Consider the following 57671-nt stretch of genomic DNA (forward strand, 5'->3'; position numbering starts at 1 on the left):
CTCGGAAAAACGGATCTTCAACCCCCAGTTTCTGCGCACTTTCGCGCATGATGTTCAGCTGCTGCCAGCCAGGGTGCTGACAAAAATCGGTGCGCCGATTAGGTGTTGACGCACCCGTCATCAGGCTGCCACTGCTCGCCTTGCGGTCATTGCGTTTTAGTTTGCGCTGAACAGATTGTTCGATCAGACGCTGCTTCATCGATTGCGCGACTTTCAACTACCTTTTACCTCCTTTTCACTCACGCCGTGCTGAGCAGCAATCTGGGCATGTGTTACATCATCACTGTCGTCATGCTCACCGCTGATACGCTCCTGCAGCTTAACGGATAGCTTCGCAATGGTCGGAGACTCACTGATCGCCATCGCCGGCAGTTGCACACCGAAGCGATCCTCTATCGCAGTGATCAGCTCGACGCCCATCAGCGAGTCAAAGCCCAGGTCATAGACCGACTGTTCGGGATTGATCTGATCCGCGGATAGCATCAGGATCTGCCCAAGGCTCTGCTTCAGCTCCTCAGCAATCCTGACCAGCTGTTCCTCTGGCTCCAAACTCAGTAGTTCTGCCAGCAGGTCCCCACCCTTGTCACCGCTATCACTGCCGTCATGACTGCGAGCAATCAACTGGTAACGTGCAGCATTCGCCTTGGGAAGGAAGCGCGCGAGTGCCGACCAATCAAACTCCATTACACCCAGCAGCGACTGGTTCTGCAATAGCATCTGCTCCAATACTGCCAAAGCACGGGCCGTGGTAAGCGCGTCGCCACCCATGCGAGACTGCAGTGCCTGCTTAATCTGGGTATTGCGGGCCAGGTAGCCGGCATCATCAATCGCGCCCCAGCGCACACAGGTTGCTGCCAGTCCCTGAGCTTTGCGCAGGTGCGTCAGCGCCTCCAGAGCCAGGTTCGCGGCTACGTAGTTCGCCTGACCCGGGTTACCGAACAGAGTCGTAGCCGAAGAGAACATCAGGAATAGCTCAATCGGCTTATCCACTGTCAGTTCATGCAGGTACTGGGCACCAAAAGCCTTGGCTCCCAAAACCTGCGAGATCTGCTCGTCGCTCATGTTTTCTACCAGGCCGTCGGCAAAGACGGTGGCGGCATGCACCACACCGGCAAGAGACGGCTGCTGTTGCTCGATAAGCTCCAGCGTTTCTTGCAGAAGGGCCTTATCTGATACATCACAGGCATAAGCCTGAACGTCAACGCCCTGATCAGATAGCTGAGCGATAATCTCAGCCTCGCCGCCTTCAGCCTTACCTCGGCGACTGAGCAGGGCCAGGTGGCGTACACCCTTTTCAACAAGCCACTGAGCCGTACGCAGACCAAAGCCACCGAGGCCGCCGGTCACCAGGAAGGTTTTATCGGCCGACAGCTTCAGGCTCTCCAGTTGCTGCAGCGGCGGCTGCGAAGCGTCAGGAAGCCGCGGGTAGTTAACCACGACCTTGCCGATCTGCTTAGCCTGTTGCATATAGCGGAACGCATCGACCACATTAGATGCGGCAAACGCCGTATACGGCAGCGGGTAGAGTTCACCCTCTTCAAACAGGGCCATCATCTCCCGGAACAGCGTCCGGGTCAGTGTCGGATGAACCTTCATCAACTGGTCAGAATCGATGCCGAAATAGCTGATGTTATTGCGGAACGGACGCAGGCCTATTGCCGTGTTCTCGTAGAAGTCGCGTTTGCCCAACTCAAGGAAGCGACCGAAGGGGCGCAACACTCGCAAGTTCTGATTAACCGCTTCCCCCGCCAGGGAGTTGAGCACCACATCCACACCCTGCCCGTCGGTATCGGCAAGAATCTCTTCTGCAAAGGTGTGGCTGCGCGAATCATAAATCGCGTCGATGCCCAGCAGGCGCACCACATCCCGTTTGCTGGCAGAACCGACTGTGGTGAAGATTTCAGCGCCCATCAGGCGACCGATCTGGATAGCGGCAAGGCCCACCCCACCGGCGGCGCCATGAATCAGCAGTCGCTCACCGGGCTGCAGCCGCGCCAGATGTTTGAGCGCGTAGTACACGGTGAAGAAAGTGGTCGGAATCGTCGCTGCCGCTTCAAAGCTGATATCGGCGGGAAGGTGCGCCAGGGTTTCAGCCCCGGTCACCATCTGAGTGCTGAAGCTGGCGGAGCCAAAGCCAACCACCTTGTCACCAGGACGGAAGTCGGTTACGCCAGCGCCCACCGATGTGACGATACCGGCAAACTCAAGCCCCATGGCTGGGCCAGAGAAACCGTTCTCGATCGCCTCATCAGCCAACAAGCCAAGCGCGTACATCACATCGCGGAAGTTAAGCCCGGTAGCCTTGACCTCAACGGCTACCTCTTCATCCCCTGGCAGCGCCAGTTCACGAGGCTTCCAACGCAGATTCTTCAACTGTCCAGGCTGATCAAACCCAAGAGTAAAGCTCTGATTCGGTTCGCCACTATCCTCTCGCTCGGCCGGTTTAGCGTGCATCAAACGCGGCACGTATCGCTCACCGGCAGCAACGAGATATTGCTCATCCTCATCAACCGAACAGCTCAAAGCCTGCTCAAAGGCAGCCGCATCAATCTCAGCGGGATCAGCAGGCAGATCGATCAACTGCAGAGGCAACGCTGTTTCATTCATCAGGGTGCGAACAAAGCCCCAGACAGCGGTCTGGCTGATAACCTGTTCGCTCTGCGGTAGCGCTTGCGGAGTTAGCTGAGCCGCACCCACGCCGGCCGTAATTACTGTCAGACGAATCGCTTCATCCTTGGCATCAAGCGATTTCACCAGGTCACGGATCTCTGCACAGCGCTTTGTCGTCTGCTCTGGCGAGCCTTCGGACCAAGCCCCTGCCAACAGAACAACCTGCGTCGTTTGTGACGAATCTACCTCTTCGGAAAGCTGACCCAGCAGATCATCGGAACTGGAAAATGCCTGCGCCCTTTCGCAGTGAGATAGCAGCTCGTCGCTCAATGCCTGAGCGGTCTGATCGGTCAACACCAGCAACCGCGCCGGCTCACCCGAATCATCGACCTCTACTTCCAGCGGCTGCGACGCCGCCAGCAGGAAGGCACTGCCCGGCTGCTCAGGATCTTCCAGTTGCTGCGCAATTTCATAGCCAAGACCGGAGAGCAAGCGGGTCCAATGGGCGACGCCTGGCTGCAGGCTGCCCTCCTGCTCCAGCAGATCAGACGCTGCACTTGAAAGCTGCTCCAGCCAGAACGCCTGGGGCAGCCCCATCAGCATGACCTGCGCTCCCGTCCGGAGTTTCGTGCGCAACTGCTGCAGCAACTGACGCACCTCGGACGGGCGCATAAAGTCCAGATGGATAATAACCAGGTCCAGCAAACCCAACTCAGCGGGCAGAGTCTGTTTATCCCAGTGCAGCGCCTGCAGCTGTTCAGGGTTATGAAGCTGGGCACGCGCCTCTGTAACGGCGGCCGACGAACTGCTCAGGAAGCAGAGCTCTGCATTAACGCCTTTGATCTGCGCTGCCAGCGACGGTGTCAGGATCATCTCTCCTGCGCATACTTCCGCCATCGCCAGACGCTGGCCCGGCTGCAGATCCTGTAGCTGTGCGTGCAACTGCTCAGCCAGCAGATCACGGAATACGGCTTCTCGGGCCGGTTCATAGCGTGCGCGGTAGGTTTCACTCCAGGCTCGTTCGGTTAATTCCGGCAATGAGCCGGTCTGGTGCAACCATTCGGACAGGTGCAAACCAAAACGACCCACCGCATGCACAGGCCCAAAGGCTTCAGGATACTCACGCAACAGCAGTTCCCACAGGCCAGCCAAGTCGACTTCCGGCGGTTCAGGAACAATCAGGTCACCTGCTTCGTTTTCGGCCAGCATTCCCTGTTTGATGGCCATTTCTGCCCAGCGCTTCTGCTGGTCACCCAACTGAGCCAGACGCACAGGTTTCTCGCTGACCCCATGCTCGAGTCCAGCCAGCACCAGGGTATCCAACAGCGGCTCGACTTCGGTGATCATCCGGTCTTCGGATTGATCGGCAAAAAACGGTGCTAACGCCTGCAATAAAGCGGTGTGGTTCACCGCAGAGGGAACCTGTGGCAGCGGCAGCGGCAGCAACGGCATATCCAGTTTGGAAATAGCCAGTGACTGCTGTTTACGTAACGGCACCGCCTTGAAACGGACGCCGGTCAGCACTGCAACCGCTTCACCCTCGGCATCGAAGAGCTCAACTTCGGCCAGAAGCGAATGCGGCGAACGGCGCACCAGCCGCACCCGAACCAGCGCAGGAATGACGCCTATATTCGCCCGGCTAAATTGGAGGCGTTCAATCTGAACCGGCACATAACCGAAGCCGCCACGGTTTTTTTCCTGAGCCAACAGCGGGATAAATAGCTGGAAAGCTGTATCCAGGATACCGGGGTGCAACAGCAAGCCATCATGGGTCTGCTTGATCTCTTCAGTAGGCTGGTAACGGCCGATAACGGTGTCGCCGTCGACCCAGCCTTCGCTGACGCCCTGGAACGCAGGACCATAATCCAGGCCGATATGGGACGCCGCGGACAGATGCTGCTCACGATTAAAGTCTGCTGCCCGTTCCGGTATTCCTGGTCCCTGACGATCCAGGAGGCGGCCGGCGCTACCGGCAAACCAACGTGCCTTAACGTGATTCTGCCACTCGCCTTCATGAGCGTATGGGCGTGCTTTGATGCGCAGCTTGCCGCTCACTTCTTCGAGGCTAGTGCTCACTACCTTGGTAGTGCCCGCCTCCAGCAGCATCGGCGCCTGGATTTCGAGGCCTTCGATATCGATCCAAGCCGCGTCGGATTCATGCTCAAGCAGGTGCTGTTCAATAGCGGCCAGCGCGAGCTCCGCATAACCGGCACCCGGGAATACAACGCCATCACCCACCACATGATCCGCCAGCCAGGGCTGGCGTCCGGTATCCAGCTGCGACTCCCATATTCCGGGCTGATGCGGCAACGTATAACCAAGCAGCGGGTGACGATAGTGACGCGACAACAGGCCCAGAGACTCAGTGCTGTCTGGCTTCCAGTAAGGCTGTTTCTGCCAGGGGTAGTCCGGCAGCGCGACAGCCTTGCCCTGCACCGGGAACCAGGCGCTTTCATCGATTTTCGCGCCGCTCAGAATCAACTCAGCCAGGGCTCTTTCAAGCTCCTCTGCGCCATCCTGACCACGAGACAGGGTTGCAATCACCTGGCCCTGAAGATCTTCGGCCCGCAGGCATTCATTGAGGTAAGTGCGCAATACGGGATGTGCACCAATTTCAATGAATGTCCGCTGACCCTTTTCGAGGCAATTCGATATCGCCTTTTCAAACAGCACCGGCTGGCGGATATTGCGCCACCAGTATTCAGCATCCAGAGATTTACCGCCCAGCTCCTCACCAGTCACCGTGGAGATAAACGGAATTTCACTGTCGCCCGGCTGCAATCCGGCCAACGCCTCTTTCAGGCCGGTTTCGATCGGATCCATACAGGGGCTGTGGAATGCGTAATTCAGGCTCAAGCGTTTGAAGCGAACGCTCTGCTCCCTTAAACGGGTTTCGATCAGCTCGAGTTGAGCGGGCTCGCCGGCCAGCGTAGAGCCTTTCGCACTGTTGACGCCAGCAACGGCAACGCGGTCGCATTCAAGCTCAGCGATCAGATCATTAAGGCTCTGCTCGTCCAGTGCGACGGCGGTCATTTCACCACTGCCCGCAGTTTGTCCCTGGTAGTGACTGCGGATACAAATGACGCGCGCGGCCTGCTCCAGCGTCAGCGCGCCCGAGGCCCAGGCTGCAGCCACTTCACCGACGCTGTGGCCGGTCACGGCTACGGGCTTGATGCCCTGATCGCGCAGATAACGGGTCACCGCAACCTGAAGCGCGAACAGCGCCGGCTGCGCCAGCTCGGTCAGATCATAGCAGTCAGCTTCCTGAGGCTCTCCGAGTAGTTTTTCTACGTCGCATATATCAGAGTACTGCTTGATCAGCGCGTTAACTTCCGCGACGGTCTCGCGGACCTGGCTCGACTGTTCCAACAGCTGCCGGCCCATACCCGCCCACTGACAGCCGTTTCCGGAGTAGACCCAAACGCTGCCCTGCTCCTGCAGCTGCCTGCGTCCGCTGAATACACCCGAGTTCTCTTCATCCTTCGCAAAGGCCCTCAGCGCAGCTGCGGCACGTTCCTTATCCCTGGCCCAGAGCAACAATGCCTGTTCATGCTGTTCACGGCGGAAACGGGCACTCCAGCACAGGTTATAAAGACTCGCCGCATGAGCAGAAGCCAGCTGATCGGCGGTGCGCTCAGCCATCACCTTCAGCGCATCCGCGTTACGAGCGGTAAGAATCAGCGGCAGATCGCGGCCTGGCTCATGATCCGCTTCACTGATTTCAGATGCCTCCGGCGGGCTTTGCAAAATCACGTGAGCATTGGCACCGCCAAAACCGAAGGAGTTAACGCCAATGGTTAACTGGCCGGTTTTAGGCAGTTCCAGAGTTTCGGTGACGGCTTCTATGTTCCATTCATCGAAACGGATATTTGGGTTCGGCTTGCGCAAGCCAATGGTCGCCGGCACCTGGCGGTTATGAATCGACAGCAGCGCCTTGGCAAGGCCTGCTACGCCGGATGCGGTTTCCAGATGCCCGAGGTTGCTTTTGACGGAGCCTATTTTCAGCGGCTTGGTGCGCTGACGGGCCAGGGCCTCACTGATAGCCCGCGTCTCTATGGGGTCTCCCACAGAGGTGCCGGTACCATGGGCCTCGATATAATCGATCTGGTCCGGCTCCAGCCCTGCACGCTCACAGGCTTTGCGCATCAGCGCTATCTGTGCATCCGGGTTGGGGACGGTAATCCCCGATTTATAGCCATCGGTATTGACAGCGGTTGCCGCTACGACGGCAATAATAGGATCACCGTCGGCAACCGCTTTGTCGTAATCCTTGAGTAAGAAGACGCCACCGCCCTCGGAACGGACATAACCGTTGCCATCCTCATCCCAGACTTTGCAGCGCCCATCCGGAGAGAGCATGGTCGCCTTGGAGAAGATCATGAAGCCGTAGGGGTGCAGATGCAGACTGATCCCGCCGGTCAGAGCCAGGTCACTTTCACCGCTCAGGATCGACTGACACGCCTGGTGAAAAGCCACCATAGACGAGGAACAGGCCGTATCCATTGAGACACTGGGGCCCTTCAGGTCAAACAGATAAGAAATTCGGTTGGAGGCGATACTGGAAGCGGTACCTGTACCGGTATTGGCATCGATGGCGCTGAAGTCATCGGCGAAACGGTAGGCGTAATCGACGGAAGCGATACCCATGAATACACCGGTATTGCTGCCACGCAGAGTGGAGGGCGCAATACAGGCGCGCTCCATCGCTTCCCAGCTCATCTCCAGCAGCAGGCGCTGCTGCGGGTCCATATGGGTCACTTCACGCGGAGACAGACCAAAAAATGCCGCGTCGAAACCGCTCACATCACCGAGGGATCCCGCCGCAAAGGTATAACTGCTACCCGGGTGTTTTTTATCTGGATGTTTCCATGCGTCCTTACTCCAGCGACTCTCATGGACTTCTGTCACCAGGTCACGTTTTTCGAGCAGGGCTTCCCAAAGGCTTTCAGTGTTGTCGCAGCTAGGCAAACGCAGTGAGCAACCGATAACAGCAATTCGCTTGTCCATCTATGTGTACAGTCCCGAGTCTAACTTCTTCGCAGTGTAACGCCGCATAGTAGCAAATATACATACATCGTGTTTATAGACGACGGCGCTCTTTTATAATTTCCAGCCAACGGCATGCAAGATGCTCAGCCGCAAGCGTTTCAGTGCCCGGTTTTGTATCCACCCCGGCACCATTCGATCGGTCCGTAGACCAGATCAACCAGGGGGTATCCGGGCAGGGTTCGCCGAAACTCTGATACACATCGGCCATGATCGGTACGTGGTCACCATACCAGCACAAGGAGCCCCCACGGTCAGAACTTGCGACCGCTGCGGTTAACTCTGCGACCATCTCGTCAGCATGACGCAGGTGCCCAAGATAAACCGTCAAATCGTCGACAGGGCCTTGCGGCGGGTTTGTGTAGACCGCCTCCGCGAGCCCAGGTTCAGGCTGTTCGAGATGCAGAGGGCCATGATTTTCCATGGTGATCACAAAAATGAACAGCGGCTTATCAGACCCTGCCAGCAGCTCGCTGACCTTTTTCGTAACGGCGAGATCACCTGTGTACTGACCGCAGCGATCGGCCTGATCAAAAGCCCTGATATCAATGAACTCATCAAACCCCAGCGCCGGCAACACCCGGTCGCGTTGATAAAAGTGCGCCATGTAAGGGTGAACACAGACGGTCCTGTAGCCTTGAGCCCTGAGGTGCGAAGCCAGCGAAGAGACCGGAGTCTTCACCAGACGGCGATAGGGGTTGTAGCGAAAGATACCCATGGCACCTTCCGAAAGCCCGGTCAGAACCGAAGCTTCTGTACGCACCGTATTGGCGCCCCAGGCGGGAACGGAAAGCTGTCCACTGACAACAGCCTCGGATACGCACTGATCCCAGTTTTCCAATACAGACGGTGCCACAAAGGGATAAGACTGACGAGGATCGAAAAAAGACTCACTCTGAACCAGCACCAGGTTTGGCAGGCTGCCACCCTGCTTAAAAACCGGAAACTCGGACGCGGGTTCAGGAAGCTTTCTACCTCTCGCCAGCCAGTATTCAGCCAGGTGAGCATGCAGCAGGGAGATCAGGCCAGCCGACTTCATATCCTCGACAGGCTGCAGGGCCAGCCGCGGCCTGATCAACCAGGCTATGCCTGCAGCAATGAAGGAGATTGCCAAAGCCGACAGAGCAAGCTGCCACCAGGTAAGCAGCCCGTGGAACGATGGCTCCAGCCAGAAGAACAACCCGATTGCCAGAGCTCCGGCAGCCAGAAGCAGCAGCGTTTTTATAACGCCGAAAAAAGGGATATAGAGCCGGGGATGACGGATAGCGTCGGTAAAATACTCAAAATCCTGGAGAATGAAGGGCTCTTGTAGCGAGGTAAACTTGGCGTGGTTCACCGCAATCAGAACGCCGTGCAGAATCACCACCAGACTGACCGAGAAATAGAGCCTCTGACTCAACAGGCAAGCTGCTCCAAACCAGGCCAGCCACCAGGCCAAACCGCTCAGCACAGCATAAATACCCGGCAACCGCGGCTTGGCACCGACAGGGCTCACCAGGGCCCCCATCAACAGCGAAATAACCAGACCTGAAACAACTACTATCAACATCGCGTATCAGCCACCGAACCCCATCAACCGCAAAATCCGGTGTGACAGAGCCGCAGGCAGTACCGCCAGCCACCAGGTCCCCCAGTTCAGCGGGAAGGGAAAGCTGACCCGCGCACGACGGCGTTCTACTCTGGTGCGGATGAAACCTGCGGCACGCTCAGGCTTCCACAGAAAGGGCTTAGGTCCTGGCATTGCATCACACATGGCAGAACTGACATAACCCGGCATCACAACAGTGACCGAGACACCACTGCCGTTGAGCCAGCCTCGCAGCCCCTCTCCGTAGGCTTTCACGGCCGCCTTGCTGCCACTGTAGGCGGGCGTCACCGGCAAACCGAACCAGGCCGCCAGCGAACTGAGCAATACCAGTTGTCCACGGCCCTTCTGTTTCATCGCCAGCGCCAGCCGATGTACCAGATAAAAGGTTGAGCGCACATTTAACTCAAGCAGCTGTTCCGTTGCCTCCCAACTCTCACCCGCCTGATAGGGGCCCGTGTTGATATTCATCCCTGCATTGGCGAATACCAGGTCTGGAACCGAATCATTGAGGGTTTCATCCAGCCACTGTTCAAGAGCCGTTCTATCAGACAGATCGAGCGCCACGACGCTGACCTCAGCTCCCTGGCTCCGACATTTCTCCGCAACCTGCCCAAGTACCCCTGCGTTACGTCCCTGCAATATCAGCTGCGTGTCTTTTGTGGCGTATTCAAGAGCCAGGGCGCTACCGATGGAGCCCGTGGCCCCGGTTATCAATATCTTCGTCATAGCGGGCAGGCCCTTAATAGGTTTTCAAGCGGCTGGTTTTCAGCGCAAAGCACCTTGGCGGCATTGGCGACGGCCATCTCGATCCCGTCAAAACAGTAAAAGCCGCCATTAATCTGCGTGACATGCACAACAACCTTACGAAAGGCTTCAAACAACTCTTTATCGGGTTCACCAGCCTCACGCCAAAAACTGTCGATCCCCTGCTGCCAGGTCAGGCCTGGCAGATTGTAGATCGGGTCACTCAGGCACAGGGTTGGACGTTCCAGCCCCAGTGACACCATACCCACCGTACTGTTGACGGTCACCGTTCCGACGGAAAACTTGATCGCCTTTTCCAGGTTACCGGTCTCTATGTACTCCACCCGGTCATAAACACCAAAGCGTTTGGCCAGCAGCGCGATCTGCCCCGGGTAATCCACCAGGCCCATATCCAGCGGATGATTCTTGATCAGCAGGCGTGATTTACCCGGCGCATTCCGCGCGAAGGACTCGAGAATATACTCCATCGCCTGTTGCATATCGTCGAAACGGGAGTGATCGCGGATCTGCGCGTCCGTATTCAGCTGCAGTGGCAGTATAAAGAAGGGAAAATCGTCCGCTTCCTGACAGAGACGATCGATCAGCACGGCATCGCGCTTACGCCAGAAGCGCAGCCGCGCAAAGCGGTAGATATACCCCGCATATTCAACCGGCGCGGTAATCGGCGAATGGGTCTGATAGCGCGGATTCAAAACCAGATTCAGCATGCCCGCAACGTGATAGATCACGTCATAGCCGGAGCGCTTACGAAAAGCCGAATGGAATTTTTTCGCTTTTTCTTCTGGCCGGTCACGCAGATAGACAGCGGCTGCCCGGAACCAGTCTGGATCCCGGGGTAGCAGCGAGTGGCCGTTTACCCCTTCGCGTTCGAGAGTAACCCAAAAAGGACGAAAGTAGCCTTCCTCGAACACATGGGTACGGATACCAAAACGCTCGGCTCTTTCCACGGCGGGACGATGCACGGGCCTGCGGTCACCAAACAGAATTTGATCCGTGATTCCCCAGCGTCGCCAAAGAGTTTCTATAAATGCAGGCAGTTGCTCCAGAGAGCCGCGAAAATGGGCGGAGTTACCCCGAGGCATCCAGTACGCCAGGTCACCGGCATTAAAGTTCACCTTATAGACCTTATGACCGCAGGCTTCTAAAGCATCCGCCAGACGAGCGAAAAATGGCGAAGCAACACCCTGCAACATCAAAAATGAACGCGTCTTTACTGCCAACTTAATTTCAGTCCCTGAGTGATGCCCGAGTGAAAACCGGAGCGCATCCTATCACGTTGCCCATATTATATGGAGACAACGCCCCCCGGTTGAATCCCTTTCAACCGCTGCGCTGCAGCTGCATTTCATTCTGCTGAGCAACCATTATCCACCTGTTTCCACAAAAAGCCGCACAGCGCTTTTGATGGAGGGCAAGCTTCATACATCTGGCTGCAATTTGCCGAGGTATTCGGGGGCAAAATAGAGACGGAGTGGAACTAAAGACTAAGGATCCCTCTACCAGAGCCAGTATCCCGCCGCTAACGCTTTACGCACGGCACCAGCTACGGCATATTGTTGCCCCCCGCCCACAGTTAAGAAGCTCAACGGCTTCCCGTGGACCCCAAGACAAAAGAAGATCGAAAAGGACGCCCCGATGCTGAAAAGACGCACCCTGCTGGCAGCCGCCGCCTCCTGCCTGCTGCTGAGCCCGCTTGCGCACGCCGAATACAAAGCCGAATACACCGTTTCCACCGTACTTCCAGCTGCCTTCCCCTGGGGCCAGGCTGCCGAAAAGTGGGTTGAGCTGGTAAATGAGCGCTCCGAAGGGCGCATCAACATGAAGATCTACAGCAACTCCCAGCTGGTTTCCGGCGATCAGACCAAAGAGTTCTCCGCCATGCGCTCTGGCCTGATCGATATGGCCGTGGGTTCCACCATCAACTGGTCACCGCAGGTGCCGGAACTCAACCTGTTCTCCCTGCCGTTCCTGATGCCGGACTACGCAGCGATCGATGCGATCACCCAGAGCGAAACCGGTGACAAGATCTTCAGCGCCATCGAAAAGCGCGGCGTAACTCCGCTGGCCTGGGGCGAAAACGGCTTCCGCGAGCTGTCCAACTCCAAGATCGCTATCGACCAGCCGGAAGACCTCAAGGGCCTGAAGATCCGCGTGGTCGGGTCTCCGCTGTTCCAGGACACCTTCTCTACGCTGGGTGCCAACCCGACCCAGATGAGCTGGGCCGACGCCAAGCCTGCGCTGACTACCGGCGCCGTTGATGGCCAGGAAAACCCGGTTGCCGTGTTCGACGTGGCGCGTATCGACCAGGTTGGCCAGACCTACCTGACCCGCTGGCACTACATGGCTGACCCGCTGGTCTTTGGCGTCAGCACCCGCGTATGGCGTACCTTCTCACCGGAAGATCAGGCCCTGCTGAAGCAGGCCGCTATCGATGCCGGCAAGTGGGAAATCGAAAAGTCCCGCGGTGAAGTGGCAGAGACCCTGGAAAAGATCCGCGAGCGCGGCGTTGAGGTGATCGACCTGACACCGGAACAGCACGCAGCGTTTGTCGAAGCGACCCAACCGGTCTATGAAAACTGGGCTCCGAAGATCGGTGAAGATCTGGTCAAGGAAGCGCAGGACGCGGTCGCTAACCGCAACAAGTAATCAGGCTATTGAAAAACTATCTACGTTGCCGGAAGCAGCGTTAAAAACAGGCTCACAGGCTTTGCCTGAACGCACTTTAGTGCGGCCCCATAGGGGCGAGCGGAGCGAGTAATATGCTCATTTAGTTTACTAAACTCCGCTTTTTCGCCTGTTTTTGCCTTGCTCCGGCTGCCTCGATAACGCTTTTCAACAGCCTGAGGGTACTTTTAAACTGATCCCTGCCCGCCCGTTTTAACGCGGCGGGCATTTTCCTTTCTGGAGTTTACATGTCATCCAGACCGCCAAAGGCCCGACCGGAACGTTTCCTGGCCGCGCTGGCACTGACTGTCATTTGTATTATCAGCCTCGGTAACGTGGTGGTGCGTTACGCCACCGATGCATCCTTTGCCTTTACCGAGGAGTTCTCCGTATTCCTGCTGGTAGTCGTTACCTTTGCCGGCGCCGCGGCTGCCGCCAGGGATAATCAGCACATACGTATCGAGCTGATCGAGCACCATGTGCCGCGCTCACTGCTGCCAGCGCTCTACCTGCTGCAATGGGCGGCAGGCATTGCCGTGCTCGGCGCCGCCACCTGGTACGGCTACACCTTCGCGATGGAAGAGTACGAGTGGGATTCACTTTCCCCCGGTCTTGGCCTGCCGAACTGGATCTACGTAGCCTGGCTGCCGATCCTGACGCTGGCGATCATGATCCGCTCGACTCAAAGCCTGATCGACCGACTGAAAGGCCGTTCACCGGATAGCGGAGATCACCATGACGCCTGATATTCTGATGATTGGCGGCTTCCTGCTCGCCCTGCTCCTCGGCGCCCCGGTAGCGATCTCCCTCGGTATAGGCGGCATGATTGGCATCCTCTCCGGCCTGTCGCCGGATATGCTCGCCACCCTCGGCACCAACACTTACAACAGCGTGGCCAAGTACCCTCTGATCGCGATCCCGCTGTTTATCCTCACCGGCCTGATCTTTGAGTACGCCGGCGTCGCTGCGAGCCTGGTGCGCTTTGCCCAGGCGCTGATCGGTCCGCGCCACGGCGGCCTGGCAGTGGTTGTCGTACTGGTCTGCCTGATCATGGGCGGCATGAGCGGCTCCGGCCCCGCTGATGCGGCCGCCGTCGCCATGGTAATGCTGCCGAGCATGAAACGCGCCGGTTATCCACAGCCGTTCTCGGCCTCCTTGATCGCCGCATCCTCATCCACTGCGATCCTGATTCCGCCGTCGATTGCGCTGATCCTCTACTCCATCGTGGTACCGGGCGTGGATCTGCGCGCACTGTTTGCCGCCGGTCTGATTCCTGGTGTCTTGGCAGGTCTTTCCCTGCTGATCCCCGCCTGGCTGCTGGCCCGCCGCTACGGCTGGGAAGATCCGAAAAACACCGAACGCCCGCCGTTGGGCGAAAGCTTTAAACAGGCGATCCCCGCCCTTTTCGCGCCGGTGCTGATACTGGGCGGGCTGCGTTCCGGCCTGTTTACGCCCACTGAAGCAGCCGTTGTTGCCGTGGCCTACGGCGTTGTCGTCGGTACGCTGATTTACCGCAAGCTGACCCTGAAGGATCTCTGGCGCCTGATGGGCGAAGCGGGAATCACCTCCGGCATCGTTATGTTCATCATCGCCCTGGCCGGCATCTTCGCCTGGGCCGGCACTACCCTGGGCACCTTCCGTCATCTAGCCGAGGCGATGCTGTCGCTGTCGGAAAACGGCTGGGTTCTGCTGGGGCTTGTGATGCTGCTGGTTCTGCTGGCGGGAATGCTGCTGGATGCGATCTCGATCTATCTGATCCTGATCCCGATCCTGCTGCCGCTGATGCAACACTTCGGCTGGAACCCGGTCTGGTTCGGTATCCTGCTGGCGATGAACATCGCCATCGGCCAGTTCACCCCTCCAGTGGCGGTGAACCTGATGGTGACCACGCGAATCGCGAATATACGACTGGAACAAACCCTGGGCTGGACACTGATCTTCGTTGCGTCCATGGCGGCGAGTCTGCTGCTGGTGATGCTGGTACCGGGGCTTGCGCTCTGGCTGCCGGAGAAGCTGGGGTATGTAGTGGGGGCCTGGTAGGCCCTCCTTCCCTCACTCCCGCTGGCTTTGGATGGAACTCCCGACTAGGGAATAGGTGAACGCTAACGGTGGTAAATTTCCTGATTAGCACATTTCCAAGCGCCGGTTTCGACTGCTGTCGAGCCAAGGGACTTGTGCGGACAAGTCCCTTAGCGATCCCAAACCGCCCCTACGCCTTGGTCGGCTACGCCGACTTCCCTGTGCTTCTCGCCTGAAAGAGCGGGAAGGGAAACTCGCAGCGTTGCTGCTCAAACAGCCCTTCCCTTTTTCTCTTTCAGCCTGTGATGCTCGGCTGCGACAAAGGGGACAGATTAGTGCGCTCAGCCAGCATGAGACATCGAGCCTCGTTATCAAAAAGTCTTGAGAAACGAAAAACGGCCAGCCCCGGAAAGGACTGGCCGTTTTTTTCAGGCCTAATCACGCGGAAGCGGATTAGCGCCCCCAACTGGCTAGCGATCAGCCATTCAAGATCTTGAGGATAGAATCCACACTGTCCTTGGCATCGCCGAACAACATACGAGTGTTGTCCTTGTAGAACAGCGGGTTATCCACACCGGCGTAACCGGTGCTCATGCCACGCTTGAGGACGATGGTCGTCTTGCCTTTCCAGGGCTCCAGCACCGGCATGCCGGCGATCGGGCTGTCCGGAACTTCCTGGGCGGCGGGGTTGACGATGTCGTTGGCGCCGATGACCACGGAGACATCCACATTCGGGAAGTCTTCATTGATTTCGTCCATTTCATAGACGATATCGTAAGGCACCTTGGCTTCCGCCAGCAGTACGTTCATATGGCCCGGCATACGACCCGCAACCGGGTGGATACCGAAGCGCACATTGACGCCCTTGTCGCGCAGCTTCTTGCTGATCTCGAACACGGTGTGCTGAGCCTGGGCCACGGCCATGCCGTAACCGGGCAGGATCATCACTTCCTTGGCGTTCACCAGCATATCGGCGGCTTCGTCGGCCTCGATCGGCTTGATATCCTCTTCGCTGCCTGCAGCGCCCGCAGAGGCGGAACCGCCACTGCTCTTGTTGCCAAAGCCGCCGAGAATTACGTTGAGGAACTTGCGGTTCATCGCCTTGCACATGATGTAGCTGAGAATCGCACCGCTCGAGCCCACCAGCGCACCAACCACGATCAGGAGGTCGTTGCCGAGCATGAAGCCCATGGCAGCAGCCGCCCAGCCGGAGTAGCTGTTAAGCATGGAAACCACCACCGGCATATCGGCACCGCCGATCGCAACCACCATATGCACGCCGAAGATCAGCGCGATGATGGTCATCGCCACCAGCCAGGTAATACCGCCGTCCGGCGATGCGGCCACGTACTCCACACCAAACCAGATCGCCAGCACGCCGAGCCCGAGGTTGAACAGGTGACGTCCCGGCAGCTGCAGCGGTTTACCGCTGATCTTGGCAGCGAGCTTCAGATAGGCACAAACCGAGCCGGAGAAGGTCAGCGCACCGATCAGAATACCGATATAGGTTTCCGATGCGTGAATTGCCTGCTCCACACTGCTGAGGCTCACGCCATGATCCAGTGCGTTGGCCCAGCCGACAAAGACGGCCGCCAGGCCTACCAGGCTGTGCAGAATAGCCACCAGTTCCGGCATCTGGGTCATCTCGACCCGCTTGGCCAGAATCCAGCCGATAATGCCGCCGACGACGATACCGCCGATCAGGAACACCTGGTTCTCGGTAACCAGGCCGACAATAGTAACCAGCACGGCGAGGCCCATGCCCAGCATGCCGTAGAAGTTGCCGCGACGGGCCGTTTCCTGGTGGCTCAAGCCGCCCAGCGCCATGATGAACAGGGCGCTGGAGGCGATGTATGAAACTGTGATGATGCCTGAGTTCATGAGTCGGCCCCTTATTTCCTGAACATCCGCAGCATGCGCTGGGTGACGGCAAAGCCGCCGACGATGTTGATACTGGTGATAAACACCGCCAGCGTCGCCAGAATCACCACCAGCGGACTGTCGCTGGATATCTGTATCAGGGCGCCGATAACGATGATGCTACTGATGGCGTTGGTCACACTCATCAGCGGCGTATGCAGCGAGTGAGACACACCCCAGATCACCATGTAACCGATAAAGCAGGAGAGCACGAACACGGTCAAATGACCGAGGAACTCAGGCGGTGCCACAGAGCCAAGACCAAACAGGGCAAGGCCCGACAGCGCCAGCGGCACCAGGAACGCCAGCGGGTGCGCTTTTTTCTGCTCGGCCTTTTCCAGCTCCGCCTTGGACTTGATGCCGACATCTTCCTTCGGCGCCAGCGAAATGCGCGGTGCGGGTGGCGGCCAGGTGACCTCGCCCTCTTTCACCACGGTGGCGCCACGGATCACTTCGTCTTCCATGTTGACGACAATCTCGCCGTTCTTCTCAGGGCAGAGATCGGTCAGCAGGTGACGCAGGTTGGTGGCGTAAAGCTGACTGGCCTGGGCCGCCAGACGGCTCGGCAGGTTGGTGTAACCGATCAGGGTCACGCCGTGCTTGACCACCACCTTGTTGGCTTCGGTCAGCTTGCAGTTACCGCCCGCTTCCGCCGCCAGGTCGACAATCACGCTGCCCGGCTTCATGTTGGCTACCATGCGTTCGGTAATCAGCTCAGGCGCCGGCTTGCCCGGGATCAACGCGGTGGTGATGATGATATCCACTTCCGCCGCCTGGGCCGCGAACAGATCCATCTCCGCCTTGATAAACTCGGGGCTCATGGTCTTGGCGTAACCGCCAGTGCCAGCACCATCCTCATCCGGGAAATCGAGCATGAGGAATTCGGCATCCATACTCTCGACCTGCTCTTTAACCTCAGGACGAGTATCGAAGGCACGCACGATGGCGCCCATGCTTTTCGCCGCACCGATGGCTGCAAGACCGGCCACACCGGCACCGATCACCAGCACTTTGGCCGGCGGTACCTTACCTGCAGCGGTAATCTGCCCGGTGAAGAAACGACCAAAGTGCTGCGCCGCTTCCACCACCGCACGGTAACCGGCGATGTTGGCCATGGAGCTCAGCGCGTCCATCTTCTGGGCACGGGAGATACGCGGCACGGAGTCCACCGCCAGTGCGGTCACACCGTGCTTGGACAGATCCTGCAGCATCTCGGGGTTCATGGCCGGGTACATGAAGCTGATCAGCGTCTGCCCCTTGCCCAGCAGCTCAACGCCGTAAAAGCCGAGCTCCGGGTGTTCCTTGGGCGGACGCACCTTCATGATGATGTCTGAGGTTTTCCACAGCTCGCGGGGGTCTTCGACAATCTCGACACCGACAGCGCGATACTGCTCGTCATCGAAGTTGGCGGCAGCACCGGCCTGGGTCTCAATGGCAAGAGAGAAACCCAGCTTGTGCAGCTGAGTGGCGACTTCAGGCGTCAACGCTACGCGGCGTTCGCCCTCTTCCACCTCTCTGGGGATGCCTATTTTCATTATTCTAGCTCTCCTGTTTATCTAAACGGGGGATATCATCGATAAACAAAACGATGTCGTTAAAGGATTAAGTTAAGGGTTAAGTTAAGAATCCAGTTATAGGAAGCTGCGACCAGGTCAGTGACGTTACCGAAACGTTATAGCCTGATGCCTGGCTCCCCTTTCATAAATTGAACTTTCAACCCGTATTTCTCATACCTGTTGCTATACCCGTCATGGTCACCATCAACGCAAAGTCGACGGCCTCACCGGGTTTATTTCTGTCTCTCAACAGTAGCTCTGCCTGCAGGTAATGGAGCGGGTCGATATAGGTTTTTCGGACTTCAAACGACTCCCGAACTGCTCGCTTATCCTGTAGTAAAACCTCACATTTTCTTAACCGCTTAATCAGGTTCTGGCACTGTCGCAGCCGTTCTATAAGGCGCTCCCCCAGATCACTGAATTGCGGATCAACCAGTCGCTGCTGATAATAATGAGCAATTCCAGGGTCCGCTTTAGCCAAAACCATCTCCAACATGTCTACATACGACTTAAAGAAGGGCCAATCGCTTAACATCTGCTCTAAATCCCGCTGATGACCCGAACTCATCGCCTCATCTATCGCTTTATCACTGCCCAGCCAGGCAGGCAGATTTAACCGGATCTGGGTCCAGGCGAAGATCCAGGGGATCGCCCTGAGGCTTTCGACACCGCCATCCACCTTGCGCTTGGAGGGGCGACTGCCCAGTGGCAGTTTAGCCAGCTCTTTCTCCGGCGTGATCTGACGGAAATAGGGCACGAAGTCTGGCTCTTCCCAGACAAACTGCCGATAGAGCCCGTGCGCCGTCTCTGCCATTTCATCCATCAACCGACGCCATTCGGGTTTCGGCTCCGGCGCGGGCACCAGACTCGCCTCCAGCACCGAGCTTGCGTACAGCTCCAGGCTGCGCACGGCGATATCGCTCATACCGAACTTATAGCGGATCATCTCGCCCTGTTCGGTTACGCGCAGGCGGCCAGCCACCGAACCCGGCGGCTGGGCGAGAATGGCGCGATGACTGGGGCCGCCGCCGCGACCGACGGTGCCACCACGACCATGAAACAGTGTCAGGGTAAAACCCATCTCCCGGCAGAGACGGGTCAACGCCTCCTGGGCACGATACTGGCCCCAGGCCGCCGCCAGCGCGCCAGCATCCTTGGAGGAATCGGAGTAACCGATCATCACTTCCTGGTGGTTCTGGGTGTAATGGCGGTACCAGCCGATATCGAACAGCTGCGCCATACAGGGCTCGGCGTTATTAAGGTCGGCCAGGGTTTCGAACAGCGGTACGATGCGCATCGGAAAGGCGACGCCGCACTCCTGCAGCAATAACGCCACCGCCAGCACATCCGAGGGCGCCGACGCCATGGAGATCACGTAGCTGCCGAGTACCTCCGGGCTCTGCCGGGCTATCACCTCGCAGGTGTCGATCACCTCTCGCGTCTCGGCACTGGGCTGCCACTCTTTCGGTAACAGCGGCCGCTTGCTGTTCAGCTCCCGCATCAGGAACGCCTGCTTGTCCTCTTCGCTCCAGTCGCGGTAGCTGCCGAGGCCGTAATAACGGGTCACCTCATCCAGCGCATCGGCGTGGCGCTCGGAGCTCTGGCGGATATCGAGACGCACCAGGCCCAGCCCGAAACAGGCAAGACGACGCAGGGTGTCGCGCAGCAGACTGTCCGCCAGATCCGCCATACCGCAGGCGCGCAGCGAACGGTCGCAGAGCAGCAGCGGCTCGCGCAGCTCGGCATTGAGCCGGTAAACATCCACCGGCTCGCGCCAGCCCAGCTTCAGGCACTCTTCGGTCCAGCGGCGGGTGTTCTCCAGCCGGGTGCGCACACCACGCAGCAGCTTGCGGTAAGGCTCATCGCACTCGCCGACCTCGGCCCAGAGTTCATCACTGGCGCGAGTCATGGAGAGCTGCTGCAACAGCTGGCCGATATCCTTGAGGAACAGATCCGCCGCCATCCAGCGCGACAGCCAGAGCACCTCGGCGGTGACCGCCGCGGTGACATTGGGATTGCCGTCACGATCGCCGCCCATCCAGGAGGCAAAGCTGATCGGCGATGCATCGACCGGCAGGCGTTGGTCCGAGACACGTTCCAGTTCACGGTCGAAGTTACGCAGAAAACGGGGCACCGCCTCCCAAAGGGAGTTTTCGATCACCGCAAAACCCCACTTCGCCTCATCCACCGGCGAGGGCCGATTGCTGCGGATTTCCGGCGTGTGCCAGGCTTCGCTGACTAGCTGGCGCAGGCGCTCTTTCTGGTTAATCGCGGTAGGGCTCGACGGATGCAGTCCTTCCATGGACTCCAGGCAGCGCGCCATGCTGTCGTACTTCTGGATAAAGGTGCGTCGGTTGACCTCGGTGGGGTGAGCGGTCAGCACCAGCTCGATCTTCAGGTCCGCCGCTTTCTCTACCAGTTGGGCGGGCGAGATATCCTGCTGCAGTATGGCGTCGAACACCCGGTTCAGCGCATAGGGGTCAGGCTCATCGGTCTCCGGATGGCGGTAACAGCGGACCCGGTCGACCTCTTCGGCCAGGTTGGAGAGGCTGAGAAACTGGCTGAACGCCCGCGCCACAGGCACCAGCTGTTCATCGTCAATATGTTCGATCAGATTGAGAAGCGGCCTTCCCCACTGGCAGTCACCGGAGTTCTTGGAACTCTCCCGGATGCTCTCAATTTTCTGAAAAACCGCTTCCCCCTGATCGTTTCTGATCGCTTCACCCAGAAACTGACCAAGAAGGTTGATGTTCTTACGTAGAGGCTCGGCAAGGTTATCCATGGGTACATCTCTACTGTTTATTATTGTGTTGGTTATGCAGGGCGATCTGGCCGCAGGCTTCGACTCCAGGCTTTGACGCTGGGCAGGTAGACTGGATACAGACCGGCAAAAGGACCGCCACGGCCAGCTATCAGCTGCAACCAAAGGGAAGAAAAGGGATAAAAATCAAAGTGCTGGGCGAAGGTCTCTCAAACATCACTATCAAAACAGCGATATCAAAGCAGCTATATCAAAAATAGCTCAGGCCCCCACCCAGCAGGCATCGATCAGACAACGCTCTGATGGCGCTCGATGCAGGTTTTAAGTACTTCGTCAGGATCCTTTTTCCACCAGTTCTCGGCAGAAAAGATCTCGACCTCGCACTTGCCGTTAAAGCCCGCCTCTTCGACCCAGCCACGGATCTTCTTCAGATCGATAACGCCGTCACCCATCATGCCGCGATCCAGCAGCAGATCCTGGGTCGGTACCATCCAGTCACAGACGTGATAGCCAAACAGCTTGCCGCTGCGGCCGGCACGCATGATCTGCTCGCGCAGCTCCGGATCCCACCAGACGTGGTAAACATCCACAGCAACACCGACGCCTTCGCCCAGGCGGTCGCACATATCCAGCGCCTGCTTGAGGGTGTTCACACAGGCGCGGTCCGCGGCGTACATCGGGTGCAGGGGCTCGATCGCCAGTGGCATATTACAGCTCAGCGCGTACTCCTGGATCGAACGCATGCCGTCGAGCACCTGCTCGCGGGCGCCTTCCAGGTCACGGGAGCCCTCCGGCAAACCGCCAACCACCAGCACCAGGCTGCGTGAGCCCAGCGCCACCGCTTCATCGATGGCGCGGCAGTTATCATCGATCGCCGCCTGACGACCGCGGGCATCCGCCGCCGGGAACATACCGCCACGACAGAGTGCTGACACGGTCAGCCCCGCATCGCGAATCAGTTTGGCGGACTTTTCCAGGCCGCAATCGGCTACCTGATCGCGCCAGGGGCTGATATCGACAATCCCGTGACGGGCGCAGCCATCGATAATCTGCTCAAGGTTCCAGCGCTGACGCACGGTCGCGGTATTGAGCGAGAGGTTTTCCATATCATTGGAGAAGTCGCGCATCGTTTATCCCTCCACACCGTAGGTCGCCAGCACGTTGCGCATGCGCGCCACGGCCAGATCCGGGTTGGTCAGCAGGCCGGCCTGATCGGCCAGGCGGAAGAGTTCACTCAGGTGCTGCACGGACCGGGTGCTCTGCTGCCCGCCAATCATGCTGAAATGGTTCTGGTGTCCGTTCAGGTAGGCCATGAACACCACGCCGGTCTTATAGAAGCGGGTCGGCGCCTGGAAGATATGGCGTGACAGCGGCACGGTGGGCGTCAGGATATCGTGGTAAGTCGCCAGGTCGCCTTTACCCAGCGCCTGCAGCGCAGAGCTGGCCGCTGGTGCGATGGCATCGAAGATCCCCAGCAGCGCATGGGAGTGGCCCTGCTCATCCCCTTCGATCAGCTCGGCGTAGTTGAAGTCGTCACCGGTGTACATCAGCACGCCCTCGGGCAGGCGGCGACGCATGGAGATCTCTTTATCCTTGTCCAGCAGAGAGATCTTGATGCCATCCACCTTGTCGGCGTGCTCTTCGATAATCCCCAGACAGACATCCATCGCCGCCTCATGATCATCCTTGCCCCAGTAACCGTTCAGCGCCGGGTCGAACATTTCGCCCAGCCAGTGCAGTACCACCGGCTCTTTCGCCTGGGACAGGATGCGGCCATACACCCTGGCGTAATCTTCCGGTGAGCGGGCGCAGGCCGCCAGTGCACGGCTGGCCATGATGATCAGCTTGCCGCCCAGGCCTTCGATATATTCCATCTGGGTTTCATAGGCGCGGATCACATCATCAACGCTGACATCCGGCCCCGGTTGCAGGTGATCGGTTCCGCAGCCGCAGGCGACCAGAGCGCCCGGGAAATCGCTGGCAGCATCCAGAGAGCGACGGATCAGCTCCTTGGCGCCCTCCCAGTCCAGTCCCATACCGCGCTGCGCGGTATCCATCGCCTCGGCAACGCCCAGGCCCAATTTCCAGAGGTACTGGCGATAAGCGATGGTGGCATCCCAGTCCACGGCCGCTTCCAGCCAGGGAGAACAGTCACGCAGCGGATCGGCAACAACGTGGGCGGCGGAGTAAGCAATGCGGGGCAATGGAGCGTCGATCTGCTGGGCAAACTCACGCTGTACGCTTAACCGGTAGCGCTCGGTGCCGCCGGCAGCGACGGGCAGAATCAATTCAGACATAAGGATCACTCTGTTTTTATTTGCAGAAACCGGGCATCCCCTGACGCTGACAAACGCTGAGTGGCGGTGCTTATGCACCGGCTCCCGATACCGATACATAAGGGGAGCCCGGTTTGGGTGATAAAAAGCGGCATGAATGCAGCCGGGGGAAGGAGCAGCAGGTGAAGGCGTTCATCGGGGGTGCGAGGCGTATGTTCACCCCACCTGCTTCCGGCTACAGTGCCGAATTAAACCTCGAGTACCGGCACGTCGAGCCAGCGGCGCTCTTCCCAGCTTTTCAGACCCAGCTCGGCCAGCTGCACGCCGCGGGCACCGGCCAGCAGGTCGTATTCCCAGGCACCACCTTCGAGCACGTGACGGATGTAGTCTTCCCACTGCACCTTGAAGCCGTTGTCGTAGTGCATGTTGTCTGGCACTTCGACCCAGTCGTTCATGAAGTCCATGGTCTGTGGCTCATCTGGGTTCCAGACCGGTTTCGGGGTGTTGACCCGGCTCTGGGTACGGCAGGTGTGCAGACCAGCCACGGCGGAACCGAGGGTGCCGTCTACATGGAAGGTCACCAGGTCATCGCGACGGACACGGGTGCACCAGGAGCTGTTGATCTGGGCGATGATGCCGCCCTCCAGTTCGAAGGTTGCGTACGCTGCATCATCGGCAGTGGCTTCATAGGGCTGGCCCTTCTCATCCCAACGCTTGGGAATATGAGTCGCGCCCAGGCAGCTGACCGCTTTCACCGGTGCAATGACGTTATCGAGCACGTAGCGCCAGTGGCAGAGCATATCCAGGATCATGCCGCCACCATCCTGCTTGCGGTAGTTCCAGCTCGGACGCTGCGCCGCCTGCCAGTCACCCTCGAAGACCCAGTAACCGAACTCGGCACGCACCGACAGGATTTCACCGAAGAAACCGTTGTCACGCAGCGCTTTCAGCTTCATCAGACCCGGCAGGGACAGCTTGTCATGTACGACGCCGTTACAAACGCCTTTCTCTTTGGCGTAGCGGGCCAGCTCCAGAGCCACTTCAAGCTTTTCCGCCGTCGGCTTTTCACAGTAAACCGCTTTACCTGCATCCATCGCCTTTTTGAGCAGGCCCGCACGCAGCTGAGTTGAAGCCGCATCGAAGAAGATCTTGTCATCCGGGTTGGCAAGGGCTGCATCCAGATCGGTGGTCCAGCGCTCTACACCATGCTTTTTCGCCAGACGTTCAATCTTGTCGGCATCGCGGCCGACGATGATGATATCCGGCACAGCGCGGTCGCCATTGGAGAGAACGACACCACCCTGGTCACGAATTGCCAGCACCGAGCGGATCAGATGCTGATTCATACCCATGCGACCAGTGACACCGTGCATGATGATTCCAAGTCTTACGTCAGCCATTGTGCTACCTCTTGTTTTTGTTTTCGCCCGCGGCCGGGCAGATCAAGTTGTTCCATCCAAAGGGGCTGAGCGGTCAGCCGGCGTGCCAACCTGTCCCGTGGCAATGTGCCCTTCAGATCTATGCCTATCCGGCCAAAACCTATGTAACCGTCTAGATACTTACGAATCCTAGTAGCGGCTTTTTTCGAAGTCAACACATATGTAACTAAATAGTTATTTATGGATTAAAGAAGAACCTTGAAATCGTAAAAATTAAATATAAGCTGTTGTTTTAAATTGATATATTGCGGACAAACCGGGGTATTAACGTTTAGTGAACGTAGGTAAATGGTTGAAGGTGAGGCTCAGAAAACGAACAATTGACAAGAAAAATCCTCGCTGCTAGCCTCAGGTAACTATAAAGTTACAAACAAGCATAAGAACGATGAAACTTTCACTGACCCCAAAGACTAACCGGTGGCTGAGCAGCTACTGCCACCCGGGCAATACCAGGCTATGCAATTCACCTGCGGGCAATGACTTGTATGGCCAGGCAGGCGACCGCTTCAACGCAGGTCGGGTCGACTGCGCGTTCTTATCCTTCCTTCAGCTTTTCCAACAACACTCCAGGCCCTGGCTACCCCTTCTCAGGCGACGCTGAACCTGGAGCCCCAAAAGCAATAATCAAAGTTAAAAGAAAAATAAGACTGGAGATTATGATGCGACCGATAAAAACCACGCTTAAAAGCTGTCTTATCGCAACAACCCTGGTCAGCACTTGCGCCTTCGCTCAAGGATGGACACCAGAAAAACCGATCAACATTATCGTGCCCTGGGGAGCCGGTGGCTCAACCGACCAGGTCACCCGCATCACCGCCCCTCTGCTGGAGAAAGGACTTGGCCAGAGCATCGTTGTGGTCAACCAGCCGGGCGCCTCGGGCGCTATAGGCACCCGGGAAACCCTGCTGGCGAAAAAGGACGGTTACACCTGGACCGCCAACGCCATCGCCAATAACGCCAACTACTCCATCAATGGATTGATTGAGGGTACGGATATCGATGACTGGCATATCTACCTCTCGGTGGCCAACGTGCCGGTGGTCAGCGTGCCCTCCTCCAGCGAGTTCAATGACTTCGGCGAACTGCTGGCCGCCTTCAAGGAGCGCGGCGAAAATATTACCGTCGCCACCGCCGGGGGCGTCTCTTCCGGTGGCACGGCGATCTCTTCAATCAGCGATGCGGGCGGTTTCAAATACCGCATGATCACTTACCCCGGCGGCAACCCGGCGGTCATTGCTGCAGCCCGCGGCGAAGCGATGGTGACCACCCAGCTGGCGGTATCCCAGGCGGAGATGATTCGCGGTGGCCGCCTCAAGCCCCTGGCCGTACTCAGCGATCAGCCACTGATGATCGAAGGCACCGATCCTATCCCGCCGATCACCAACTGGCTGCCGGACTTCCCCATCGCACCGGACTACTTCGGCGTGTTTATCCCCAAGGATGCACCGCAAGAGGTAATTGCCGCCATGGATAAGGTCTGGGAAGAACAGGTGATGCATTCACCGGAGCTGGAGAAGTATGCCCGCCACCAGGGTGCCATCTTCGATCCCTCCTACGGTGATGAAGCGCGCCGCCGCGCCATGCCGAGCGTTATCGAGAACGCCTGCGCCTATGTGGCCCGTGGCGAAGCCGTTATCGATCCCAAAGAGATCGGTATCGACTGCGAAAAACACGCTGAAGTATCCAACTGACATCCCGGCTGCTCAGTGGGTTCGCCCGCTGAGCAGCCTGTCATGTTCAAGGCAAGCAGATCATGAAAAACAACAGCAGACTTATAGTGTCCGATCTCTTTATCGGCGCGGTTTTCCTCGTTCTGGGGCTTATCGTCTTCTATAGCGCGTGGAATATGCCAAGACTGGAATCCAGGGGCGTACCCGGATACGCCATCCCCGGTCTGGTTCCGATGATACTGGGCGCAGGTCTCGCGCTTTGCGGCTTTCTCCTCAGTCTGCGCTCGATCCGGTCCGGCGACCTGTCGGCGCACTTCAGAAGCCTGGAGATCCCGGCCCTGTTTCGCAGCAACGAAATGCGCCGTTTACTGACCATGCTGGCCCTGGCGCTGTTTTACACCCTGGGTCTGGTCGGCCGGCTTCCGTTCTGGATAGCCACGGCTCTGTTCACCTTTGCGGTCATTTTCATCTTCGAGTACTTCATCTCCGACAAACAGCATGGCCTGGCGCGCTGCGTGACTCTGGCCGCTATCGAAGGGGTGTTGGTAGGCATCGCGATCACCTGGATATTCCAGGATGGTTTTCTCGTTCGCTTGCCCTGAGAAATTAGAGAGGAGAGCTGGTTATGCTGTTTTCTGAAGGATTGGTAATGCTGGGTGACGGCATAAGTCATTTAATGACCCTGTCCAACCTGTTCACCATTGCCTGGGCAACACTGCTGGGGATCATCATCGGCATGCTGCCGGGTCTCACCGCGACCATGGGGGTCGCGCTGCTGGTCACCCTGACCTATAACATGCCCGGTGATCAGGCGATTCTTTCGCTGATCTGCATGTATGTCGGTGCTATTTACGGCGGCAGCCGCAGCGCCATTCTGCTTAACATTCCGGGTACGCCAGCCAGCGCCGCCACCAGCCTCGATGGCCATCCGCTGGCCAAAAAGGGCCTGGCGGGATACGCCATGGGCCTGGCGACCACCAGCTCGGCGATCGGCACGGTGGTTGGCATCTTCTGCCTGGCACTGCTGGCACCGATGCTGTCCGAGCTAGCCTTCGACTTCGGTTCCTACGAGTTTTTCTGGCTCGCAGCCTTTGGCGTGGTGATCTGCGGCAAGCTGACGTCACCCACCGATGCCCTCAAAGGTTATATTTCAGGGATACTCGGTCTTCTGGTTGCCATGATCGGCATGGAAAGCCTGCAGGCTTATCAGCGCTTCACCTTCGATATGCCGGAGCTGTCCGGTGGCGTGGGTATTATTCCCGCCATGGTCGGCGCCTTCGGTTTTGCCGAAATTCTGACGGTGATGCGTAATCGCAAAGACTCCCAGGTGATCACCTCAAAAGACCGGGTCATCCCGCGCTTCATTGATATCTGGCGTTACCGCCGCACCATCTTCCGCTCCGGCATCATCGGCACCCTGGTGGGCATCATCCCCGGCGTCGGTGAAGATATCGGCAGCTGGGCTTCCTATGCTGCCGCCCGCCGCGCCAGCAAGGAGAAAGAGAAGTTCGGCGACGGCTCCTATGAAGGCCTCACCGCGGCGGAAACCGGCAACAGCGCCGTTATTCCAGGCGCGATGATTCCGGTACTGACCCTGGCAATTCCCGGCTCCACCTCGGCGGCGGTACTGATCGCGGCGATGTTTATCCATGACATCCAACCCGGTCCTACGCTGATGATCCAGAACCCGAGCTTTCTCTACCAGGTTATCGCGATGCTGCTGTTTACCACCATCGCCATCACCGCCTACGGCCTTTCAATGAGCAAGCTGCTGATAAAGGTACTGTCCATCCCCCGAGAAAAGCTGATGCCGATCGTTTACATACTCTGTGTGGTGGGCCCCTTTGCAATTACCCAGCGCATGTTTGATGTCTACGTGATGATATTCTTCGGGATCGCCGGCTTTATTCTGCGTGAGCTGAAATTCCCTATGGCGCCGATCGTCCTGGGTATTATTCTGGGTACTTTGCTTGATACAAACCTGCGTCGAGGCCTGATGCTGACTGGCGGTGACCCTGCGCCTTTCTTTACTCGACCTATAAGTATGGTACTATGCGCGGTCACTTTTTTAGCTATACTTTTAAGTATCCCGCTATTCAGAAAAATGGTCGCTTCTCTTTTCGCATCCATCGGTTTATATCGAGCGCCGGTTAAAACTGCCGATAAACCCAGCTAACTTTGAAATGGTGTCCACCTAATGGTCCGTAAACGTAACCCAGAAGCCACTAAACAACAGATTCTTAACGCAGCGCATGAAGAATTCTGCGAGCGAGGGTTTGATGGAGCGCGGGTGGATAGCATTGCCAAAAACGCAGAAGCGAACAAGCGGCTTATTTACCATTACTTCGGCAACAAAGAGGATCTGTATCGTGCGGTACTGGCCGACGCCTACCGGACGATACGCCAGGGGGAACGGGAGCTCAGCCTCGAGCAGTACCCGCCGGTTGAGGCGATGGACAGGCTGGTGCGCTTCACCTTCCGTCACTTCTACCAGAACCCCTGGTTCCTCAAGCTGCTGACGACCGAAAACCTGCATAACGCGCGTTTTCTCAAAACGCTGCCGGAGATCAAGGATCAGCACTCACCACTGGTATCCCAGATTCGGGAGATTATTCAGCGCGGCGCTGCAGAAAAGATATTTAGAAACGACGTGGACCCTATCCAGCTTTATATATCTATTGCAGCACTCGGCTACTTTTATCTGGCAAACGCACAGACACTTTCCTTTATTTTTGATGTAGACCTACTCAGCCTGCACAATATTCAGGAAAGAGAAGCGCATGCAGTAACAATGGTTCTCGATTATCTGAGATACAAACAGCCTTCTCAGTGATCATCGAACTTACTTTAATAATATAAAAAACAGACATCTCCGCACGACCTATATAACGTAAAAAATAAGACTTAAGTCTATATAAGTTCGCTCCTCCTGAGTGCAGAGCACTCAGGACAGCCCCCCCCCCCTTTTCTTCTCAAGTCCTCTTCAGGGCCATACTGCGCCTGGGCACATAGCAAGTAGAAGAAGAGGCAGACCAATAAATAGACCTATAAAGAGCAGAGAGATGAAAATAGTTATCGCACCCGACTCGTTCAAGGAAAGCCTGAGCGCCTCAGAGGCCGCGTCCCTGATTGCCGAGGGTATAGCCCCGCTGCTCAGCCACGCGGAACTGATCCAGTTGCCGGTCGCCGATGGCGGCGAAGGTACCAGCGAAGCGCTGGTGAACGCCACCGGCGGCCAGTGGTTTTCAGCCCAGGTAAGCGACCCCTTGGGCCGCCTGATCGTGGCCCGCTGGGCACTGCTTGGCGATGGCGAGACCGCTGTTATCGATGCTGCCGCTGCATCGGGGCTGGATCTTCTGGCGCCGGAATCCCGTAACCCCTGGCTGACTACAACCCGGGGCACCGGCGAGCTGATCCTGGCCGCTCTCGACCAGGGTGCCAAGCGCTTTATTATTGGCCTTGGCGGCAGCGCCACCAACGATGCCGGCGCCGGTATGCTTCAGGCTCTCGGCGCCAGGCTGCTCGACCAACAGGGCCAGGAGCTGCAACCCGGCGGCGGTGCGCTATCAGGGTTGGCACAGATAGACCTGAGCGACTTCGATCCGCGCCTGCAGCAGGCCAGCTTTGAGATCGCCTGCGATGTAGATAACCCGCTCATCGGGGAAAACGGTGCCTCGGCTATTTTCGGACCGCAGAAAGGCGCTGATCCCCAAATGGTGCGCGCCCTGGACACCAACCTGGGCCACTTCGGCCAACTTGTCGAACGCACGCTGGATAAACAGGTCATCAACGCCCCGGGCGCCGGCGCTGCCGGCGGTCTCGGCGCGGCCTTTCTCGCCTGTTTCAACGCCAGCCTGAAAAGTGGCGTCGATATCGTGCTGGACGCCGTGAATATCGAGCACCACCTGGGTGACGCTCAGCTGGTGATTACCGGTGAGGGTAGGATCGACGGTCAGTCATTGAGGGGCAAGACCCCGATCGGCGTGGCGCGACGCGCCCAAAAATACGGCGTCCCCGTCGTGGCACTGGCCGGCTCCGTGGGCAGGGATATCGATGCGGTCTACGATGAGGGAATTACCACGGTGTTCAGCATCGTACCGGGCGTCTGCAGCCTGGATGAAGCCCTGAAACAGGGGCCGGATAACCTCAGGTTCGCCGCCGAGAGCCTGGCCAGGATGTTAAAGCTGTCGGGTAACCTCCCTTAATATCCTTAATGACTTCCCTTGGCGAAAAGGGCTGGACCTGGCCAGCCCTCGGCTCTGCAAGCGATCTGATCAAAGCGGCTGATCAAAGCACCTGATCAAAGCGTAAAACTGCATCCAAAGTAAGACTTTTCTTTAAGTGGATGAACTCATCCCTCTATTAGCGTAGCCTTGCTCCTGCCTGCATTCTGCTGTTGATCCCCTGTTGAGTTAATGTTTCTCCGCCGCCGTCATCTACTTCGTCCCTCTGCCTGGCTTGCGCTATTTGCGCTGGTGCTGCTGCTTGTCGCGCCGCTATACAGCCAGCTAAGCCGGGGACTGGCATCCGATCCTGCCCGGCATCACTCGGTTAACTCACATGGGTCGCACGGGGCTGGCCAGCATCAGCATAGCGACTGGAGCCAGGCCTGCGGCTACTGCTCGCTGATCCAGCATTTCCCGTTTCTTGATATCGCAACCCCGGCGTTAAGCCGTTCGGTGATTATCCCCACCGCACTGCTGATCGCGGCACTCTGTGGCGGATATGCGGGATATATCCGCTTCTGGCATGCACTCAAGCGCGCGCCTCCTCTCAAGTCTCCGACGTTCAACCACTATTAATTCATTGTTTTTCGGAGATTTAAGATGTCCCGCAAGGATTCCGGCCAGGCTGGCGGCCGCGCCACGCCTGTCTCTTCCCAGCGCACGCTGCTGGATCTGCTCACCCGGCTTCATCTCTATATCGGTCTGTTTATCGGACCATTAATTCTGATCGCCGCACTCACCGGCGTCATTTACGTGCTGACGCCCGAGATAGAGGATGGGCTCTACAGCGAGCAGCTCACCACAGGCAATACCGGGCCCGCCAAACCACTGGCGGAGCAGATCCGCGCCGCCCAGCAGTTTATCCACAGCGACGAGCTGCCGATGGCTGTGCGCCCCGCTCCCACACCGGGCGAAACCACAAGGGTTATTTTCAAGGACCCAGCCAAGGACTCTAACCGGGGTATTTTTATTGACCCTGCGAACCTCGAGATCAAAGGCGATCTGGATGTGTACGGCACCAGCGGTATTCTGCCGTTTCGTATCGCCATCGACTTTTTTCACCGCCATCTGCTGCTGGGCCACTACGGCAGGATCTACAGCGAAGTGGCCGCTTCCTGGATGTGGATCGGCGCGCTCACCGGCTGCATCCTCTGGTTCGTGCGTTACCGCCGCGCCCGCAAGGTGGAGCCGGTGCGCCACAAACACAACCTGATAGGCCTGTGGATCGCCCTCGGCATGCTGTTCTTCTCCGCCACCGGGCTTACCTGGTCCAACTGGGCCGGTGAGCGGATCAACATAGTGCGCCAGCAGCTCAACTGGGTGACCCCGTCGGTTAACCGCACACTGGCCGAACCGGCCAGCAATAATCTGGCTTCTGTGGATATGTTCGACACGACGCTGCAACTGGCCCGTGAAAACGGCATCGTGGCGAACAAGCTGGAGATCAGGCCTGCGATGAGTGCGAACCAGAGCTGGTCCGTGGCAGAGATCGACCGCGCCTGGCCGACCCAGGTGGATGCGGTGTCCGTCGATCCCGCCACACTGAGCGTGATCGACGCGGCCAGGTTTGCCGACTACCCACTGGTAGCCAAGATGATCCGCTGGGGGATAGATGCCCATATGGGAGTGCTGTTCGGTCTGCCTAACCGTCTGCTACTGGCGGCCTTTGGCTGCGCCTTGATCGTGCTGATCATCTACGGTTATCGCCTCTGGTGGCGTCACCGCAGCCAGCGTAAAACACTGATGATCGAATCCTGGCTGCAGCTCCCCTGGCCCACCCGCGCCCGGTTACTGATGGTGGTCGCCCTGCTGTCGGCGTTTATGCCGCTGCTGGGGATCAGCCTGATCGGCTTTGTGATGATCGATTACTTCCGCTGGCGTTACCTGGCACGCACAGCCTGAAACAGCTCCTGGAAGTAACTCGCCTGCAGGCGATCAAAAGGGATCGTCTGCAGGCTCTTACCGATTTAGCGCTTAAGCCTGCAAGCGCTCGATCAACGCCTGCTGGTACTCCGGCAGTTTTGAGCGGGAGATAGCCTGAAACGCCAGCGGCGTCAGGTAGGTCATGCCGGCATGCAGCGCACTGGCCTTCATCGGCAGGAACACATCCTCAAGCTTTACGCCGATTCTGCCGGACTCCCCATAGGTCGTGCTGCCGCCCGCCGCGGTGGTGACCAGCAGCATCTCCTTGCCCTGCCAGAGCCCTGGCCCCACGCTGCCCCAGACATCGTTGAGGTAGGCTTTCATCATCGGCGCGACATTGAACCAGTGGGTCGGGAACATAAACACGACACGATCGACGCCACGCATGATCTCCTTCTCTTTCGCTGCATCGATGGCGCGGGTATCAAAGCCATAGAGCGTTTCCAGGTTACGCACCTGCACTCCGGCCACCTGCTCAGCCGCTTGCTGCAACCCTTTTGTCATCACCGATCTTTCCGGATAGGGATGCGACACGATCGCCAGCGTCTTGATATCGGTTTTGTACGGTTGCGCTCCCTCTGTTGGACCGTCCGTTAACGGCGTTGCGCCAGCTGATGCCCCTTTCGCTGTCAGCAGCCCCGCAGCGCCTGCCAGCCCGGCCTGAAGTAGATAGCGTCGTTTCATCCTGTGCTCCTTTCCTGACGATATTTAAAAGCCATTCCGTGTAGCAGACCACAAACTGGCGCCGATGATTAATAAGCCCGGCAGCTTTCAGCTATGAAGAGGAGTGAAAAGCCCGGAAAAGAGCTCTACTCCCAGCTATAACCAAAACAAAGGCACGACTGGCCTTGCCCGGTTTTTCACTCTATAGTCGTACGGAGTTACCGTACATAAAGGTGTATTTCATGGACACAATCAGCGTGAACAAATTCAGAGATAATCTGAAAACTGTTGTAGAAGAGGTCGTTAGCCGCCACGAGCCGCTAAAAGTGACTCGCCGCGCCGGTGAAGCTTTCGTTGTAATGAGCGCCGATGACTGGGAACGGGAGCAGGAAACCCTGCACGTCCTGCAGAGCCAGAGCCTGATGCAACAGATTGCCGACTCCTTGGAAACCCACACCCGTGGCCAGGGCTACACACCGACCGAAGAGCAGATGAATGAGATCACTGGTCTTTGAGGGCAATACCTGGGAAGCGTATGAGACCATGCGCGAAAAGGACAAACGACTGCACAAGGCGCTCTGTAAATTACTCAGGGAAATGCTCCGCTCCGAAGATCCTTCATCTGGCCTGGGTAAGCCCGAGGCCCTCAAACACAACCTCTCAGGCCTATGGTCAAAGCGGATCTCGCAGCAAGACCGTTTGATATTCCGCTTCGATGATCATGCCATCTATATCTTCGCTATCGGCGGGCACTACGACCAGCATTAACGAAAGACAGATAATTTAAGAACGCAAAAAAGCCCCGAAGGGCTTTTAATTAAGTACTGGGATCAGGCGTTAAGCCTGAACCTCAGGCGGCTTCCATCGCCTCGCAGGCTTCCAGGGTATTCTGCAGCAGACAGGCGATGGTCATCGGACCTGCGCCACCCGGCACTGGTGTGATGGCAGCGACTTTTGCCCGCGCCGCTTCAAAGTCCACATCGCCGGTCAGCTTGCCATTCGCCAGGCGGTTGATACCCACATCGATCACTACGGCGCCCTGCTTCAGCCATTCGCCCTTGATGAAGTTGGGGATACCCACGGCGGCAATCACGATATCGGCGTCGGCCAGTTCGGCGGGCAGGTCCTGGGTTTTGGAGTGGCAGACGGTGACGGTGGCACGTTCCATCAGCAGCTCCAGCGCCACCGGGCGACCCACGATGTTGGATGCACCGACGACCACCGCCTTTTTACCCATGGGATCGATACCGTAGGCCTTGAGCAGACGCATGCAGCCGTAAGGTGTGCAGGGGCGCAGAGTAGGCGCCTTGCCGGCCAGACGACCCAGGTTGTAGGGGTGGAAGCCATCCACATCCTTTTTCGGATCGATGCGCTCGATCACTGACTGAACGTCGATCTGCTTCGGCAGCGGCAGCTGTACCAGTATGCCGTGAATCTCCGCATCGGCGTTGAGTTCATCGATCAGTGCGAGCAGGTCGCCCTGCGTTGTTTCCACGTCCATGCGATAGCTGCGTGAAACGAACCCAACCTCTTCACAGGCCTTCACTTTGCTACCCACATAGACCTTGGAGGCAGGGTCTTCACCGATCAGGACTACGGCCAGGCCCGGGGCGGGAAGGCCCTTTTCGCTGCGCAGTTTCACCTGTTCGGCGATCTCTTTACGTAGATTGGCCGCAACGGCCTTGCCGTCGATCAGCTGTGCTGTATCCACATTCATCTCCTGAAGGTCTTTGTAATTGGGGTACTGGCAGGCCCTCCCCTGTTTAACCAGTTAATAGTTACCGGTTAAGGGGAGAGCCCTGCGCTTAGGTATGCGGTAAAGCGTTTTGAGCTTAGAAACCCTGGCCGGGAATCCAGGTAGTGCCGGCCAGCGGAACGCGGGCCATGGCGGCGGATTCGACAGTCAGTGCGACAAGATCTTCCGGCTCCAGGTTGCGCAGATCGTTCTTGCCGCAGGCGCGGGCCAGAGTCTGGGCTTCCAGCGTCAGCACGCGCAGGTAGTTGGCCAGGCGATGCCCCGCCTTCACCGGATCAAGGCGCTTCATCAGCTCCGGATCCTGGGTGGAGATACCGGCCGGATCCTTGCCTTCCTGGTAGTCGTCGTAGAAGCCCGCGGCGGAACCGATCTTCTTGAACTCTTCCGCGTACTTCGGATCGTTACAGCCCAGGGCAATCAGCGCCGCGGTACCGATAGCCACAGCATCAGCGCCCAGCGCCATGCACTTGGCCACGTCGGCGCCGTTACGGATACCGCCGGAGACGATCAGCTGTACCTTGCGGTGCATGCCCATCTCCTGCAGCGCCTGAACCGCCTGCGGAATAGCCGCCAGGGTCGGAATGCCGACATGCTCGATGAACACGTCCTGGGTTGCGGCAGTACCGCCCTGCATGCCGTCGACGACGATGACGTCGGCACCAGCTTTAACGGCCAGTTTCACGTCGTAGTAGGTACGGGTCGCGCCCACCTTGATGTAGATCGGCACCTGCCAGTCTGTGATCTCGCGCAGCTCCAGAATCTTGATCGCCAGGTCGTCCGGGCCGGTCCAGTCCGGGTGACGGCAGGCGGAACGCTGGTCGATGCCTTTCGGCAGGGTACGCATCTGGGCGACACGGTCGGTGATCTTCTGGCCCAGTAGCATACCGCCGCCACCCGGCTTGGCGCCCTGACCGAGCACCACCTCGATGGCGTCGGCCTTGCGCAGGTCGTCCGGGTTCATGCCGTAGCGGGACGGCAGGTACTGATACACCAGCTTCTTGGACTGACCACGCTCTTCCGGGGTCATACCGCCGTCACCAGTGGTGGTGGAGGTACCCACTTCAGAGGCACCACGTCCGAGGGCTTCCTTGGCGTTGGCGGAGAGTGCGCCAAAGCTCATGCCTGCGATGGTGATCGGGATATCCAGCTTGATCGGTTTCTTGGCGAACCGGTCACCGAGCACCACCGAGGTGTTGCACTTCTCGCGGTAGCCTTCCAGCGGGTAGCGGGACATGCTCGCACCGAGGAACAGCAGATCGTCAAAGTGCGGCAGCTTGCGCTTGGCGCCAAAGCCGCGGATGTCATAGATGCCGGTGTCGGCCGCGCGGCGGATCTCATCCATGGTGGTGCGGTCGAAAGTTGCCGATTCACGCAGCCCGCCGTTGTAGTTGCTATCGTTGCTCATGATTTATTCCTCTCGCAGACTGATCAGTAGGCTGAAACGTTGTCAACTTTGAAGTTGTACAACTGACGGGCTGAGCCGTAGCGCTTGAAGCTGGCCGGGTCTTCATCGACGCCGGCGCGGTTCAGCAGATCGGTCAGTTCCGCGATGTGCTCGTCGCGCATCTCCTTCTCGATGCAGTCGGCGCCCAGGGACTTCACCGTGCCCTTCACGTAGATATGCACCTCGTAGAGGGAATCACCCAGGGCTTCGCCGGCATCGCCGCAAACCACCAGGCTGCCCGCCTGAGCCATAAAGCAGCTCATGTGACCGACGTTGCCCTTAACGACGATATCCACACCCTTCATGGAGATGCCGCAGCGCGCGCCGGCATTACCTTCGATCACCAGCAGACCGCCATGGGCGGTGGCGCCGGCCGCCTGGGAGGCATCGCCCTTTACTCGCACGGTGCCGGACATCATGTTTTCCGCCACACCCTGGCCCACGTTGCCGTGGATGGTGACATGGGCTTTCTTGTTCATACCGGCGCAGAAGTAGCCGGCGTGGCCCTTGATATCCACCGACAGGTTCTGGTCGATACCGCAGGCGATATTGTGCTGGCCCTTGGGGTTAAGCACTTCGAATTCACGCTCAACGCATTCCGGGGACTGGTCATGCAGCGCCTGGTTCAGATCGCGTACCGTAGCTTCGGTCAGGTCATAAGTTTTCATCGTCATCACTCCTCAGGCACTGCGTTCCCAGACATAGAAGGTCGCCGGTTCCGGCTCCCACACCTTGGCGTTCTCGATACCCGGCAAGGTAGTCAGCGCCTGGTATTCGGAAGCCATCGCCACGTAGTCGTCGGTCTCTGCCAGCACCGCAGGTTTGCAGGCGATCGGGTCACGCATCACGGCGAAGCCGTCGCGGGTGCCGATGGTGAAGGTGAAGAAGCCGTCCAGGTCTTCCAGCGCATGCTCCAGCGCGGTTTTCAGGCTGTCGCCCTGACGCAGGCGCCAGGTCAGGTAACCGGCCGCCACTTCGGAGTCGTTCTCTGTCTCGAACTCGATCCCTTCGCGCTTGAGGTTTTCACGCAGACGGTTGTGGTTGGACAGGGAGCCGTTATGCACCAGGCACAGGTCCATGCCGGTGGAGAACGGGTGACTGCCTTCCATGGTCACCGCTGATTCGGTAGCCATGCGGGTATGGCCGATGATGTGGCTGCCCTTCATGTTTTTCAGGTTGAACTTGCCGGCGATGTTCTCCGGCAGACCCACCTCTTTCAGGATCTCGATCGACTGACCGACGCTGAGGATCAGCACATCCGGCGCTTTTTCGTTCAGCCAGCTGCGAACTTCCTCTTCGCTTGAACCCACCTTGAACACGGTTACGTTGGCGTTCTGCATCCAGGAGAGCTCAACACGCAGCTCATGACGCATAGAGTCGGCCAGGGCTTCCCAGTCATATTCGTTATCCGGGTGACGCAGGGTCAGCTTGACGCTGTCCTCGCCCACTTCGTCACCGTAGATGGCAAAACCGGCACTGTCCGGACCGCGGTCGGTCATGGCGATCAGCATCGGCTCGAACAGCTCACCCAGCTTGCTCTCAAGCGCCGGGTTCTTCAGATAAAGTCCAACAATTCCACACATATTCTCGTCCTCTTGCCGGGATCAGCCGACATCACACATTCGCGCAGTTAAATACTGAATTAGAAAAACTCGGCGTAATGCTTGAGTTCCCAGTCGGAGACATGGCGGCTGAACTCAACCCACTCGGCCCGTTTCACCTTGAGGAACTCAGAGACGATCTCTTCGCCCATCTTTTCGGTGAACAGGGTGTCGGCTTCCAGTGCGTCCAGCGCTTCGTTCAGGTTCTGCGGCAGGATGCTGACGCCCTTCGCCTTGATCTCTTCCAGGCTCAGGCTGTACAGGTTCACGTTCATCGGCTCACCCGGATCCAGCTCACGCTCGATGCCGTCCATACCGGCGGCGATCAGTGCAGCGTGCACCAGGTAGGGGTTGCAGCCGGAGTCCGGCAGGCGGAATTCCAGGCGACCGTAAGGCACACGGACCATGGCGGAGCGGTTGTTGTCGCCGTAGCAGACATAGGCCGGAGCCCAGGTAGCACCGGAAGCGCTGCCGCCAACGACCAGGCGCTTGTATGAGTTCACGGTCGGCGCAGCGAAGGCGCAGATCGCATCGGCGTGAGCGAGGATGCCGGCGGTGAAGTGGTAGGCCATTTTCGAGAGGCCCATGCCGTTCTTGTCGCTGGCGTCGTGGAACAGGTTTTTGCCGTTGGCGTCGGTGATCGACAGGTGGAAATGCATGCCGTTACCGGTGCGATCAGACGCGGGCTTGGGCATAAACGAGCAGACCATGTTGTGCTTGTTGGCGATCTCGCCGGCCGCCATGCGCACAAAGGTGAAGCGGTCAGCAGAGGTCAACGCATCGCTGTAGGTGTAGTTGATCTCGAACTGGCCGTTGGCGTCTTCGTGGTCGATCTGGTAGACGTCGAAGTCCACCGCCTGCAGCGATTCCACCAGCTCCTCAAGGAACTCGCGGGAACGGGACAGCCCCTTGTAGTCGTAGCAGGGCTTGTCGAGCACATCGCTCTCATCCACCGGCTGCAGCGAGCCATCGGCGCCGCGGGTGAACAGGGAGAATTCGGGCTCAAGACCTGTGTTCAGGGTCCAGCCGCGTTCGCTGATCTTCTTCAGCTGCTCTTTCAGTACCACGCGGGAGCAGTACGGGTGTGGTGCGTTGTTGACGTAACCGTCGCAGGCGATACGGGCGTAACCCGGCTGCCAGGGTACGGCGCTAAGAGTCTTCAGGTCGCCACGGGCGAGGAAATCAGGACCGTGCGGTTCCATGCCCAGGCCCCAGACGGCGAAGCCTGCGAAGCCTGCGCCCTTCTCGACCACATCGCTCAGGCAGTTGGCCGGCACCGACTTGGTCTTGGCGACGCCATGGATGTCGACAAACTGGGCCAGGATGTACTTGATGTCATTTTGGCTGATAAAACGGTCGATCTCTGCGGGCATCATAGTGCACCTCCTTTAGTAGATTCTTTGCCACCCAGTTCATTGACGAGGGTGTGAAAAATATCGCTCAGGTAGTGGTCGAAACCGGCGTCGAAGCCGATCAGCAGAGCCTTGCCGCCCTGCTCGCGGTAGAGCCAGCAGTTAACGCCGGCTACTGAAGCCATCAGCCAGTCACCCGGCTGCATCTTGCGAAAATCGAACTGACACAGCTGTGCCATCAGTTCTATCCAGCCCTCGCCCTGCACCGCGAGGATGCGATCCGCACGCGGGAAGCACCATGCGCAGGCGGGAGCGTTCTGTCCCTTGGGCAGGAAGGCCAGGTATTCATCGCTGCCGGTGCGGGCGACCAGCGCCTCTCCGGCTTCCTCTGCGCTCAGCTGAGCCTCGGGCAGCGGCAGGCCGGCGGCGGAAAGCGCACTGGCACTTTCCGGACCGGTCAGCAGATACCCGCAGAGGTCATCACGCACACTCAAACTCAGGTTGCTCATATCTGTTGAGGCATAAGCATTCATCAGGCCACCTCCGTCAGGTCCGCCGTCTGGCGGGCGCCATCGGCATCGTAGAAAGGTGTTGGGCAGGGCTCGATGCTGACCATCGCGCCACCATCGACCCGCACCTTGAGCTCGGTCGCGCCATCCGCCAGCGGCAGATCCACCATGGCCAGGCCAATGGTGCGACCCAGCGAGGGGCTGTAGGCGATACTGGTGATACGGCCGGCGATCTCGCCGTTCTCGATAATCAGGTGGCACTCTTTGGGAAGCTGACCATTGAAGCCCTGCGGCAGGCGGAAGCCGATCAGCTTGCGCTGGCAGCGTGCCTTGAGCAGCGCCAGCGACGGCTTGCCGGTAAACCAGGGCTTGCTCTTCAGCGGTACCGCCCAGCTCATATTGGCTTCGAACGGGTTGGTCAGGCCGTCGGTGTCCTGGCCGACAATGATGTGGCCCTTCTCGAGACGCAGAATACGCTGGGCCTCGACACCGAAAGGACGGATGCCGGCAGACTGGCCCTCACGCATCAGCGTTTCCCAGACTTCCATTGCGCCCGCTGCCGGCAGGTGGATCTCGTAACCGAGTTCACCGACAAAGCCGACACGGATCAGGCGCACCGGGTAACCGCACAGGGTGCCTTCGCGCATACCCAGGTAGGGGAAGTTCGCTTCGCTCAGGTCCACATCGGTAAGGCCGCTAAGCAGCTTGCGCGAGGCCGGTCCCGCCAGGTTCATGGCCGCCATGGAACCGGTCAGGTTGGCCAGGCGCACGTTAAGGCCCAGCTCCTGAATCTTCAGTGACAAGGTGCGGAAAGCCGCCGCCGCGTGGCTGGTGGTGGCGGTGACGTAGAAGCGGTCTTCAGCGATACGGCCAACGATGCCGTCATCGATGATCACGCCGCTGTCGTCCACCGCCAGGGCATAACGGGTCATGCCGATTTTGATGGTGGACATCGTCATGGTGTACACCACGTCCAGCAGTCGCGCCGCGTCCGGCCCCATCACCTCGATCTTGCCGAGGGTAGAGACATCGATCAGGCCAAGACCGCTACGCACCGCCTGTACTTCCTGCAGAATCGCCTGCTGACGCTGATCGATCTGTCCAGCGCCCGCGGCGTCAGAAGCGCCAGCTTCTGAAACAGGTAGATAGTATTCTGGACGCATCCATTGCCCGGCTTCCATCAGCTGAACGCCGTTATCCAGGTGCCACTGATGCATCGGAGTCAGGCGCTCCGGACGGAAACGTCGGCCCGCCATGGCGCTGACCGGCACCGGGTGGAACATGGGACGCGCGGTGGTGGAACCGGTCTCGTCGATGCTCTTGCCAGTGATTTCCGCCAGCACACGGATGCCGTTCATGTTGGAGTGCTTGCCCTGGCTCGGACCCATGCCGTTGGTGGAGAAACGCTTCATCAACTCGATGTTGTCGAAGCCCTCCTTGGCGGCGTTGATCAGATCCTTGAGCTGCAGATCTTCATCGATATCGAGGAAGTTCTTGCCCTTCGGATGGCGGATGATCGGCCAGTCATGGCTATGGGCGACGCTGTCGCGATGGAGGGTAAGATCCATGTTGACGCTTTCGCCGTTGAGCTGAGCCACCGCGTCTTTGGCAGCGCGTTCGCCATCGGCCAGGCGCTGCTCCAGGGTGAAAGCACCATTGAGACGACCACAGGCGTGCTGGCCGTTGGAGAGCGCACGCGGCAGAATCTGGTGCGCTTTCTTGTCGTAACCGAGCTTGCAGCCAGACTGGTACAGCATCTGTGATGCCGGTGCCCAGCCCACGCTCATCAGCAGCAGATCGCAGGCAAACTTGCGGGTCAGGCCGGAATCGCAGCCGCGGCCATCGAACTCGCCAACCACCACACCGGTCAGCGCATCCTTGCCTTTGGCTTCGTAGATGGCGCTCTGCTCCAAGATCGGGATGTTCTTCGCCTTGACCTGCTCAGCCCAGGGGCCGCGCTTGTCGAGCCACTCGAGATCAATCACCGCGGCCACTTCGATACCCGCTTCAAGCAGGTCCAGCGCCGCACGATAGCCTTCATCATTACCGGTGAGCACCACGGCGCGCTGGCCCGGCTTGACCGCGTAGCGGGTGATCAGGCGCTGAGCAGCAGAGGCCAGCATCACACCCGGCAGGTCGTTGTTACGGAAGACGGAGGGCTGCTCCATCACACCAGTGGCCATGATCACCTGCTCGGCGCGCATCTTGACGATGCCATCAGCACCCACCAGCGGAACGTAGTGGTCGGTGTACCAGCCGGCGGCGTAATGGCCTTCCAGCAGGCGGATATGGGCGTGGCTGCGGACACGGGTTTTAAGGTCGGCACGAACCGCTGCCGCCTCTTTCACGTTGGCCAGCTGGTAATCCAGGCTGCCGCCGATATGCGGGTTCTCATCCACCAGCACCACATCGGCACCGGCGTCTGCTGCGGTCAGCGCGGCACTCATGCCACTGGCGCCGGCGCCGATCACCAGCACATCACAGAAACCGTACTGTTTGGGCTGACGGGTGGCGCTCCAGTCGGTGCTGATTTCACCGAGGCCCGCTTTCTCGCGGATGATTTTTTCCCAGAAGGGGAAGTATTTCTTCGGCTTGTGGAACGCCTTGTAGTAGAAGCCCACCGGCAGGAAGCGCGACAGCAGACCGATGTAGCTGTCCTTGTCGTTAGCCAGCGAGCCGTTAACGTTACAGGCGCGCAGATCCAGACCTTCGCTGACCGGCGTTACGTCGCCACGGATGTTGGTGGCCTCGTCACTCTGGAACAGCGCGTTCACATCGTGGTTGGCCATGGAGAGCACGCCGCGCGGACGGTGATACTTAAAGCTGCGACCGAGCAGTTTCTGGCCGCTGGCCAGCAGCGCAGAACTCAGGCTGTCGCCGCTGAATCCGGAAAAAGACTGGCCTTCAAAGCGGAAGCTGACCGACTCGCGACGGTCGATCCACTCCAGCGGCTGGGGATCAAGCCGGTACTTCATAATTCGGCTCCTTGTAACGAACGTCAGCGGGATCAACCAGGCCAACCACTTCATCGGTCAGGGTGTTGCGCTCAAGAATGAACCAGCGTCCTGTGGGGCGGTGGTACCAGCGCTCACGCATTACGCCGGGAGCGTTATCGCGGTTGAAGACATAGTCGGCCCAGGTGGCCTCGTCAGCGTCGGAGGGCGGGATGCGAACCGCGCCAACGTAGTCGAATTCGCTGATCGGGCGTTTGCCGATACCGGGACAATCAAGCAGTTTCATAGCCCCTCCTCAGTGCCCTACCGATGCCGCGCCTTTCTCGCCGACCAGATCGAAGTCGGCAAAGCGGGACAGACGGAAGGGTTCAATCAGTTCATGGGTTTTGTCGTTGGCGACGGTCCAGGCCATGGTTTTGCCGCTGACCGGTGTCGCCTTGAAGCCCCAGGTGCCCCAGCCGGCATCCAGGTAGAAGCCGTCGATGGGGGTTTTGCCCATGATCGGCGCAAAGTCCGGGGTGATGTCCGACATGCCGGCCCACTGGCGCATGATTTTCATGCGGCTCATGAACGGGAACAGGTCGAGCATCTGATCCGCCAGCCCTTCGACAAAGTCAAAGCTGGAGCGGGTGGAGTGCAGCACCGACGGGTCCACCGAGGCGCCCATCACCAGCTCACCGCGGGAGGACTGGCTGACATACACGTGCAGGCTGCCGGAGACGACGATGGTGTCCATAAACGGCTTCACCGGTTCGGAGACGCAGGCCTGCAGCGGGAAGATCTCGATCGGCGTGCGAATCCCCAGCATCTCGGTGATGCGCGGCGTGGAGCCAGCCACCATGGAGATCACCTTGTTGCAGCTGATCTGACCGCGGTCGGTATCCACGCCCACCACCTTGTCGCCCTGGGTGCGGATCGCAGTAACGCGGGTCTTCTGGTGGATCTCGACACCACGGTTATAGGCACCGCGGGCATAGCCCCAGGCCACCGCATCGTGACGCGCCACCGAACCCGGTGCGTGGTACAGCGCGCCCATCACCGGCGCGTGCCCGTTGCAGTCCAGGTCCATGTACGGGACCTCTTTGGCGATCTCTTCGCGCCCTACCACTTCACTGTCGATGCCCTGATGCTTGTTCACCTCGGCACGCCAGCGCATGGTGCGCAGGGCGCTGTCGGTGTGGGCCAGGGTGAAGTGGCCGCGGGTGGAGTAGAAGATATTCAGGTCGAAGTCATCGGCCAGGTCCTCGAACAGCTTGACGCTGGTGTCATAGAACTTGACCCCTTCCGGTGTCAGGTAGTTGGACCGGACGATAGTGGTGTTACGACCGGTATTGCCGCCGCCGATGTATCCCTGCTCGAGCACCGCCACGTTAGTGATGCCGTGCTCTTTAGCCAGGTAGTAGGCGCAGGCCATACCGTGGCCGCCGCCACCGATGATGACTACGTCGTAGTGCGATTTGAGCGGTTTGCTCTCCGGGAAGAAGCGGGGCTCGTTATGCTCGCTCTGCAACCCGAATTTCAGTAAGCGCCAGGGCATTGCTCGTCTCCAGAGGGTGAATCAGGCGAAAACGACGGTTTTGTTACCGTAAACAAGGACACGGTCCTCGATGTGGTAACGCAGGCCGCGCGCCAGTACGGCTTTCTCCACATCCTTACCGAGGCGCACCATGTCCTGGGTGGAGTTGTGGTGGGTCACGCGCTGTACGTCCTGCTCGATGATCGGGCCGCCATCCAGCTCGGAGGTGACGTAGTGGCAGGTCGCACCGATCTGCTTAACGCCGCGCTCCGCCGCCTGGTGATAGGGGCGCGCACCGATAAAGGAAGGCAGGAAGCTGTGGTGGATGTTGATGATTTTGTTCGGATAGACCTCGCAGAGCTCTTCCGGAATGATCTGCATGTACTTGGCGAGAACGATGGCATCGGCGTCGGCCGCGGCGATCTGTTCACGCACCGCCTGGAAGTGCGGCTCCTTGTTGCTCATATCCACAGGCACGTGGATGAAGGGGATGCCGTGCCACTCCACATAGGAGCGCAGCTTGTCGTGGTTAGAGATAACGCAGGGAATATCGATGTTCAGCTCGCCGGCACTCCAGCGATAGAGCAGGTCGGACAGCGCGTGCGCTTCCTTGGAGACCATCAGCACCACACGCTTGCGAGCTGCGGAGTCGGTGATATTCCAGTTCATCTGGAACTTGTCGGCCACCGGCGCGAACTTCTCTTTCAGCTCTTCGAGACCAAAAGGCAGCGAATCGGCAACCACTTCATAACGCATAAAGAAGCTGCAGCTTTCTGCGTCGGCAAACTGGTGAGCTTCGCTGATCCAGCCGTTATATTCGGAGATAAACTGGGTAACGGCGGCAACGATGCCGACCTTATCCGGACAAGAAATCGTGATGCGATAACGCTGGGTGTTTTGGGGATCGAGAGCCATCTTCCTCACCTACTTTCTCGTTAAGAAAATTAATTTCTCAATGAGAAAGCAAGTTCTTTGCCAACTTCGAAAGCCCTCGAAAACTTTTTCAACGCCCTCACTTCAAGGGCCTGAAAACACTGAAATTGTGAATATTATTTTCTTAATAGGAATATTTGTTTTATCCATCTCATCTCCAGCGCGCTTTCTTGATCCAGATCAATTTCGCACCAGAGGCATGCGCAAGCGCACCATAGCTGTGCATAAAACCACCAACTTTCAAGCCTGACCCTGTGTTGCACCGATAAGCACCTAACAGGGCCTTATCCAGCCTCAAGCACAGACCGCATCAGGGAAAGGAATATTTATTAACCAACAGGAATTGCCGATCGAACTGATATGGCCCAACTCTTGCCTTTCCTTTAGGGAATAAAAATCACCTATCAGGAATTAACAGTTCTTCGCTTGCTCACTATAAGGAGGCAACAATGGCAAATTCTTGGCGTATCGCCGCACTGGCCGACAAGCACCGCGCACTGGGTTCCAACCTGGAAGACTGGAACGGCATGCCCACTGCCTGGACCTACAGCAACAGCGGCTACACCCTGGCCGACGAACATGAAGCGATCCGCACCAAGGCGGGTCTGATGGATGTATCGGGTCTGAAGAAGGTTCACTACGTGGGCCCGCATGCCGAAAGCCTGCTGGAGTGGGCGACCACCCGTGATATCTCCAAGCTGTACCCGGGCAAGGCGGTGTACGCCACCATGCTCAACGACGGCGGCAAGTTCATCGATGACTGCGTGATCTACCGCACCGGCGCCAACGCCTTCATGGTGGTGCACGGCACTGGCCGGGGTTACGAGCAGCTGACCCAGGCAGCACTCGGCAAGAACGTAGCGGTACTCTTTGATGACGACCTGCACGACCTGTCGCTGCAGGGACCGGCTGCGGTGGACTTCCTCGCCGAACATATTCCGGGTATCCGCGACCTGCCCTACTTCCATCACACCCACGCGCGCCTGTTCGGCTGCCCGATCACCATCTCCCGTACCGGCTATACCGGCGAGCGCGGCTACGAGATCTTCTGCAAGGCGATCGACGCGGCAACCATCTGGGACGGCATCCTCGAACAGGGCAAGGATTTCGGCATCATCCCCTGCTCCTTCACCGCACTGGACTGGCTGCGCACCGAAAGCTACCTGCTGTTCTATCCGTTCGATAACTCCGAGTTCTACCCGTTCGAGAACGAGCCGGCCGGCGATACTCTGTGGGAACTGGGCCTGGACTTCACCGTCTCCAAGGACAAGACCGAATTCTGCGGCGCCTTCGAACACTTCCGCCTGCAGGGCGAGGAGCGCTTCAAGATCTTCGGCGTGCTGCTCGATGGCAAGGAAGCGGCCAGCGAAGGTGACGAGCTCTGGGCAGACGGCAAGAAGGTCGGCGTGATCACCTGCGCCATGTATTCCCGCCTCACCGACCGCTCCATGGCGATCGCCCGTCTGGAAGTACCTTACGCCGAACAGGGGACACCGCTGCAGGTGAAGGGCAGCATCGAAGTGTCCGCCATTTCGCACACCCTGCCGTTCGACGATCCGGAAAAGCAAAAGCGCACCGCCAAGGGCTAAGCCCGCTAACCGAGAGGGCGCCCTGTGCGCCCTCTTGCGTTATTCCCCGACAACTCCCCTGGAACTCGTCCGCTGACGTTGCATCCTGCATGGACTTGCCTCAGCGTTCGCTATAACCTTCTCGAACCCGCAAATCTGACCAGGGCGTCAAAACGCCCAACACAGCTCGCAGCTCTGACTCGCTCTTTGGATAGCCCTGTGACCAAGAAATACCAGATCCTTATCGTTCTCTGCCTGATTCTGTTCACAGGCTTTATCTCCACCAGCCTGATCAGCTACTTCACTGCCCGGGATACACTTTCGCGCGAGATCGAAGAGAGCACCCTGCCGCTGACCGGCGATAACATCTACTCCGAGATCCAGCAGGATCTGCTGAGGCCGATCTTTATCTCCTCACTGATGGCCCACGATACTTTCGTGCGCGACTGGGCCCTGGCCGGCGAGGAGGATGACAGCGCCATCACCCGTTACCTGAGCGAGATCGAGAAGCGCTACGACACCGAGACCGCCTTCTTCGTATCGGAGCAGTCGCGCCACTACTACCATCCCCAGGGCATGATCAAAACGGTCGACAAGAACGACCCGCAGGACTCCTGGTACTTCGACTTCAAGAACAACGTCGATCAGTACGAGATCAATATCGACACCGATACCGCTGACCCCAGCCGCATTACCGTATTCATCAACTACAAGGTATATGACTACGACGGCAACTTTATCGGCGCCACCGGTGTGGGGCTCTCCACCTCACTGGTGAAACAGCTGATCGAGGATTACCAGCGCCGCTATAACCGGGAGATTTTCTTTGTCGACCGGCTCGGCCAGGTCACCATGCACGGCGACTCCTTCACCGGCACCGAACAGCTGCGCGACAGCCCTAACCTGGGCAACTACGCCACCCGCATCCTTACCTCGCCCAGCGCCAGCTTCAACTACCACGACGAGGATGGGCAGATTCACTACGTCAACAGCCGCCTGGTTCCTGAGTTCCAGTGGTATCTGATCGTGCAACAGGCCAACAATCGCGCCACCGAGCAGATCTACACCACGCTGATCTGGAACCTGGTATGCTCGGCCCTGATCACCCTGGCGGTGCTGTTTCTCGCCTGGCTCACCGTGGGCAAGTTCCAGCGCCGCCTCGAAGCTATGGCCCACTCCGACAAACTTACTGGCCTTGCCAACCGACAGATGCTGGATCAGTGGCTGCCGCTGCAGATCGCCCAGGCACAGCGCCGTTCCGAGCCGCTATCCTGCGTTATTGCCGACCTGGATGGTTTCAAAGAGGTAAACGATAACTACGGCCACCCCACCGGTGATCTGCTGCTGCAGTCGATCGTTGAGCAGTTCAAACCCTTTACCCGCTCATCGGACCTGGTCTGCCGCTGGGGCGGTGATGAATTTATCTTCTTCCTGCCCGACTCCGATCTGGACCAGGCACAGCACTTTGCCGAACGTCTGCGCCATGCTGTCGAGCACCACCACCTGAAGGTAAACAAGGAGCTGATCAGCGTGTCGGTCAGCCTTGGCGTGGCCCAGCTGGAAGAGAGGGATACCCCGGACGATCTGATCCTGCGCGCCGACCACGCCCTGCTCGCCGCCAAGGATGAGGGCCGCAACCGGGTGGTCAGCCATGTGGTGGCCGCGACTGCTGTTTAACGGTGCTGACGGTAGCGATAGTGATGATCGCGACGGTAACGAAGGCGATGATCACGGTGGTGCCGGTAGGGGCTGTAGCGTGGTAGATGATCGATTCTGACCCGGTGAGATGGGCGCAGGTTGATCTGCCCCGGCAGCACACTTACCCCCACCCAACTGTTCCGATGTGAATAACCAGGCCGGTAGTAATAGCGCCCGGAGTTTATCCCCAGGTAGACATTCACATCGGGGTAGAAAAAGAAGTCGTCGTATTCGCTGTCGTAGTAACCCTGCACACCCACAGTAGTGCGGCTGGTGATGTGACTGGTACCGCGGCCGTTGTAGGCTTCGTAGCTGCAGCCACCCAGCAGCAGCGACGCAAGCAAAACCAGACAGACATTTTTTGCAGACATGATGCACCTCCCTCAGGTCACTAAGGAGCCTTACTGACATAAGACTCCCCCCGAGCTGAACCGGTGCTGAAAACCGCGACCACCCTTTACCCCGGTCAGTCGATCAACCGCCCCGCCGCATCAAAGAACGGATAGGGTCCGTCGCAGTTACCCACCGGCGTCATATGGCTGAGCAGGGTGCCACTGTCCGGATGCAGGTAGAGTAAGCGGATCAAAGCGGGCTCCAGCGTAAAGCTGGACGCCGCGCCCGGCTCCAGATCCAGGGTGACCGCATGGTTATGGGCCGGCGCCACGTAGACCGGCCGCCCCTCCCAGATAAACTCCACCGGACGGTGCAGATGCCCGCACAGGATCAGCTCCACCTGCGGGTGACGCCGCAGCACCACTGCCAGCCGCTCCGCCTCCTGCAGACACTGCACATCCATATGGGTGATCCCCACCGCAAGTGGCGGATGGTGCATAAACAGCAGGGTGCGCTCCTCCGGCCGTTCAGACAGGGTGCTCTCAAGCCACTGCACCCGCTCGGAATCCATCAGACCATAGGGTTTGCCCGGTTCGCTGGTATCCAGTGCCACCAGCCTTAAAGGCTGATCTTCCAAGGCATAACTCAGGTGCCCCTCGCCGGAAGGCAGATAAGCATGATCGGCAAAGCCCTCGCGCATGGCGCCGCGTTCATCGTGGTTTCCGGGAATTACGTGAAACGGCATCTCCAGACGATCCAGCGCGAGCCGCGCCTGGCGGTATTCCGCCAGGGTGCCAAAGTCGCCCAGATCGCCGCTGACCATGACCAGGTCTGGACGGGGCTTCATTGCATTCAGGTGATCCACCGCGCACTCCAGCGCCGTGTAGGTATCCACCTTGCCGGCGTACGCCAGAGCGCCGCCCGCCTTGATATGCAGGTCGCTAAGCTGGGCTATCAGCATGGGCTCACCTCCCGCACACTTTCGCTGCGGATCAGCTCGCGGGGTTCCAGAGCGATCATTTTCTCGCTCCGCACGTGGATACCAACCCGCTGCCCTGCGGCAAACTCGACCCGGCCGCTGCTTTCCACCAGCACCTGACGCGGCATGATGCCGGCAAGCCAGAGCCGGTTACGGTCGCCGACAAACTGGGTCTGTTCAACCACTCCCTGCAGATGCGCATCGACACTATCCGAATCAACCAGCTCGATATCCTCCGGGCGGCAATAAACCCGCGCTTCGCCATCGGCCAGGTGCGGACAGTGCAGACGGCCGCCGGGCAGCGTCATCCACTGGTCCCGGACTTCGCCCTCAAACGCGTTGATCTGGCCGATAAAGTCGGCGACAAAATCGCTCTGCGGCTGGAAGTAGATCTGCTTTGGCGTACCGATCTGTGCCACCCGGCCGTGATCCATCACCACGATACGGTCTCCCAGCGCCATCGCCTCCTCCTGATCATGGGTGACGTAGATCGCGGTGATCCCGAGGGAGCGCAGCAGACGGTCGATATCGGCGCGCAGGCGGTCACGCAGAATCGCATCCAGCGCCGTCAGCGGTTCATCCAGTAGCAGTACGCGAGGGTTGGTGATAATCGCCCGTGCCAGCGCCACCCGCTGACGCTGGCCGCCGGAGAGCTGATCGATCTTGCGCTCGGCCAGGTGACTCAGCTCCATCATCTGCAACATCTCATCGACGCGCTGACGGATCTCCGCTTTTGCGCACTTCTGCACCTTCAGCCCGTAGGCCACGTTCTGCGCCACGCTCATATTGGGAAACAGCGCATAGGACTGGAACACCATACCCACCTGACGCTTTTCAATCGGCAAGCGGGTCACATCCTCATCGCCGAATAGTATCCGCCCTCCTTCGTCCGGGAACTCCAGCCCCGCGATCATGCGCAGCGTGGTGGTTTTGCCGCAGCCGGAAGGCCCCAGCAGCACCAGGGTTTCACCGGCGCGGATCTCCAGATCCAGCGGCTGCAGCGCGCGGTTACCGTCGGCAAAGGTTTTGCTGCAGTTTTCCAGGCGGATCGATACGCCCTGTTGATCAAGTTTCATTAGGTAACTCCTTTAGCGACCGGCGCCGGCGTCTGCACTGCAGGCCTGGCTTGAGCCTTGCGACGGTGACCGTTCCACTGCGTCGCCAGCAACAGCGGCAGTAGCATCACGAGAAAGATAAGCGTGTAGGCGCTGCTGATCTCCAGCCGCATCGAGGCATAGGCATCGGCCAGCCCCACCGGCAGGGTTTTGGTCAGCGGCGTATGCAGCATCCAGGTCAGATTGAATTCGCCGACTGAAAGCGTCAGCGTCATCAGCGCCCCGCTGACGATACCGCCGCGACAGTTGGGCACGATCACATCGAAGAAGCGGCGCAGGAAACCGGCGCCCAGGCTCGATGCGCCCTCTTCGAGCTGACGAAAGTCGATGCTGTGCAGCACCGCGACCACCGCCCGCACCATAAACGGCAGGGTATAGATGACATGGCCGATGAGGATAAACAGCCAGCTGGTGCGCAGGTCCTGCACACCGCCATAAGCGATGATCAGCGCCAGCGCGATCGCCAGCCCCGGAATCGCCACCGGCAACACCAGGATCTCCTCGAACAGGCGTGCCCAGCTGCTTTTCGAGCGCGCCAGCACATAGGCAGCCGGTACACCCACCAGCAGGTTTACCGCCAAAGTGGCAAGCGCCAGCTTCAGCGTCAGCCAGAGGGTATCGCTGTAGATCGACAGCACCTCCTGCACCCAGCGTAGCGTGAGCCCGCTGCTAATCCCCTTGAAATAGTTTTCGGTAACCCCGGCAGTCACCGACATCAGCACCGGCACCAGCATGAAGGCACAGATCAGCAGGGTGAATCCCAGCTGCAGATAATAGGAAGGCGTTCGTTTCATTCTCGATTCCTCCACTCAGGCCGCCGGGCTGGCATCGGCGCCAGACAGCATGCGGGCCAGAAACAGCACCAGCCAGGTAATCAGCCCCAGCAGTATGCTCAACGCCGCCGCCATGGCGATGTTGGCGCCCAGGGTAAACTCGGTGTAGATGGTCATCGGCAGCACATTGATATCGGTGGCCAGCGCAAAGGCGGTACCGAAGGCTCCCATGGAGGTGGCGAAACAGATCGCCCCGCTCGCCAACAGTGCGGGCTTGAGACCGGTGAGAATCACATCGCGAAAGATGCGGTAGCGGGAAGCGCCGAAGGAGCGCGCGGCTTCTTCCAGCTGATAATCCAGTTTCTCCGCGGCGGCGATCACGGTGAGCAGCACCCGCGGAATGGAAAAATAGACATAGCCGACAAACAGACCGGCGATGGAGTAGGCAAAGGTCCAGCGGCTGCCGTCAATCATCAGGCCCAGCTCGGCACTGAGCCCCTGGCGGCCGCCCAGCATGATCACCAGAAAGCCGATCACCACTCCGGGAAAGGCCAGCGGAAAGGTCAGCAGCGACACAAGCAACGACTTGCCGGCAAACTCGTTGCGCGCCAGAAACAGGCCGCAAACCACGGAGATCGCCAGGGTTACCAGGGTGACGGACACCGACAGCAGCAGCGTATCCACCAGGCTGCTCAGATAACGCGCCTCGGTCAGCGCCTGCCAGTAATTGGCGCCCCACTGATCGCCCTCAAAAGAGATCACCAGCAACCGCGCCAGCGGCAGCAGGAAGAAGGCGGCGGAGATAATCAGTACCGGCAGCAACAGCAGTAACAGGCGTGCCGACTGCTCGCCGCGCAGCAAGCGTCCGGAAAGGGTGTATTTCATCAATAACTCGTCCAACGGGTAAAACGGATGCCGGCTTGCACCGGCACCCAAGGCCAACTGTCAGGATCAGTTGACGCCTTCGAGGTAAAGGCTCTGGAACGTCTTCTGTGCTTGCGCCATCTTGGCGTAATCCACAGACTGGGCACGGGCGTAATCGGAAGCCGGCAGGAACTTGGCTTCCACTTCCGGGCTCATCGCTCCCGGACGCACCGGGCGCAGGAAGGCGTTGGCCCAAACCGCCTGGCCTTTGTCAGACAGGATGAAATCGAGAATCTTGCGGCCCGCGTCGGCGTGCGGTGCATTTTTCACCAGGCTCATCACGTAAGGCACCACCACTGTGCCCTCCTGCGGAATCACGAACTCGACGTTGGCGCCATCCTTGTACTTGGCGCGGTAAGCGTTGAAGTCGTAATCCAGCATGATCGGGATCTCGCCGGAGATCACGCGGGAATAGGCGGTCTGCTTCGGCACGATCGGGTCGTTGTCCTTCAGCTTGTTGAAGTACTCGATGGCCGGTTCGAAGTTATCCAGGTCACCGCCAAGAGCACCGTTCAGACCTACCGATGCGGCGTAGCCGACGAAGGCGCTGGTCGGATCCAGGTAACCCACCATGCCGTTGTACTGCGGGTCGAGCAGGTCGTTCCAGCTCTGCGGTACCGGCTTGCCGTCCAGGGCATCCACATTCACGAAGAAACCGATGGTGCCGGAGTGGATGCTAAACCAGTTGCCTTCCGGGTCTTTCAGGCCGTCCGGAATCTCATCCCAGTGCGCAGGCTTATAGGCTTGGGTCACACCCTTTTCCTGGGCGGTGATGCCGAAAGAGACGCCGTAGTACGCCACGTCCGCCACCGGGTTGTTCTGCTCTGCCAGCAGCTGGGACAGAGTCTGGCCGGAGTTCTTGTTATCAAAAGGAACGGTATAGCCCAGCTCCTCCTTGATCACCTCCAGCTGGGTGCCCCAGTCGGCCCACTGCGGCGGGCAGTTGTAGCAGATCGCATCAGCGTCGGCTGCCTGGGCCGATCCATGGAACATTCCGGTGGTCAGTACCAGGGCAGAAAACAGCTTGGTCGCAGGTTTCTTGAACATAAGAACTCTCTCTTGAGTGGGTCAGGATAGATGATCAGGAGGTGGTGCCACGGTGCCATCCATGAGCAGCTGGTGGCCGAGAGTCCGGCCCGTTTGCCCGGGGATACCCCGTTTATTGGTTAACAGCTGGTCCACAGCCGCTGCGCCGATCTCTGCATTCGGCGTGCGGATACTGGCCAGGTTGGGTTGTCTCAGGGTGCCGGCCTGAATGCCGTCGAAGCCGACGATGGAGACATCCTCAGGCACGCGAATGCCCAGGAGTTGAAGTTTCGCGATGGTGGCCAAAGCCAGCAGATCGTTGGAGCAGAACCAGGCCGTTGGCGCTGAACCTGCCTGCTCATAAACGCGGTGGATCTCCCCCGTCAGGCCAACGGCATTGACCGGGTCCACCTGTACCAGCTGCGCCAGCTCCAGGTTGCGGTACCTGAGCCCGGCCAGGAAACCGGCGTGGCGGTCGCGCGCCCGGTCGGTACGCTGAAAATCACCGGAGACCATACCGATGCAGCGATGCCCCAGGTCAGCCAGATACACGGCCACCTCAGCGGCGGCACGATAGTTATCCACACCGATATATCCGCATACCTGCTGCCGCGGTACGTTGTGCATCAGGCAGTAGGGCACGCCCTCTTTATCAAGCCGCGCCAGGGCATCACTACTGGCAGCGTCATTCACCGTCAGCAGCACACCCTCAACCTGGTAGCCCAGCAGCGTGGCCACCGCACTGCGCTCCAGCGAAAGGTCATAGTCTGAGGAAAGGATAATCGGCGTCAGCCCCTGTTCGCGGGCACGCTGCTGAATGCCGGAGGCGGTCTCGGCAAATACAGGGTTGGTCAGGCTGGGCAGGATGACACCGATGACACTGCTACTGGCGGTTTTCAGCGCACGCGCCGCCATACTGGGCGCGTATCCCAGCGCATCCACCGCCTGACGCACCCGCTCCGCGGTATCCGCCTTGATCGGCCCCTTGTCGTTCATAACGCGGGACACCGTGGCAACAGAGAGGCCGCAGTAGCTGGCTATATCCTTGATTGTGGCTGGTTTGTTCATCCGCCCTCCTTCCAATGCCGGGAAAGAGTAAAGGCGACAAATTACAGCGTTGTTAACGATTAACTACGAAATGTAAACGTTTACATGACACTTCAGCGTCACGAACGCTAATGCTTGCCCGGCCTGCTCCAATTTCGACAGCTACACGTATGCCCCTCAGCTTCTGCAAATAGATTTAACGCCATCATAGAGCCTGGAGCCGCTTGCGCGGCGATGACGCAATTCAGGAAAGAGCCACTATCATGGTAGGTAGTCAGGCGCGCCGCCGCAGGCAGCTGCACGAATCAGGTGTCGCTCAACACTAACCGCACAGGATAGAAAGCTTGCCCGACTCGACTTACAAACGCCGCTGGCTGAACCGGTTTGCACCCACATCCCTGAGCGGCCGCTTCTTCGCCGGACTCTTTGCCCTGCTTCTGCTTGCCCTGCTGGCGATACTTTTGACCGGCAAGCTGATCGTTCTCCCCAAGCTGTTGATCCAGGAACGCGAGACGGCAATCGCTGAGCTGAAGCACCTGGACCATGTTATCCACGCCGACCTGCATGATCTTGTGATCAGCACCAAGGACTGGGGGGCCTGGGACGACAGCTACAATTTTATTCAGGGCCTGCAGTCCGATTACCCGGCAAGAAACTTCAGCTTCGAAATGTTCAACGACATGGACTACGACCTGATGCTGTTCTTTACCCCGGATCTCCAGCTTTACTGGACGGCGGGTATCGACTTCGCCACCGAGCAATACAGCTCCTGTGCAGCGGCCGAGGCCAGCTGCGCCTGGTCCGCTCCCTTCGCTGCGATAACCCGCAATAAACTGGCCGCGCTGCCGATGGATAAAACCGACCATAACGAGCAGGGCGAACCCGAATCCGATTTTCTGTTCAATTATAAAGGCGAGCTGTTCAACGCCGCTGTGCACCCCATTCGCCGCACCGATGATACGGGCCGCTCAAAAGGCTCCGTGGTGCAACTGCAGCGGCTGGATGAGAAGTGGATCGAGAAGATAACGGACCAAACCTCCCAGAAACTGACGCTCCAACTCTACGACCCTCAGGATCCAAACACAGTGATGGTGACACCTCTTTCAGACCAGCTGTTGCTGGCGCGCAAGCAGCTTTCCGGCACCGACCTGCCAGTGTTTATCAGCACAGAGATCCAACGCAGCAACTTCCTTGAACGCCTGGCGGCGATGCGCTACAGCCAGATCTGGACAGCAGGCCTGCTGGCAACAGTGATTCTTCTGGTCCTTGCGCTGCTTGAACGGACGGTACTTCTGCCACTACGTCAGCTGGCACGCTTTACCCGTGAGGCGCGAGCTGAAATGAACGAGGCTACGCTGAGCTCTGCGCTGCTGGAGCGCCGTGATGAGGTCGGCGAGCTGGCACGTGAGTTTGCCCACCTTATTCAGCAGCAGCAGATGAAACGTACCAGCCTGGAAAACCTGTCGCTGACCGATCACCTGACCGCCCTGGCCAACCGCCGCTGTTTCGATGACCGGCTGAAAGCGCTGTTTGGCAAGGTCGAGCATAAAGGCCAGCCCGTGGCGGCGATCCTGTTCGATGTGGATCACTTCAAGGCCTATAACGATCGTTACGGACACCAGGCCGGCGACCAATGTCTGATCATGCTATCGGATTGCGCGCAGCGGGTGGTGCGCACGCAAGCCGCCGCCAATGCACTACTGGCACGTATCGGTGGCGAAGAGTTTGCAGTGATTCTGCCCGAAGTGGAGGAGTCTCAAGCCCTTGAGCTGGCCGAGGCGATAAGACACGGTATCGAGGCGCTCTCACTTCGGCACGAAGACGCCGCACGCGGCTTCGTCACCATCAGTTGCGGCATCTCTTACCTGGAAAAAATATCGGCGGCCAGCTCCAGCGACCTGCTGAAAACAGCCGACGATGCGCTTTACCGGGCCAAGCATCAGGGACGCAACCAGGTGATGAGCGACAGAGTGGCGAGCGCCAAAAAACAGGACTGAAGAGAGGACCGCAGCCCTGCGGCCCTGCTCTTAGTGCATCGCCGTTTTCGAAAACAGGTTAATCACGGCGACGCCGGCAACCACCAGGCACATACCCGCCACCGCCGGCATATCCAGCCGCTGGTCGTAGAGCAGCCAGGAAGCGAGCGCTACCAGCACTACCCCCATGCCCGCCCAGATCGCGTAAGCGATCCCCACCGGGATGGTTTTCAACGTCAGCGCCAGCAGGTAAGCCGCCAGCACATAACCAACGATAGCGATGGCCGAGGGAATGGGACGGGTAAAGCTTTCACTTGCCTTGAGCGCCGAGGTACCGATCACTTCAGAAACAATCGCAACAGCCAGCAAAAACCAGGGATTCATCAATCCTTACCTCAATCAAACTAACGACGGCGCCACCCCCTGTGGCGTACTCGAGGCTGAGGATGCTGACAGCAGCGCAAAGGGAAGGCAACCCGGAAGGCCGCCTTACCGGAAACCCGCCGGAGAAAGTGGCTTACCCCTGCGCTGCCAGGGATTTATCCCAAGGCTTCCAGCGATTCGGGCAGAATCTGGCCGCCATCCACCACCAGTGTCTGGCCGGTGATATAAGCCGCCGCTGGTGAGGCGAAAAACGCCGCCGCCTCGCCGATATCTTCGACGCTGCCAAGACGCTTCAGCGGAATAGACGCCGCCATCTGGCCCAGGTACTCCTCACCCATCCCTTCGAGCCCCTCGGTGATGATGTTGCCCGGCATCACCGCGTTGACGGTAATCCCGTATTTCGCCATCTCGATAGCCGCCGTGCGCACAAAGCCGAGCTGCCCCGCCTTGCTGGCGCCATAGTGAGACCAGCCGGGAAAGCCGGTGACCGGGCCGGTGATCGATGAGGTGACCACTATGCGTCCCGCGCTGCTCTCTTTCAGCGCCGGAATCGCCGCCTGCACGGTGTTGAACATCCCCTTCAGGTTGGTATTGAGCACCAGATCCCAGTCATCCTCGCTCATGGTTTCCAGATCCGCCGACGGGAAAATACCGGCG

The 57671-nt window shown here is 58.8% G+C and carries 46 protein-coding genes (2 of these 46 running past the window's edge); 15 read left to right on the plus strand and 31 right to left on the minus strand.

Going from position 1 to position 57671, the window contains the following annotated elements:
* The 5 genes from C4S72_RS12550 to C4S72_RS12570 all read right to left on the minus strand — a co-directional run.
* A protein-coding gene (locus C4S72_RS12550; protein ID WP_407657710.1) for an aminotransferase class I/II-fold pyridoxal phosphate-dependent enzyme crosses the window boundary here: on the minus strand, window positions 1-199 show its 5' end (the start). 1103 nt of this gene lie to the left of the window's left edge; only the first 199 of its 1302 coding nucleotides appear in the window; it begins with the start codon at window positions 197-199; the stop codon falls past the left edge of the window.
* 14 nt (window positions 200-213) lie between these two features.
* Window positions 214-7617, minus strand: coding sequence for a type I polyketide synthase (locus tag C4S72_RS12555; RefSeq protein ID WP_104003461.1), 7404 nt, complete (start codon window positions 7615-7617; stop codon window positions 214-216).
* Between the two features lie 73 nt (window positions 7618-7690).
* Complete coding sequence (locus C4S72_RS12560) at window positions 7691-9205, minus strand: LTA synthase family protein (protein ID WP_104003462.1); 1515 nt, start codon at window positions 9203-9205, stop codon at window positions 7691-7693.
* Window positions 9206-9211: 6 nt separating this feature from the next.
* Window positions 9212-9970, minus strand: coding sequence for an SDR family NAD(P)-dependent oxidoreductase (locus C4S72_RS12565; protein ID WP_104003463.1), 759 nt, complete (start codon window positions 9968-9970; stop codon window positions 9212-9214).
* Window positions 9967-11124, minus strand: a complete 1158-nt coding sequence (locus C4S72_RS12570) for a capsule biosynthesis protein (protein ID WP_235009137.1) — start codon at window positions 11122-11124, stop codon at window positions 9967-9969. Before C4S72_RS12570 ends, C4S72_RS12565 begins: the two co-directional genes overlap by 4 nt.
* Window positions 11125-11644: 520 nt before the next feature.
* Between C4S72_RS12570 and C4S72_RS12575 the strand changes: the two genes are divergently transcribed.
* The 3 genes from C4S72_RS12575 (at window position 11645) to C4S72_RS12585 (ending at window position 14713) form a co-directional block, all read left to right on the plus strand.
* Window positions 11645-12655: a DctP family TRAP transporter solute-binding subunit gene (locus C4S72_RS12575; protein ID WP_104003465.1), complete on the plus strand. Its 1011-nt coding sequence runs from the start codon at window positions 11645-11647 to the stop codon at window positions 12653-12655.
* 266 nt (window positions 12656-12921) lie between these two features.
* Entirely contained in the window at window positions 12922-13419 is a 498-nt protein-coding gene (locus tag C4S72_RS12580; RefSeq protein ID WP_104003466.1) for a TRAP transporter small permease, read from the plus strand.
* Window positions 13409-14713, plus strand: a complete 1305-nt coding sequence (locus C4S72_RS12585; RefSeq protein ID WP_104003467.1) for a TRAP transporter large permease — start codon at window positions 13409-13411, stop codon at window positions 14711-14713. The genes C4S72_RS12580 and C4S72_RS12585 overlap by 11 nt, the downstream gene beginning before the upstream one ends.
* 456 nt (window positions 14714-15169) lie before the next feature.
* On the opposite strand, the gene C4S72_RS12590 is transcribed toward C4S72_RS12585, so the two are convergent.
* The 6 genes from C4S72_RS12590 to C4S72_RS12615 form a co-directional block, all read right to left on the minus strand.
* The gene (locus tag C4S72_RS12590) at window positions 15170-16573 is read right to left on the minus strand and encodes an NAD(P)(+) transhydrogenase (Re/Si-specific) subunit beta (protein WP_104003468.1); all 1404 of its coding nucleotides are present in this window, start codon (window positions 16571-16573) and stop codon (window positions 15170-15172) included.
* Between the two features lie 11 nt (window positions 16574-16584).
* Window positions 16585-18147: a Re/Si-specific NAD(P)(+) transhydrogenase subunit alpha gene (locus tag C4S72_RS12595; protein WP_104003469.1), complete on the minus strand. Its 1563-nt coding sequence runs from the start codon at window positions 18145-18147 to the stop codon at window positions 16585-16587.
* A 178-nt stretch (window positions 18148-18325) separates the two neighbouring features.
* On the minus strand, window positions 18326-20950 hold the full coding sequence (ppc, locus tag C4S72_RS12600; protein WP_104003470.1) for a phosphoenolpyruvate carboxylase: 2625 nt from the start codon (window positions 20948-20950) through the stop codon (window positions 18326-18328).
* A gap of 266 nt (window positions 20951-21216) precedes the next feature.
* The gene (locus C4S72_RS12605; RefSeq protein WP_104003471.1) at window positions 21217-22056 is read right to left on the minus strand and encodes a sugar phosphate isomerase/epimerase family protein; all 840 of its coding nucleotides are present in this window, start codon (window positions 22054-22056) and stop codon (window positions 21217-21219) included.
* A 3-nt stretch (window positions 22057-22059) separates the two neighbouring features.
* Window positions 22060-23226 carry a dihydrodipicolinate synthase family protein gene (locus tag C4S72_RS12610; protein ID WP_104003472.1) on the minus strand — a complete coding sequence of 389 codons (1167 nt, stop codon included), beginning with the start codon at window positions 23224-23226 and terminating at the stop codon, window positions 22060-22062.
* Between the two features lie 227 nt (window positions 23227-23453).
* Window positions 23454-24605 (minus strand): Gfo/Idh/MocA family protein, encoded by a 1152-nt coding sequence (locus tag C4S72_RS12615; RefSeq protein WP_104003473.1) that lies wholly within the window; start codon window positions 24603-24605, stop codon window positions 23454-23456.
* 698 nt (window positions 24606-25303) lie between these two features.
* On the opposite strand from C4S72_RS12615, the gene C4S72_RS12620 reads away from it, so the two are divergent.
* The 7 genes from C4S72_RS12620 to C4S72_RS12650 all read left to right on the plus strand — a co-directional run bounded on the left by C4S72_RS12620 (window position 25304) and on the right by C4S72_RS12650 (window position 32442).
* Window positions 25304-26335, plus strand: coding sequence for a Bug family tripartite tricarboxylate transporter substrate binding protein (locus C4S72_RS12620; protein ID WP_104003474.1), 1032 nt, complete (start codon window positions 25304-25306; stop codon window positions 26333-26335).
* 86 nt (window positions 26336-26421) lie between these two features.
* Complete coding sequence (locus C4S72_RS12625) at window positions 26422-26916, plus strand: tripartite tricarboxylate transporter TctB family protein (protein WP_160115513.1); 495 nt, start codon at window positions 26422-26424, stop codon at window positions 26914-26916.
* Window positions 26917-26939: 23 nt separating this feature from the next.
* Window positions 26940-28490, plus strand: a complete 1551-nt coding sequence (locus C4S72_RS12630; RefSeq protein WP_200826760.1) for a tripartite tricarboxylate transporter permease — start codon at window positions 26940-26942, stop codon at window positions 28488-28490.
* A 21-nt stretch (window positions 28491-28511) separates the two neighbouring features.
* Window positions 28512-29147 carry a TetR/AcrR family transcriptional regulator gene (locus C4S72_RS12635; protein WP_104003476.1) on the plus strand — a complete coding sequence of 212 codons (636 nt, stop codon included), beginning with the start codon at window positions 28512-28514 and terminating at the stop codon, window positions 29145-29147.
* A gap of 229 nt (window positions 29148-29376) precedes the next feature.
* Window positions 29377-30519 (plus strand): glycerate kinase, encoded by a 1143-nt coding sequence (locus tag C4S72_RS12640; RefSeq protein ID WP_104003477.1) that lies wholly within the window; start codon window positions 29377-29379, stop codon window positions 30517-30519.
* A gap of 210 nt (window positions 30520-30729) precedes the next feature.
* Window positions 30730-31116, plus strand: a complete 387-nt coding sequence (locus C4S72_RS12645; protein WP_104003478.1) for a DUF2946 domain-containing protein — start codon at window positions 30730-30732, stop codon at window positions 31114-31116.
* Window positions 31117-31140: 24 nt separating this feature from the next.
* The gene (locus tag C4S72_RS12650; protein WP_104003479.1) at window positions 31141-32442 is read left to right on the plus strand and encodes a PepSY-associated TM helix domain-containing protein; all 1302 of its coding nucleotides are present in this window, start codon (window positions 31141-31143) and stop codon (window positions 32440-32442) included.
* Window positions 32443-32514: 72 nt separating this feature from the next.
* Here the strand turns inward: C4S72_RS12650 and C4S72_RS12655 are convergent, their stop codons facing one another.
* Window positions 32515-33147: an NAD(P)H-dependent oxidoreductase gene (locus C4S72_RS12655; protein WP_104003480.1), complete on the minus strand. Its 633-nt coding sequence runs from the start codon at window positions 33145-33147 to the stop codon at window positions 32515-32517.
* A 221-nt stretch (window positions 33148-33368) separates the two neighbouring features.
* On the opposite strand from C4S72_RS12655, the gene C4S72_RS12660 reads away from it, so the two are divergent.
* Both C4S72_RS12660 and C4S72_RS12665 read left to right on the plus strand, forming a co-directional pair.
* On the plus strand, window positions 33369-33641 hold the full coding sequence (locus tag C4S72_RS12660) for a type II toxin-antitoxin system Phd/YefM family antitoxin (protein ID WP_104003481.1): 273 nt from the start codon (window positions 33369-33371) through the stop codon (window positions 33639-33641).
* A complete protein-coding gene (locus tag C4S72_RS12665) occupies window positions 33622-33894 on the plus strand; it encodes a Txe/YoeB family addiction module toxin (RefSeq protein WP_104003482.1) in 273 nt (90 codons plus the stop codon). The genes C4S72_RS12660 and C4S72_RS12665 overlap by 20 nt, the downstream gene beginning before the upstream one ends.
* Window positions 33895-33976: 82 nt before the next feature.
* Here C4S72_RS12665 and folD read toward each other — a convergent pair whose 3' ends face one another.
* The 10 genes from folD to purU form a co-directional block, all read right to left on the minus strand.
* The gene (gene folD / locus C4S72_RS12670; RefSeq protein ID WP_407657708.1) at window positions 33977-34837 is read right to left on the minus strand and encodes a bifunctional methylenetetrahydrofolate dehydrogenase/methenyltetrahydrofolate cyclohydrolase FolD; all 861 of its coding nucleotides are present in this window, start codon (window positions 34835-34837) and stop codon (window positions 33977-33979) included.
* Between the two features lie 121 nt (window positions 34838-34958).
* Complete coding sequence (locus tag C4S72_RS12675) at window positions 34959-36287, minus strand: FMN-binding glutamate synthase family protein (RefSeq protein ID WP_104003484.1); 1329 nt, start codon at window positions 36285-36287, stop codon at window positions 34959-34961.
* Window positions 36288-36310: 23 nt separating this feature from the next.
* A complete protein-coding gene (locus C4S72_RS12680; protein ID WP_104003485.1) occupies window positions 36311-36994 on the minus strand; it encodes a GltB/FmdC/FwdC-like GXGXG domain-containing protein in 684 nt (227 codons plus the stop codon).
* Between the two features lie 12 nt (window positions 36995-37006).
* Entirely contained in the window at window positions 37007-37909 is a 903-nt protein-coding gene (locus tag C4S72_RS12685; RefSeq protein WP_104003486.1) for a class II glutamine amidotransferase, read from the minus strand.
* A gap of 59 nt (window positions 37910-37968) precedes the next feature.
* The gene (gene glnT / locus C4S72_RS12690) at window positions 37969-39303 is read right to left on the minus strand and encodes a type III glutamate--ammonia ligase (RefSeq protein WP_104003487.1); all 1335 of its coding nucleotides are present in this window, start codon (window positions 39301-39303) and stop codon (window positions 37969-37971) included.
* Window positions 39300-39812, minus strand: coding sequence for a hypothetical protein (locus tag C4S72_RS12695; RefSeq protein WP_235009139.1), 513 nt, complete (start codon window positions 39810-39812; stop codon window positions 39300-39302). The genes glnT and C4S72_RS12695 overlap by 4 nt, the downstream gene beginning before the upstream one ends.
* A complete protein-coding gene (locus C4S72_RS12700) occupies window positions 39812-42763 on the minus strand; it encodes a 2Fe-2S iron-sulfur cluster-binding protein (RefSeq protein WP_104003488.1) in 2952 nt (983 codons plus the stop codon). The genes C4S72_RS12695 and C4S72_RS12700 overlap by 1 nt, the downstream gene beginning before the upstream one ends.
* Complete coding sequence (locus C4S72_RS12705; protein ID WP_104003489.1) at window positions 42747-43028, minus strand: sarcosine oxidase subunit delta; 282 nt, start codon at window positions 43026-43028, stop codon at window positions 42747-42749. The genes C4S72_RS12700 and C4S72_RS12705 overlap by 17 nt, the downstream gene beginning before the upstream one ends.
* Window positions 43029-43037: 9 nt before the next feature.
* A complete protein-coding gene (locus tag C4S72_RS12710; RefSeq protein WP_104003490.1) occupies window positions 43038-44279 on the minus strand; it encodes an FAD-dependent oxidoreductase in 1242 nt (413 codons plus the stop codon).
* A gap of 21 nt (window positions 44280-44300) precedes the next feature.
* Complete coding sequence (purU, locus tag C4S72_RS12715; RefSeq protein ID WP_104003491.1) at window positions 44301-45173, minus strand: formyltetrahydrofolate deformylase; 873 nt, start codon at window positions 45171-45173, stop codon at window positions 44301-44303.
* A gap of 467 nt (window positions 45174-45640) precedes the next feature.
* Here purU and C4S72_RS12720 point away from each other — a divergent pair, with 467 nt between their 5' ends.
* Window positions 45641-46780 (plus strand): aminomethyltransferase family protein, encoded by a 1140-nt coding sequence (locus C4S72_RS12720; RefSeq protein ID WP_104003492.1) that lies wholly within the window; start codon window positions 45641-45643, stop codon window positions 46778-46780.
* A gap of 198 nt (window positions 46781-46978) precedes the next feature.
* Window positions 46979-48436 (plus strand): sensor domain-containing diguanylate cyclase, encoded by a 1458-nt coding sequence (locus C4S72_RS12725; RefSeq protein ID WP_200826761.1) that lies wholly within the window; start codon window positions 46979-46981, stop codon window positions 48434-48436.
* Here the strand turns inward: C4S72_RS12725 and C4S72_RS12730 are convergent.
* The 7 genes from C4S72_RS12730 to C4S72_RS12760 all read right to left on the minus strand — a co-directional run bounded on the left by C4S72_RS12730 (window position 48433) and on the right by C4S72_RS12760 (window position 54675).
* A complete protein-coding gene (locus C4S72_RS12730; protein WP_104003494.1) occupies window positions 48433-48828 on the minus strand; it encodes a hypothetical protein in 396 nt (131 codons plus the stop codon). The two genes, C4S72_RS12725 and C4S72_RS12730, sit on opposite strands and share 4 nt — an antisense overlap.
* Before the next feature lie 95 nt (window positions 48829-48923).
* Window positions 48924-49751, minus strand: a complete 828-nt coding sequence (locus tag C4S72_RS12735; RefSeq protein ID WP_104003495.1) for a phosphodiesterase — start codon at window positions 49749-49751, stop codon at window positions 48924-48926.
* Window positions 49745-50845 (minus strand): ABC transporter ATP-binding protein, encoded by a 1101-nt coding sequence (locus C4S72_RS12740; protein ID WP_104003496.1) that lies wholly within the window; start codon window positions 50843-50845, stop codon window positions 49745-49747. The genes C4S72_RS12735 and C4S72_RS12740 overlap by 7 nt, the downstream gene beginning before the upstream one ends.
* Window positions 50845-51678: an ABC transporter permease gene (locus C4S72_RS12745; protein WP_104003497.1), complete on the minus strand. Its 834-nt coding sequence runs from the start codon at window positions 51676-51678 to the stop codon at window positions 50845-50847. Before C4S72_RS12745 ends, C4S72_RS12740 begins: the two co-directional genes overlap by 1 nt.
* Window positions 51679-51693: 15 nt before the next feature.
* Window positions 51694-52542: an ABC transporter permease gene (locus C4S72_RS12750; protein WP_104003498.1), complete on the minus strand. Its 849-nt coding sequence runs from the start codon at window positions 52540-52542 to the stop codon at window positions 51694-51696.
* 66 nt (window positions 52543-52608) lie between these two features.
* On the minus strand, window positions 52609-53628 hold the full coding sequence (locus tag C4S72_RS12755) for an ABC transporter substrate-binding protein (protein WP_104003499.1): 1020 nt from the start codon (window positions 53626-53628) through the stop codon (window positions 52609-52611).
* A 21-nt stretch (window positions 53629-53649) separates the two neighbouring features.
* On the minus strand, window positions 53650-54675 hold the full coding sequence (locus tag C4S72_RS12760) for a LacI family DNA-binding transcriptional regulator (RefSeq protein ID WP_104003500.1): 1026 nt from the start codon (window positions 54673-54675) through the stop codon (window positions 53650-53652).
* A 323-nt stretch (window positions 54676-54998) separates the two neighbouring features.
* Here C4S72_RS12760 and C4S72_RS12765 point away from each other — a divergent pair, with 323 nt between their 5' ends.
* The gene (locus tag C4S72_RS12765; RefSeq protein WP_104003501.1) at window positions 54999-56651 is read left to right on the plus strand and encodes a sensor domain-containing diguanylate cyclase; all 1653 of its coding nucleotides are present in this window, start codon (window positions 54999-55001) and stop codon (window positions 56649-56651) included.
* A 30-nt stretch (window positions 56652-56681) separates the two neighbouring features.
* On the opposite strand, the gene C4S72_RS12770 is transcribed toward C4S72_RS12765, so the two are convergent.
* Window positions 56682-57014, minus strand: coding sequence for a DMT family transporter (locus C4S72_RS12770; protein WP_104003502.1), 333 nt, complete (start codon window positions 57012-57014; stop codon window positions 56682-56684).
* A gap of 155 nt (window positions 57015-57169) precedes the next feature.
* On the minus strand, window positions 57170-57671 hold the 3' portion of the coding sequence (fabG, locus tag C4S72_RS12775) for a 3-oxoacyl-ACP reductase FabG (protein ID WP_104003503.1). The gene runs 269 nt beyond the window's last position; 502 of the gene's 771 nt are visible here — the last part of the coding sequence; its start codon lies off the right edge, out of view; it ends in the stop codon at window positions 57170-57172.

Origin of the sequence: Marinobacterium lutimaris (assembly GCF_900108065.1) — a bacterium.
Lineage (GTDB): Bacteria > Pseudomonadota > Gammaproteobacteria > Pseudomonadales > Balneatricaceae > Marinobacterium_D > Marinobacterium_D lutimaris.

Excerpts from the sequence above, each read along its gene's own strand:
- C4S72_RS12555 (WP_104003461.1), bottom strand. The coding sequence starts at position 7,617 with ATGGACAAGCGAATTGCTGTTATCGGTTGCTCACTGCGTTTGCCTAGC.
- C4S72_RS12560 (WP_104003462.1), bottom strand. The coding sequence starts at position 9,205 with ATGTTGATAGTAGTTGTTTCAGGTCTGGTTATTTCGCTGTTGATGGGG.
- C4S72_RS12565 (WP_104003463.1), bottom strand. The coding sequence starts at position 9,970 with ATGACGAAGATATTGATAACCGGGGCCACGGGCTCCATCGGTAGCGCC.
- C4S72_RS12575 (WP_104003465.1), top strand. The coding sequence starts at position 11,645 with ATGCTGAAAAGACGCACCCTGCTGGCAGCCGCCGCCTCCTGCCTGCTG.
- C4S72_RS12580 (WP_104003466.1), top strand. The coding sequence starts at position 12,922 with ATGTCATCCAGACCGCCAAAGGCCCGACCGGAACGTTTCCTGGCCGCG.
- C4S72_RS12585 (WP_104003467.1), top strand. The coding sequence starts at position 13,409 with ATGACGCCTGATATTCTGATGATTGGCGGCTTCCTGCTCGCCCTGCTC.
- C4S72_RS12590 (WP_104003468.1), bottom strand. The coding sequence starts at position 16,573 with ATGAACTCAGGCATCATCACAGTTTCATACATCGCCTCCAGCGCCCTG.
- C4S72_RS12595 (WP_104003469.1), bottom strand. The coding sequence starts at position 18,147 with ATGAAAATAGGCATCCCCAGAGAGGTGGAAGAGGGCGAACGCCGCGTA.
- ppc (WP_104003470.1), bottom strand. The coding sequence starts at position 20,950 with ATGGATAACCTTGCCGAGCCTCTACGTAAGAACATCAACCTTCTTGGT.
- C4S72_RS12605 (WP_104003471.1), bottom strand. The coding sequence starts at position 22,056 with ATGCGCGACTTCTCCAATGATATGGAAAACCTCTCGCTCAATACCGCG.
- C4S72_RS12610 (WP_104003472.1), bottom strand. The coding sequence starts at position 23,226 with ATGTCTGAATTGATTCTGCCCGTCGCTGCCGGCGGCACCGAGCGCTAC.
- C4S72_RS12615 (WP_104003473.1), bottom strand. The coding sequence starts at position 24,605 with ATGGCTGACGTAAGACTTGGAATCATCATGCACGGTGTCACTGGTCGC.
- C4S72_RS12620 (WP_104003474.1), top strand. The coding sequence starts at position 25,304 with ATGCGACCGATAAAAACCACGCTTAAAAGCTGTCTTATCGCAACAACC.
- C4S72_RS12630 (WP_200826760.1), top strand. The coding sequence starts at position 26,940 with ATGCTGTTTTCTGAAGGATTGGTAATGCTGGGTGACGGCATAAGTCAT.
- C4S72_RS12635 (WP_104003476.1), top strand. The coding sequence starts at position 28,512 with ATGGTCCGTAAACGTAACCCAGAAGCCACTAAACAACAGATTCTTAAC.
- C4S72_RS12640 (WP_104003477.1), top strand. The coding sequence starts at position 29,377 with ATGAAAATAGTTATCGCACCCGACTCGTTCAAGGAAAGCCTGAGCGCC.
- C4S72_RS12645 (WP_104003478.1), top strand. The coding sequence starts at position 30,730 with ATGTTTCTCCGCCGCCGTCATCTACTTCGTCCCTCTGCCTGGCTTGCG.
- C4S72_RS12650 (WP_104003479.1), top strand. The coding sequence starts at position 31,141 with ATGTCCCGCAAGGATTCCGGCCAGGCTGGCGGCCGCGCCACGCCTGTC.
- C4S72_RS12655 (WP_104003480.1), bottom strand. The coding sequence starts at position 33,147 with ATGAAACGACGCTATCTACTTCAGGCCGGGCTGGCAGGCGCTGCGGGG.
- C4S72_RS12660 (WP_104003481.1), top strand. The coding sequence starts at position 33,369 with ATGGACACAATCAGCGTGAACAAATTCAGAGATAATCTGAAAACTGTT.
- C4S72_RS12665 (WP_104003482.1), top strand. The coding sequence starts at position 33,622 with ATGAGATCACTGGTCTTTGAGGGCAATACCTGGGAAGCGTATGAGACC.
- C4S72_RS12675 (WP_104003484.1), bottom strand. The coding sequence starts at position 36,287 with ATGAGCAACGATAGCAACTACAACGGCGGGCTGCGTGAATCGGCAACT.
- C4S72_RS12680 (WP_104003485.1), bottom strand. The coding sequence starts at position 36,994 with ATGAAAACTTATGACCTGACCGAAGCTACGGTACGCGATCTGAACCAG.
- C4S72_RS12685 (WP_104003486.1), bottom strand. The coding sequence starts at position 37,909 with ATGTGTGGAATTGTTGGACTTTATCTGAAGAACCCGGCGCTTGAGAGC.
- glnT (WP_104003487.1), bottom strand. The coding sequence starts at position 39,303 with ATGATGCCCGCAGAGATCGACCGTTTTATCAGCCAAAATGACATCAAG.
- C4S72_RS12695 (WP_235009139.1), bottom strand. The coding sequence starts at position 39,812 with ATGAATGCTTATGCCTCAACAGATATGAGCAACCTGAGTTTGAGTGTG.
- C4S72_RS12700 (WP_104003488.1), bottom strand. The coding sequence starts at position 42,763 with ATGAAGTACCGGCTTGATCCCCAGCCGCTGGAGTGGATCGACCGTCGC.
- C4S72_RS12705 (WP_104003489.1), bottom strand. The coding sequence starts at position 43,028 with ATGAAACTGCTTGATTGTCCCGGTATCGGCAAACGCCCGATCAGCGAA.
- C4S72_RS12710 (WP_104003490.1), bottom strand. The coding sequence starts at position 44,279 with ATGCCCTGGCGCTTACTGAAATTCGGGTTGCAGAGCGAGCATAACGAG.
- purU (WP_104003491.1), bottom strand. The coding sequence starts at position 45,173 with ATGGCTCTCGATCCCCAAAACACCCAGCGTTATCGCATCACGATTTCT.
- C4S72_RS12720 (WP_104003492.1), top strand. The coding sequence starts at position 45,641 with ATGGCAAATTCTTGGCGTATCGCCGCACTGGCCGACAAGCACCGCGCA.
- C4S72_RS12730 (WP_104003494.1), bottom strand. The coding sequence starts at position 48,828 with ATGTCTGCAAAAAATGTCTGTCTGGTTTTGCTTGCGTCGCTGCTGCTG.
- C4S72_RS12735 (WP_104003495.1), bottom strand. The coding sequence starts at position 49,751 with ATGCTGATAGCCCAGCTTAGCGACCTGCATATCAAGGCGGGCGGCGCT.
- C4S72_RS12740 (WP_104003496.1), bottom strand. The coding sequence starts at position 50,845 with ATGAAACTTGATCAACAGGGCGTATCGATCCGCCTGGAAAACTGCAGC.
- C4S72_RS12745 (WP_104003497.1), bottom strand. The coding sequence starts at position 51,678 with ATGAAACGAACGCCTTCCTATTATCTGCAGCTGGGATTCACCCTGCTG.
- C4S72_RS12750 (WP_104003498.1), bottom strand. The coding sequence starts at position 52,542 with ATGAAATACACCCTTTCCGGACGCTTGCTGCGCGGCGAGCAGTCGGCA.
- C4S72_RS12755 (WP_104003499.1), bottom strand. The coding sequence starts at position 53,628 with ATGTTCAAGAAACCTGCGACCAAGCTGTTTTCTGCCCTGGTACTGACC.
- C4S72_RS12760 (WP_104003500.1), bottom strand. The coding sequence starts at position 54,675 with ATGAACAAACCAGCCACAATCAAGGATATAGCCAGCTACTGCGGCCTC.
- C4S72_RS12770 (WP_104003502.1), bottom strand. The coding sequence starts at position 57,014 with ATGAATCCCTGGTTTTTGCTGGCTGTTGCGATTGTTTCTGAAGTGATC.